Raw genomic sequence first — 57,671 nt, 5'->3', positions numbered from 1 at the left:
TCCAATGTCGCACCTGTTACAAAGGATCAGGTATGTGAAGAGTTTCCACTTTATTTAACAACAGGCCGAGTGATGTCTCACTATTTAACAGGTGTTCAAACACGTAAAAGTGCTTCCTTAGCAGCTAGAAATGTGGAATCGCATGTGGAGATTCATCCTGCCACCGCTTTAAAATATGGGATTCGAGACGAAACTCTAGTGAAGATCACATCAAGGAGAGGAAGTATTGTTGTACGGAGTAAGTTGTCGGACAGTATTCGTCAAGACACGCTGTTTGTTCCTTTTCACTGGGCCAATTCACAAAATGTTAATTTCCTTGTTGGAAAGGAATTGGATCCAACCTGTCGGATGCCTGGATTTAAATTAAGTGCAGTAAAAATAAGCTCAGCCATGGATGTTGGATGACGATAATTACTGGTGAAATGACCTTTTAATATTCGGAAAATTCGGTATACGAATTAAAAAGCGTGTGAGGTAATCTAACATGTTAAACAATTTTACACAAATCATGTGTTACAGTTTAAGAAACTTTCTTGGGGAGGCGCGTTAATTTGGAAAAGAAAAAACTCGTTCTTGTTGGTAACGGAATGGCAGGAGTCAGAACGATAGAAGAAATATTAAAGCTTACAAAGGATCAATTTGAAATTACGATTTTCGGTAGTGAACCGCATCCGAATTATAATAGAATCCTACTTTCAAAGGTTCTACAAGGAGACACAGAGGTCGCTGATATTACTCTTAATGATTGGAGCTGGTATGAAGACAATGACATTCAGCTTTATACAGATGAGACAGTGGTTAAGGTTGATTCCGACCGAAAAGTAGTTGTTACAGATGCTGGGAGAATAGAGCCATTCGATGAAGTGATAGTGGCAACTGGTTCTGTTCCCTTCATTCTTCCCATTCCAGGTGCGGATAAGGAAGGTGTTACAGCTTTCCGAGATATTAAGGACACAGATATTATGCTAAAAGCTTCCAAGAAATATAAAAAAGCTGCTGTAATCGGCGGAGGATTGTTAGGGCTTGAGGCGGCAAGGGGACTTTTAAACCTAGGGATGGAGGTTAGTGTCATCCATCTAGCCCCTTATTTAATGGAGCGTCAGCTAGACCCAATGGCAGGAAAAATGTTGCAAACAGAATTAGAAAAGCAGGGAATGACGTTTTTATTAGAAAAACAAACACAGGAGATTTTTGGAGAAGAGCGAGTCGAAGGTTTACGTTTCAGTGACGGAACTAAGATTGAAGCAGATCTTGTTGTTATGGCCGTTGGTATCAAACCTAATATTTCACTAGCAGTGGAAAGTGGGTTAGAGGTAAATCGAGGAATTGTTGTAAACGATTATATGCAAACGAATATTCCTCACGTATATGCTGTTGGGGAATGTGCAGAACATAACGGAATTCCATACGGACTTGTTGCCCCGCTTTATGAGCAAGGGAAAGTGTTAGCGAAAACGATTTGCGGTACGAAGACTGAGCCGTATAAAGGTTCGGTATTGTATACCCAGTTAAAGGTATCTGGCGTCGAAGTATTCTCTGCAGGCGATTTTATGGAAGGCGACGATAAAAAGGCTGTTAAAGTTTTTGATGAGCAAGACAGCTATTATAAGAAACTCGTTCTTCGTGAAAATCAAATTGTTGGTGCGGTTCTTTTCGGAGATAGCAGCGATGGAAATCGTTTGGTTTCTATGATTCAAAAGCAGGCTGACATTTCAGACACAATGAAGGTTTCCCTTCTGCAGCCAACTGGCCAAGAAGCAGGTGCCAGTCTAGTTGCAACGATGAGTGATGATGAAATCATTTGTGGATGTAATGGAGTCTCAAAAGGAGCGATCGTTTCTGCTATTCAAACACAAGGCTGCTCATCTATTGACGAAATTAAAGCCTGTACGAGCGCATCCCGTTCTTGTGGTGGCTGTAAACCACTCGTTGCAGAGGTTCTTCAGCTTACATTAGGTTCATCCTTTGATAGCAAGCAGCAAAAGGAAGCAATCTGTGGCTGTACTACCCTGTCTCGTGATGAAGTTGTAGAAGAAATCAAAGCAAAAGGTTTGACTCATGTGAAAGAAGTCATGTTTGTACTTGATTGGAAAACCGAAGAGGGTTGCTCGAAATGTCGTCCAGCTCTTAACTACTATCTAGGTATGGTCAATCCAACTGGATATGAGGATGAGAAGGAATCAAGGTTCGTTAATGAGCGTATGCACGCAAACATTCAAAAGGATGGGACCTATTCTGTCGTACCTAGAATGTACGGTGGAGTGACCAATGCGAATGATTTAAGACGAATTGCTGATGTGGTGGATAAGTATGAGATACCGCTAGTAAAGGTGACTGGAGGACAACGAATCGACTTGTTTGGGGTAAAGAAGGATGATCTTCCAAAGGTGTGGGAGGATCTTGATATGCCTTCAGGATTCGCTTACGGAAAATCACTTCGTACCGTTAAAACATGTGTGGGAGAACAATTCTGTCGTTTCGGTACACAAGACTCGATGGGACTTGGAATTCAGTTAGAAAAGAAATATGAAGGTCTTCAAACACCGCATAAGGTAAAAATGGCCGTTTCAGCTTGCCCAAGAAGCTGTGCCGAATCAGGGTTTAAGGATATTGGATACATCGGCATTGATGGTGGCTGGGAACTATATATTGGTGGAAATGGTGGTACCCATGTGCGTGGTGGAGATCTTCTTTACAAGGTAAAGACAGAGGAAGAGGTTATCGAAATTACGTCTGCTTACCTTCAATATTATCGAGAGACAGCGAACTATTTAGAGAGAACATCTGCTTGGGTGGACCGAGTTGGTTTGGACCATATCCGTGAGATATTAGATGATAAGGAAAAACGTAAGGAGCTAAATGCTCGCATGGATAAAGCCTTATCTGTAATCGAGGATCCTTGGAAGGCCATTATCGAGGACAAAAAGCTGAAAAAAGAACTGTTTGAAACAGTAGTCACGTCGTAATACACGATAAAAGGAGGAGATCTTCGAATGGTTAATAAAAACATCAGTAAGGTATTAATTGGCTCCCTTCAAGAACTACCAGAGCGCTTAGGGAAAACATTTCATGTGGGAAATATGGAGCTTGCCGTATTTAAGCTTTCCAACGGAACGGTACGTGCGATTGAAAACCGTTGTCCTCATAAAGGTGGAGTATTAAGTGAAGGAATCGTCAGTGGTGATTCGGTTTTCTGTCCGATGCATGATTGGAAGATCTGCTTAGAGGATGGCTTGGTTCAAGCACCGGATACAGGCTGCGTCAAAACCTATTCTACGGTAGTAGAGGGAGAAGACGTGTTTCTTCTTATTGAATAGTGATCATATGCATACAAAGAAAAGGGGTTTTTCACGTTGCTCTCAGGGTAACGGAGAATTCCTTTTCTTTTTACTTGAATATTTATTAGGGTATATAAATAAAAACACAAATTCATATTGAAAAAATATTCATTTATGCATTATAATTCAAAAGGTAGTTGTAATTATACATTAAAAGTTACTGTTATTTTAAAAATTCGGAAAATTTCGCTTGAATATGAAGTATTTTCTGCTTTAAAATAAAAAAAGGAAGTTTTTCCTTCACCAAATCCGAGAAGGTGACGAGACTAGTATGGAACAAAAGACGGTAACACAAATGATTAAAGGAAACTTTTCGGCATTATCTTCAGGTCAAAAGAAAGTTGCAGAGTTTTTGCTAGAGCACTTGGATGAAGGTTCGCTGCTCACTGCTTTCCAAATTGGGCGAAAAGTGGGCGTTAGTGAAACAACAGTCATTCGCCTAGCGTATGCACTAGGCTTTAGTGGCTACTCAGAAATGCAGGAAACGGTTCGAAGAGAATGGCTAACACATGTACAACCAGGAAAAAGCGAAGGTAAACCTTCAAGTAGAGATGGCTTTGAAGAAAATCAGTTGTTTCATCAAATCATCGAGAAAGAGAGCCAAGTTCTTAATCAATTGCTTAACCAGTTAGAAATAGAACAAATATGGCGAGTAGTGGATGAGCTTTCTCAATCAAAGCAGATTTTTATCGCTGGCTTTGGTAGTTCATATGCTGCTGCCTACTGGTTGTATTACGCACTAAAACAGATGAGAGAAAATGTGTTTCTCTCTAGCCCAAGTGGCTTTTTACCTGAAGAAATATGTGAACTTGATGAGCAGTCGACCGTTATTATGTTTTCCTATCCTCGTTACCGAAGAGAATCACTTAAGCTAGCAAACTATGCAAACAATCAAAAAGCAACCCTCATAGCGATTACAGATCGGCAGCTTTCGCCTATAGGCCAGCTCGCACAATTGACCTTAACAACAGAGGAGCATTTGGAATCGAGTCATCATTCGATTGCTTCGGTGATTGGTTTGCTTGAGGTGATTATCTCTGGAATGAACAAAAGGGACAATGAAAAAAGCAATGTCCGTCAGAAGAAATTAGAGCAGTTATATTCCGAGCAAAATATTTTTTTAGAATAAAAAATAGTTACTTAAGAGGAGGCTTACCCTATATGACCAATGCTTCAAATGTTAGAGCAGAAAGAAAAGAAGCTTTACAAAAGTCCTTTTCTGTTCAAGATTATATGAAATTTATCTTACCATCCTTAATCGGTATTTTGCTATTTATTATTCCTATTTCAAATGGTGAAGGAATAACAATACCAGTTGCATTCCTTGCCAGTCAATTAAATACCCTTTTTGTTGATCAAATTCCAGCCTTTGCAACGGGTGTAATTATCCTATCTGTTTTAGGCTCACTTATTGCTGTTATTGCCAAGCCGCAATTTATTATCGAAAATACCTTTTTAAATAAACTGTTTAATGTGAGCAAATTTTGGTTGATTGCACGTGTATTAGGGGCAATTTTTACAGTGATCGCACTTACGAAAGTAGGACCGGAATTTATTTTCTCTGAGAATACAGGAGGGATGTTGCTATTTAGCCTACTTCCGATTTTATTAACCACTTTTTTACTTGCAGGATTTTTATTGCCACTTCTTTTGAACTTTGGGTTGTTAGAGTTTTTTGGAGCATTAACAATGAAGATTATGCGACCAATTTTCAAGTTGCCTGGACGATCTTCTCTTGACTGCTTAGCATCATGGGTAGGGGACGGGACAATCGGTGTACTGCTAACAACTAAGCAATACGAGGAAGGCTATTATACAAAAAGAGAAGCAGCGGTGATTGCTACAACCTTCTCCGTTGTTTCTATTACTTTTACCATTGTAGTCATTCAATACTTGAATCTTGATAAATACTTTCTTCATTATTATGCTACGATCGTTATTGCTGGATTAGCAGCTGCTGTGATCATGCCACGTATTCCGCCGCTTTCTAGAAAAGCTGACACAGGCTATGAGCATGCCAAGTTGGTAAAGGAAACGAGTATTCCAGCTGGTACATCGTACGCCCAATGGGGATTAACACAAGCAGTTAGTAAAGCAAAGACAAATAAAAGTGTAAAGGCAACATTAAAAGAAGGACTTCAAAATGTGCTTGATATGTGGATGGGAGTACTACCAATCGTTATGGCTATTGGAGTCACTGCTTTAGTGATTGCAGAATTTACTCCGGTGTTCTCCATATTAGGAAAGCCATTTGAGCCGATCTTAACGTTAATGCAAATACCAGAAGCAGACCAGGCTGCTCAAACGATGGTTGTTGGATTTGCGGATATGTTCTTACCAGCCATTATTGGAAGTGGAATCGAAAGTGAATTAACACGTTTTGTTATTGCATGTGTATCCGTTACACAACTGATTTACCTTTCTGAGATGGGAGGATTACTACTAGGATCAAAGCTACCTGTTAGCTTCAAAGACTTAGTACTAATCTTCTTGATCCGTACGGCCATTACTTTACCGATTGTTGCCATTGCAGCACATATTATCTTTTAATTAGAAGGGTTCTGACACAAATGGTTCTTTTGGAAAACTTTATAGATACAGAGCGGAAACAAATTTTGAATACGTATAAAGAACTTCATGAGCTTGCCGAACCAAGCTGGAAGGAAGAAAAAACCTCTCTGTATGTAAGGCAAAAACTAGAAAGGGCTGGATTTGATGTCCAAACCTTTCAGGGCCATTATGGGTTGATTGCTGAAATTAAGGGTGAAAGTAATGAGGTAATCGCGATTCGTGCTGACATGGATGCTCTCTTGCAAGAGATAGATGGTGTCGTACAAGCAAATCATTCATGCGGTCATGATGGTCATAGTACGATGGTGTTATTTACAGCACTTGCACTTGCTAAAATAAAACATCAACATACCATTCGCTTTATCTTTCAGCCAGCAGAGGAAAAGGCAGAGGGTGCGCTTAAAATGATTGAAGAAGGCGCACTAGACGATGTAAAGTTTCTTTGTGGAATTCATTTGCGCCCTGCATTTGAGGTCGCAAATGGAATGGCAGCTCCAGTGATCTTGCACGGTGCATCAAGCTGTATAAGAGGTACGATTAAAGGAACACCGGCACATGCTGCGAGACCGGAGGAAGGCAATAATCCTATTGAAGCTGCTGCCCTTTTGGTTCAAGCTTTTCAGAATATTCGTGTCCAAACCGATGTGCCATACTCGATAAAAATGACTGAGCTTCATTGTGGAGAGTCATCGAATCTTATTCCAGAAACTGCACGATTCAGCGTTGATCTTCGGGCAAAATCGAATGAAGCCATGAAGTTGCTTATAGAAGAGGCAAAACAATCGATTCAATCCATTGAGGATAGAACTGAAACAAAGATTGTTTTCCAACAAGATAGTTATTCTCCTGCTGCAGTAAAGAATGAACATGCTGTGAAGCTTGCCGAAGAAGCCATTAAATCAGTGCTGGGAGAGAAATGTCTCGTACCAATGTGTGACTCTCCTGGTGCAGAAGATTTTCACTTCTATACATTAAAGCGACCAGATATGGTTGCAACCATGATTGGATTAGGTTGCGGATTGGAACCAGGCTTGCATCATCCTAATATGAGATTTGACATTACAGCATTACTTAATGGAACAAAAATTTTAACAAAGCTGTTATTAGAAGCGGATAAACAGACTTGGTAACACTCCGGTAAAGGAGGGAAGGCATTTGAAAGATGAAGTAAGTATTCGCAACCTTCAAACTGTCACAGAGTTAGAAAAGGTACGTGAATTAGAGGCTCGAATTTGGAGTTTGGAAGATTCTGTGCCGGTCAACCAAACGGTAGCCGCAGTGAAAAATGGCGGCTTCGTTCTTGGTGCTATTCTCCATGAGAAGCTTATTGGTTTTCAATATAGCTTCCCAGGCTTTGATGGAGCGAAAGCGTATCTTTGCTCTCACAGCCTCGGAATTCATCCTGATTATCGGGCATTCGGTGTCGGCGAGAAACTGAAATGGGCTCAGAAGAAAACAGCGCTTTTAAAGGGCTATGAGTTAATCACATGGACATATGATCCGCTCGAAACCGTGAATGCAAATCTAAACCTACATAAACTTGGCGGCGTCTGTTCTACGTATATGGAAGATGTATACGGTGAGATGAATGATGGGTTGAACACGGGCATTGCAACCGACCGTTTTTTAGTAGAGTGGCGGCTAAAGTCCGAGAGTGTGAAAAGGGACTTAGGCCGAGACTCACTGCACGTAATAAGAACAGATCAGTTCAATGGAAACTTAATTCCTGTGGAATTTCATTTGAACCTAGCTCATGACACGCTTTTCGTATCGGTACCAGGGAATTTTCAGACGATTAAAACAGAAGATCTCTCACTTGCTAAGCAATGGAGAGAGACAACTCGAAAGGTGTTTATTCACTATTTTAAAGAAGGTTACACTGCTACTGATTTGTTGAAGGAAAAACAGAACCACTACTACTACGTTTTACAAAAGCTATAGCAAGGGGGATGTGAAATGGAAGTAAAAAGCATCATTTTAAGGCATGTAAAAATGGACCTGTTGACCCCGTTTACTACGAGTGTCGGTACGGAAGTGGATAAGGATTTCATTATCGTGGAAGTACAGTCGAAAAGTGGTTTATCAGGATGGGCGGAGTCTGTTTCAATTATTGAGCCAATTTATAACGAAGAAACAGTAAAGACCAATTGGCATATCATGAGTGATTTTCTAATCCCCCTTTTATTAAAAGAACCCATTTCGCATCCGGATGAAGTGTCTGAGCGTTTTCAATTTATCCGAGGCAATTATAATGCAAAGGCTGCATTAGAGTGTGCTGTCTGGGATTTATACGCAAAAGAAAAGAATCTTTCCTTATCAAAAGCGCTCGGTGGAGTGAAGGATCGGATTGAAGTGGGAGTAAGTGTAGGGATTCAAAAGTCAGAAATAGCGATGCTTAAGCAAATTGAAGAGTACTTAAAAGAAGGATATAAGCGTATTAAAGTAAAAATTAAGCCGGATTGGGATATTCAAATATTGAAATCTATTCGACGCGAATTTCCTACGATTCCTTTAATGGCTGATGCCAATTGTGCTTATACATTGCAAGATATCGAACATCTTCAAGCATTAGATGAATTCAATTTAATGATGATCGAACAGCCGCTTGCCTGCGATGACATTATTGATCATGCATCGTTACAAGTGAAGCTTTCCACCCCTATTTGTTTAGACGAAAGTATCCACTCAGTTGAAGATGCAAGAAAAGCTATTCAACTCGGAAGCTGTAAAATCATTAATTTAAAAATTGGTCGTGTTGGAGGGCTTACAGAATCAAGGAAGATACACGATCTATGTGTAAAAAATGAGATTCCCATGTGGTGTGGTGGAATGCTAGAAGCAGGAATTGGAAGAGCACATAATATCGCGATTACATCACTAGCCAACTTTACGCTTCCAGGCGACACAGCCCCTTCTTCGCACTACTGGAAGGAAGATATTATCTCACCGGAAGTAGAAATGAGCAACGGCTTTATTTCTGTACCGGACTTACCTGGAATTGGGTTTGAACCAAATAGGAAGAAGATCAATCAAGTGACACTTGAACAAAAAATCTTTTCATAAAATTAAAGGATATAGACTAGTTTTGTCTATATCCTTCTTTTATTCCCCTAATAACTGCTCATTTCTCCACTATCTAAATTGAGTTGCCAGTGGACCCCGAACTTGTCTGTGACTTGACCGTACAGCTTGCTCCAAAATGTTTCTTGAAGTGGCATAGTTACCTTTCCATCAACACTCAATTGTTCAAACCAGGATTTAAGATTCTCACTATCTTTGTTTACAATAGCAAGAGTAACGTTATTTCCTTCAACAAACGGCATTCCAGGGAAGTTATCGGAAAACATCACATTCGTTCCGTCAATGCTAAGACGTGTGTGCATGACTAATTTTTTGGCTTCTTCTGGAAGTGGATGATCTGGATGAGGTGGAGTATCTCCAAAAGTCATAATATTTGGTTTCGCCGTCCGAAACACATCTGCATAAAATTCAACAGCTTCTCTGCAATTACCATCAAAAACAAGATACACATCAACAGACATCATCTTCACTCCTAAAAAAATAGTACAATCACTTCCATTATATCCAATGCTTTAATTAAAAACCTAATTAATTTTAAAAGGGAATAGACCCTAGCATTTGGAAATGTGGTAAAAATAGACGATAATTAACTCATACATAGTAGAGGAGCGGAAAAAATGTTGTCACAAAAAAGAGAAAACATAAAAATTGGTAGCCGTGTAAAGGTGGTACAAAAAGCACATCAGCGAACAGGGAAACTAACGGAAGGTGTGGTTGCAAAAATCCTTACAAATAGCCCTACTCATCCACATGGAATCAAGGTGATGCTAGAAAATGGTTTGGTTGGGAGAGTAAAGGAAATATTATAATCTTCCAGAAGTAGGTATTTTAAAAACAATAGAATTTTTATTTTATTCACGTACAAAATAATGGTAAGAAAACTATTTATTGACGCGTGGAGGAAATGAAAATGCCTGATACACCTTCAATGACATCTTCAGAAATTGGAACACTATGGATTACATATCAACAAAAAACAATGCTTTTTCAAATGCTAGACTACTTTATCAATAAAGCTGATGATCATGAAGCAAGAGAAATCATGAGCTCTTTAAGAGACGAAATTCAACCGGTTATTGCACGGATGGTTTCTATGTTTAATGCAGAGGGAATTCCAATTCCGATTGGCTTCGTTCCTCAAGATGTAAATAAAGATGCACCGAAGCTTTATGATAATGGCTTTGATATTATGTTCGTCCGGTTAGTAAAACAAATCAGTTCGGGAATGCATACCTTAAACTTAACTATGGTTTATCGGGAGGATATCATTCTTCTTTTTAGAGATTTAACGAAGATGACTCAAAAATATTACGATGATTGTACAAAGTATTTGCTGAAAAAAGGACTTCTTCCAAGAGCGCCATACGTAACAATTGAAAAATCAATTGAATTTGTCAAAACAAATGACTACCTTGACGGGGCAAAACTGTTTAGTGAAAAAAGACCCCTAAATACGGTGGAAATTGCTCATATTTACCATGGGATTGAGTCAAATGTGACAGGGATGCAAATGATTTTTGGTTTTGCTCAGGTTGCAAAAGAAAAAGAGGTAAAAAAATACTTTAAAAAGGGTGGAGAACTAGCTAAATCAACCATCAAAGATATGAGTGAAGTTCTTTTACAGAACAATATACAAGTTCCTAGTACCGCTGGGGGGAATATAACAGATTCAAAAGTTCCACCATTTTCAGATAAAATAATGATGTACACTATCAGTCTTTTCTGTAGCTTTTCGTTAGGAGGAAACTCCATCGGAACAGCCTTTAGCTTACGAAATGATTTACCTGTAAAGCTAGCAACGTATATGAAGGATATTTTTGAATATGCCCATGAGGGAGCAAAGTTTATGATTCAGAATGGTTGGATGGAAGAGCCCCCGCAGACGATCAAGTAAATTTTGTTTATCTGTGCGGAATTAAATAAACTAAACAAAGCCACCCTTGGAAGATAGGGTGGTTTTGCATTTTCTACGATTCTATAATTTTGTCTTGTGTGTTACAAATGTCACAAAGTGTATAAATTTACTTCAACATTTAAACAAATTTTTAAGCTATACTCACTCTTGTGAATTAGTGAACATTTAATGAACACAAGGAGTGAGGGCTAATGACAGAGCTTTTTTTGGCAAGGCTTCAGTTTGGAGCTACTACGATATTCCATTTTTTATTCGTACCAATGTCGATTGGTTTAGTGTTTATGGTTGCGTTAATGGAAACATTCTATGTCGTCAAAAATGAAGAAATCTATAAGAAGATGGCAAAATTTTGGGGACATCTGTTTCTGATTAACTTTGCTGTCGGGGTCGTAACAGGAATTATTCAAGAATTTCAATTTGGAATGAACTGGTCAGAGTATTCTAGATTTGTCGGGGATGTATTTGGTGCTCCGCTTGCTATTGAAGCTTTATTAGCTTTTTTTATGGAGTCTACTTTTATCGGTTTATGGATTTTTGGATGGAACCGTCTATCTAAGAAAGTCCATTTATTATGTATCTGGCTTGTTTCGATTGGAACGATGCTTTCAGCCCTTTGGATATTAGCAGCGAATTCGTTTATGCAGGAACCAGTTGGATTTGTCATGAATAATGGGAGAGCAGAGATGAATGATTTCTTTGCTTTGTTAAAAAATCCGCAGCTTCTTGTTGAATTTCCACATGTCATTTTTGGTGCGCTTGCTACAGGATCCTTTTTTATTGGAGGGGTTAGTGCCTATAAGCTACTAAAAAAACAAGAAGTTGAATTTTTCGCAAGATCATTCCGAATAGCGATGGTAGTATCACTCGTTTCTGGAGTGGGGGTAGCGTTTAGCGGACATGAGCAGGCAAAGCATTTAATGGAATCACAGCCGATGAAAATGGCTGCCAGTGAAGCATTGTGGGAAGACAGTGGTGATCCTGCTGCTTGGACAATATGGGCACATATCGACACAGACAATAAAGAAAATTCATTCGAAATAAGCATTCCATACATATTAAGTTACTTAACATACGAGAAGTTTTCCGGTAGTGTACCAGGAATGCTTACGCTCCAAAAGGAATACGAAGAAAAGTATGGTCCAGGAAATTATATTCCACCAGTGAAAACAACATTTTGGAGCTTCCGCATTATGGCAGGTGCTGGGGGTGTAATGATTTTGGTTTCGGCATTAGGTCTGTGGTTTCAATTTACCGAATCACTCATGAGAAGAACCTTCTTTTTAAAGCTGTTAGTCGGACTTATATCTTTCCCGTTTATCGCAAATTCTGCTGGATGGATCATGACTGAAATTGGTAGACAACCGTGGACTGTATTTGGACTAATGACAACAGCTGCATCTGTATCACCAAATGTTTCTGTTCAGTCTTTGTTATTTTCTTTAATCGCGTTTACAGCCATCTATTTAATTTTAGCTATCGTGCTTGTGTACTTGTTTATTAGAGAGATTAAAAAAGGAGTTGATCATCATGAGGACGTTCAATCGATTGATGTTCCAATTGACCCATTTGACAAGGAGGTGTATCAGTGATGGGGTTAAGTGAACTTTGGTTCATATTAGTAGCTGTTCTGTTCATTGGCTTCTTTTTCCTGGAAGGCTTTGATTTTGGCGTGGGTATGTCGGTACGTCTATTAGCCAGAAATGATTTTGAACGACGTGTACTAATCAATACCATTGGCCCTTTTTGGGATGCGAACGAGGTATGGTTATTAACAGCAGGTGGAGCAATCTTTGCAGCTTTTCCGCATTGGTATGCAACCATGTTTAGTGGCTACTATATTCCTTTTGTGTTCGTTCTTCTGGCGTTAATTGGAAGAGGAGTTGCTTTTGAATTTAGAGGGAAGGTAGACAAAGTGAATTGGACGAAGTCCTGGGATTGGGTTATTTTTTTCGGAAGCTTGCTACCTCCGTTTTTGTTCGGGGTATTATTTTCTAGCATCTTAAGAGGAATGCCGATTGATGAAACGATGACATTAAGAGCTGGCTTCTCGGACTATGTGAACGTTTATACTGTCGTTGGTGGAGTGACTGTCACTCTTTTATGCTTAGTACATGGTCTATTATTTACCTCTTTAAAAACCGTTGGGGATATACAAGCTCGAGCTAGAGAGCTAGCGAATGTATTAATGATTCCTGTGCTAGTTGCTCTAGTAGCGTTTGTTGGGCTTTCCTATTTTGAAACTGACCTCTTCACCTATCGAGGAGAAGCAACGATTCCAATGATTGGACTTATTGTTGCTAGTTATATACTAGTGATTTTCTTTATAAAAAGTAAAAAGGTCGGGCTAGCGTTTATTTTTAGTGGAGCAGGGATAGCTCTTACCGTTGCAACTATATTTGTTGGTTTATTCCCTCGAGTGATGATTAGTTCAATCGATAGTCTGTATGATTTAACGGTATACAACGCTGCTTCAGGAGCTTATTCCCTAAAAATCATGACTTATGTGGCCTTAACTTTACTTCCATTTGTTCTTGGGTATCAAATATGGAGTTATTATGTGTTTAGAAAACGTGTAGATGGGAAGGAAATGGTTTATTAATGGGCAAGGGGTTTCTGCAGTACAAAGGAATAAAACGAATACTTGCTGTCCTTACCTTTTTATCAGCTATTCAAGGAGTGGCCATACTGCTGCAAGCGATTTTGCTTGCGCGGGTGGTCACTCATCTATTTCATGGGGATTCGATTGAAGACCTGTATCAATGGGTTAGTATTTTTGTTGGATTTTTCATTCTTCGATATGTGACAGTACATATAAAACAAAAAATTATATACCTGTATGCAAATAAAATAGGTGCAGACTTGAGAAAGACGGTATTAACAAATTTGTTCCACATAGGTCCTAGAGTATCAAAGCAACTTGGAACAGGAAGCATCGTTACCCTATTAATAGAAGGCGTTACGCAATTTCAGCAGTACCTGATTTTATTTCTCCCTAAAATGCTAAACATGTCAGTTATACCAGTTATCATCCTTGCTTATATCTTTTTTCAAGACAAGACCTCCGCAATTATTTTAATTATAACGGTCCCAATTTTAGTAGGTTTTATGATATTGCTAGGATTAGCTGCGAAAAAGAAAGCAGATAAGCAATGGGGAATGTTTCGTATATTATCTAATCATTTTGTGGATTCATTAAGAGGACTCGAAACACTAACCTATTTAGGGCTTAGTCGTTCACATACGGAAAAGATTGCAAAGGTTAGTGAAAGATACCGAAAAACATCAATGGGTACATTAAAGATTGCCTTTCTTTCTTCGTTTGCAATGGATTTTTTTACGATGCTTTCTATTGCTACAGTGGCCGTATTTCTAGGTTTGCGATTAGTGGATGGAGAAATGTTATTAGAACCTGCTTTGGCGATCTTAATATTAGCTCCTGAGTATTTTCAGCCAATTAGAGAAATTGGTTCTGATTATCATGCTACCTTAAATGGTCAAGAAGCAGGTAGAAAGCTTTTAGAAATAGCTAATATCCCTCCGTTTACTGTAGAGCAGAATCTTAAAATTAGTAACTGGAGCAATAAGAATAGATTTGAGCTTCATTCTATTAGCGTTCGATATGAACAGCATGGAGTAGAGTCACTATCAGAGGTAAGTTTGTCAGTAAATGGACTTCAAAAGATTGGTATTGTTGGAGAGAGTGGGGCTGGTAAGTCAACCTTAATTGATACCATTGCTGGATTTGTAGAGGTTAGTGCTGGGAAAATACAGATAGATAAACAAAGATGTACCCATCTCCATCAACAAGAATGGCAAAAACAAGTGAACTATATTCCACAGCATCCATATATCTTTCATGACACACTCTTAAATAATATTAAATTTTACTCACCGCAATCAACTACTGCAGAAGTAGAGTGGGCCGTTGTACAAGCTGGGTTATCGGAACTCGTGAAAGAACTTCCGAATGGTTTGTATGAAAAGATTGGAGAAGGTGGACGATCCTTAAGTGGAGGACAATCTCAACGAGTTGCATTAGCGAGAGCTTTCCTCGGGAAGCGACCAGTCCTTTTATTAGATGAACCAACAGCTCATCTCGATGTGGAGACAGAATATGAGTTGAAAGAAAAGATGCTAAGCTTGTTTACTAACAAGCTTGTATTTATTGCTACCCATAGAATACATTGGATGCAAGAAATGGATTATGTGTACTTTTTGAAAAAGGGAAGGGTAGTGGAAGAAGGAACACATAAAGAGCTTATGGAGAAAAAGGGAGAATATTATTTGTTGGCAATCACTCAAATGGAGGGGAGCGTATGAGTAACAAAGGATGGATTCTCCCGTATATAAAAGAAAATAAGCGATTATTTCTCATTGTTATCCTACTAGGATTGGTGACGGTAATTTCGTCTGCTTCTTTAATGTTTACCTCTGGATTTCTGATTTCAAAAGCGGCAACACAACCGGAAACGATATTAATGATATATGTACCTATCGTAGCAGTGCGTACATTTGGTATAAGCCGTGCTGTTTCTAAGTATGTAGAAAGACTTACTAGCCACGATGCGGTACTTAAAATTCTCTCGAGTATGAGGGTTCGAGTATATAAAGCCATTGAGCCATTTATCTTATCACCTCAATATAAGTTGAAGACAGGGGATCTTCTTGGCGTTCTTGCAGATGATATTGAACGCCTACAAGATATTTATATAAAAACGGTTTTTCCTAGTCTTGTTGCTTTATTTTTATATAGCATCTCACTGATTGTTTTAGGGGTATACTCGGTCACCTTTGCAGTGGTAATGGCCATCTATGGTGCAGTGTTAGTGTTTCTTTTTCCGTTAATTACCCTACTCGTTACGAAATCAAAGGTGAAGCAATTGAAAAAGAAGCGACATCATCTATATGAGCAATTAACCGATGCTGTCATGGGGATAAGTGAATGGCAATTTAGCGGTAGGCAAAATGAATTCATCCAAGCTTACGAAATGCAGGAGAAAGAATTAGCCCATATTGATTCAAAAAAGATGAAGTTTGCCCGTTGGCGCAATACCATAGCTCAATTGTTAATAGCTGTTATGGTTGTTTCTATGCTTGCATGGACAGCCCAGGAAAGCGGAAGTGGAAGCATTCCGTATACATTTATAGCGGCATTTGTGTTAATTCTTTTCCCATTGACGGAAGTGTTCTTACCTATATCAGATAGTATCAGTGAAATTCCTTCCTATCGTGACTCATTTGAGAGGCTTAGCCAACTATCAAATTTAGAGAATGGATGGGAGAAGGAGAAAAATTATGATTCTGTTCCAGCAGGTGAAGCGATGCTAGAATTGAATCAGGTGTCCTTTCAATATGAGGACAGGAATATACTTGATGGAGTTAGCTTGTCCATTTTAAGAGGGGAAAAGGTTGCACTCTTAGGGCCAAGTGGTGCGGGAAAATCAACTATTGTTACTTTGGTGGAAGGGGTTATGTCACCATCGGAGGGGTCAATAAAGATAAATGGTGTAGAAGCGACTACTTTAAAAGGTAGGGTTTCTAACTGGGTTGCTATTTTGAATCAACAGCCATATATATTTGATACGAGTATTTTGAATAACATACGGCTCGGAAAACCAAGTGCAACAGATGAGGAAGTTTACTGGGCTGCTCGTCAGGTTCAACTTCATGAGTATATTGAATCTCTGCCCAACGGTTATCATACATCTTTACATGAGACAGGGATACGTTTCTCTGGAGGAGAAAGACAAAGAATTGCTCTTGCCCGAGTTCTTCTGCAAGACACACCGATAATTATTTTAGATGAACCAACGGTGGGACTTGATCCAGTAACAGAAAAGAAGTTACTTGAGACGATATTTGATGTGTGTAAAGACAAGACTATTTTATGGATTACTCATCATTTAACATTTATCGATCGATCTGATCGAGTTTTATTTATTGAACATGGGAAAATTACTGTTGATGGCATACACGCGGATTTACTTAAAGAAAATGAAAGATATCGTAGACTCTATCGGCTAGCTGGGGGATATTTTTGATCCCGATGTCTTTCTAACATTATTCCTCCTTTTTGTAAAAATAAATTTTCTTTCCTCTATTAGGTAACCTTCTTTTTCATCGTAATATAATGAAGTAAGACAATAGTATGGAGGGGGAAAGGGTGAGGAAACTTTTCGGACTACTACTCATTTCATTTGTTTTACTCATTGGATGTACGAAGAACGATGTTGAAGAAAAGCCTGTGTCACAACCATCAGTGGAAGAGAAGCCTACAAGCAATGATGGGGACAATCAGTCGTCTGGGGAAAAGCCAGTAAAGGATCCGGGTCAAGAACAGGATGCCGGAGACTCAGATGACAATCTGGGTACAACCGATCAAGGAAGTACAGGTGTGACAAAGGTGAAAATATTCCTTATTGGAATAGACGACAATGGAGCTAGCGGAAAAAGAATTGGTGCTAACGATAGTGCTATACCGGTACTAGTTGATATTGAACCTACAAAGGCTCCATTAAAGGCAGCACTTACCAAGCTTTTATCCTTAAATGAGCAAATGTACGGCCAATCTGGGTTTTATCATTCTCTTTATCAATCAGACTTAGAAATTAAAAGCGTCATAATTGATGAAGGTGAGGCAGTTATTGAACTAACTGGTAATCTAAAACTAGGTGGGGCACTTGATAACCCTCGTGTAAAGGCACAAATTGAAGAAACGGCACTTCAGTTTGATAGTGTGAACAAGGTGTCTATATTTATTGATGGGAAAACACTTGATGAAGTGTTATCACTTAAGTGAGATTAATATAGACCGAAAAGCTTGAAGCAAGGACTTCAAGCTTTTTTTTTGTTTACATAAGCGTTTGCTTGATAACAAACAATAGAGTGGGAATGCATTAAAAAATAGTGGTGATAATATGTTATGTCAATCGAGTGAAGAACTACAGGCATTGGTCGAAGAAGCAAGGAAATGTACCATTTATGGGAAGGTTGCCGATTATATTCCTGCTCTAGGAAAAGCCAATCGGGATGACCTTTCCATTGCCATACATTATCCAGATGGCAGCTGTATATCGGCAGGAGATATAAAAAAGAAAATTAGTCTGCAAAGTATTTCAAAGGTAATTAGTCTAGCTCTTGTGTTAATGGATCATGGACCTGATTATGTTTTTGAACGAGTGGGCATGGAACCAACGGGAGACCCATTTAATTCTATTGCAAAGCTAGAAACTATGGCGGTTGCAAAGCCCCTAAACCCAATGATTAACGCAGGTGCCCTCGTTGTCACTCATATGATCAAGGGTGATTCCGTTGACGAACGATTTGGTCGCTTGTTAACTTTTGTTCAACAATTAACTGATGACCCTGATGTAAGCTATTGTGAAGAAGTAGCTAGCTCAGAATTTGAGACGGCCGACTTAAATCGTGCATTAAGCTTTTTTATCAAACAGCATGGAATCATTAATGAAGATGTGGAACAATTATTGGATTTGTATACAAGGCAATGCGCTATTGAAATGAATTGCTTGGATTTAGCTAGAATTGGCGTGGTGTTTGCTATGGATGGAAAAGACCCTGCGAGTGGGAAACAACTTATGCCTAAGGAAGTAGCTAGAATATGTAAGACTTTTATGGTCACTTGCGGGATGTATAATGCATCAGGTGAATTCGCAATCAAAATAGGAATTCCTGCCAAAAGTGGAGTGTCCGGCGGGATCATGGGAGCTGTTCCTGAACGATTTGGCATTGGTATCTTCGGTCCAGCTCTAGACGACAAAGGAAATAGCATTGCTGGAATCAAATTATTGGAATTGTTATCGAAAAATTATAAGTTAAGTATGTTTTAAGAGTGCCATCAGAGGCAGGGGTAGTGTGGAGATTTGTCGAAATGTATGTCGAATAGAAAAAGTTGCAACAAACTCGTTGGAAGTTGCAAGAAACTAGTCGAAACTTGCAACAAACCCCCACTAGCTCCTTGAACCTAGCTCCCAAAAACGAGAAACCCCACGTACGGTGGGGTTTACTCCATTATGAAGACTTTGGTTCAGGTACTTTTGTTAATATAACAAGACCAATAATAAATAAGATTACGAGGCTGAAAACACCGCTGCTTGTATGGCCTGTTATTTGTGCCGTTGCTGCAACAAGTAGTGGCCCCATAATGGAGGCGAATTTTCCAAAAATATTGTAGAAGCCAAAAAACTCATTAGACCTCTCCTTTGGTACAAGCTTTGCAAAGTATGATCGACTTAAGGCTTGAATTCCACCTTGAGATGAGGCAACAAGCATGGCCAGTATCCAGAAATCAGTGGCTGTCTCAAGAAAGAATGCATAAATACAAACAATTATATAGACCACGATTCCAACGTAAAGCATTCTTTTCTCAGAGAACTTTTCGGCAAGCTTCCCATACAGAATCGCAAAGGGAGCAGCAACAACTTGAGTAACAAATAATACAATTAATAGTGTCGTAGAACCAATACCCAGATCCGTTCCATATGCAGTCGACATCGTAATAATTGTACCAACACCATCGATGTAAAAGAAATACGCTAGTAAAAATAAGAATAAAGCCCGATACTTTTTAATTTCCTTAAAGGTTTCAGCTAGCCTTTTGAAGCTGCTTGCTACAGGCTTTGGATCACGAGGAATGTAATAAATTTGATGCACATTTTTGAATATTGGTATCGAAAATATCCCCCACCAAAGAGCTGTAATGACAAATGAGATTTGACTTGCTGAAGTCGTAGAGATGGGAATGATCTCAGATTGTGCAAGCATAATAACCGCAATACTAATCATAAAAGGAATGGTACTTCCGATATATCCAAGACTAAATCCACGTGCAGACACACGACTCATTCGGTCCTCTGTGGCAACATCAACCAAAAAGGCATCATAAAATACATTGGATCCGGACGAACCGATTACAGCTATCGTGTAAAAGATTAAAAGCCATAGCCATTGATCACTCGGGACAAATGCTAATGCGGCTGTCATTGATATTCCTAATGCAACAAAGAAGGTGAAGAACTTTTTCTTAAAGCCTTGATAATCAGCGATTGTACCCAATATGGGAGCAAGTAGAGCAAGAATGGATGTAGCAATTGCAATGGTATAGCCTAAATACGCAGTTGAATCGGCTGCATCAACTCCGGAGTTATTAGCTGCTGCCTTATAAAACAGTGGAAAGACAGCAGTAGAGATAATGATAGAATAAGCAGAGCTTGCCCAATCATACATAATCCAGCTTTTTTCTTCTCTGTTAAAGCGCTTCATAAGATTCCCCCTTGGATGGTTACTTCCATTTTTACATAAAAAATAGCTTCATAGATTAGGTTTCGAACTATTTTTACAAACGTTTTACATTATTAGTAACTCTTCTAGCACTCTTCCATCAACTACCCCTAGGTCGAGTCCAAGGAGGCGAGCGAGTGTTGGTCCTTCATCAATAAGCCTCATAGATGTGAGGGCTTGGCCTGTTCGGATTCCATTACCGCTTGCAATGAAGAGGGTATTGTAGTCACTTTTTTCTGGTGAATAGCCATGGCAAGCTTTTGTATACTTTTTTGATGCAACGTCTGTTTCCGTAACTTCATCAATAAAAGCGCCTTCAAGTGATTCATGAAAGTAATATCCTCTAGCTGCTTCTATCATTAAGCTGCAATTTGGGTCTGCCCCGAATTGAGAAGCTTCTTTTGAAGACCATATTGCTTCGATTTCAGAAAGGTCCAGTAATTCACGAACACGTGTCAAAGTCCCTTGGTCTTGATCCTTTATATAGATATATGCAGATCCATCACAGCTTTTGCAATATGCCTTCCAGTTGGTAACTTGATTGTTTTTCCCTACTTGTAGAAGACCGTGCTCTCGAAAAAGTACGTTAGGCTTTAACACTTTAGACTCATCGATGGCACTGTGATCGCCTAATGCGATAATAGTAGATTGATGAATCATTCCTGCAGACTGTAGGGCATCCATTATTCGGCCGAGTCTTTGGTCGTGTCGTTTAATCGCTGCAATTGATTCTTTTGATGAAAAACCAGTTTCATGCCGCTTCGTGTCAAGATCGGTAAAATGGATTAGCGTTAGGTTTGGCTTTTTTATACGAATGGTTTCAACAGCCGCTTCAAGAACAAAGTCATCGAGCTCCGGCTGAGAAAGCCCCTTTCTGATATGGCCGAATTTTTTGTTCATTTCAAGCTGATAAAGCGAGCTTCCGTTCACTAAAGAAACAGGGATTTGGTGATGCCATCGACGATTGGCGAATATCTCGGGCATATTATAGTCAATATATGCTTTTGCTGTAACTGGCCAAAGAAGAGCAGCTGTACTCATCCCTTTTTGTTTTGCTTCGTCATACAAAGTCGTTCCTTGGATATCTCTTCTGTACCAATACCAATCTGGAGAGACCTTTCCAGGCTGGAGTAAGGTGTTATTAATAATTCCATGATTTTTTGGTAGTTTTCCAGTAACGATTGTTGCGTGACATGGATACGTAACAGAGGGATAAATCGTCTGGACATTTTTACAGTAGGAACTATTTCTTAATAGCTTTTGAAAATTCGGTAGTGCTTCTAGCAGAGGAAAATCTAAGCTTGATAAGCAGTCAAACGAAATGACAATTAAATGGTCAGTCAAACGTTCCATAAATGGCCTCCGTTAAGTAGTTTGAATCTTTACATTCATCATATCAAAAAGGATTTTAATTTTCAGAAAAAAATGGAAGCGCGACAAAAAAAGACGATGGAGCGCACTCCATCGTCCGTCTTAGTTCTTATTTAAATAGAAGAATCTTACCAACTGTGCCATCAGAGCTTTGGTCAATTACGCGAACTTTTAACCCGAATTGAGGTACGTTACGTCCAGCATCAACCAAACCTTTGTTTGAATAATCTGCACTGTCATCGAATAAAGGAGAGCGTTGAGTAAAATTATCTTTCATTGTGATTCCTAGAGTACTAGTGTAATCTAAGAACATTTTATCTGTTTTATTAACATTGAAGGCTGCATCGTGAATTTGGTAGCGAGTAGAACCAACTGCACCGTCACTCCAGTAGTTCGTGTGCTGATCCGCGTCAACGACACCAACAAAACCATCGCCAGGGTGAATTCCTGTCCAGTTAGAATCGAACTTTTTATCAACATACCAAACGACTAAGCCTTGGTCATAACTCATTAAGCTAGCACCACGACGAATATTTGCTAATCCTTCGTCAACGCCGTTGTGGCTGCGCCATTCCAGCAAGTAGTAATGTTCGGAAGTTACAACTCCATTTGATTTTGAGAAGCCGTCAGCTACAAATGATGATTCTCCCTCAGCATCATCAAATACAACTTGTTCTCCGTTAACACTTACTGCTAAATCGTCTACATAAAGACCTGGAAGTACTGCAGCTACATCAGTCCAGTAGTTGATGGAAAGTTCAACTTCTTCACCAACGAAGGCTGATAAGTCGAATTCTGCATCCACCCACTCTCCGTTAGAAGAGCCTGTGATTCCATGCCCAGGGTTTTGGTCATGTGGATTAGTTGTTGTTGTTAGGTTACCTGGAATTGTCTCACCATTAACTTGAACGGAAGCATAATCCCAATCAACTTCAATGTCGTACCATGTTTTGAATGTCAACTTAGCTGATGTTGCATCCGTTAAATCTAGAGTAGTAGATAAAGAGTTATCTAAATCATTGGCGCTACCTGAGAAATACATTGATTCCCCACTGTATGGAGAAGTAATGACTGTTTCTTTGTCAGGAAGTGTTACTTTTAACACATCGTTATTAGTACCTTTTGAAGCTGCTTCATCTAGAAGGACTTCAACGCCTGCCTTAGATACATCTGCAATGTCAATTTCAGTGCCTGTTTGCCAGTTACCACCTGCAGAGGCTTGTAGCATTTCTTTCATGTATGGGCTAAAGCCGGTTGGCATAGAACCAGGAAGAGCGCCCGCCCAGCTGCCGCTTGCCATGATAGACCAGTAACCAACTGGTTCACCTTGACCTGTGTACTGAGTGTCATACTCATCTGGAAGGCCTAAATCGTGGCCGAATTCGTGAGCCATTACTCCGACTGCGCCGTCTTCAGGTTCAACTGTGTAGTCGTAAGCAGCCATTGTTCCACCCCAATAAGGGACAGTAGCTTCTGTTCCAGCAATCGGATAAACTCCACCCAGGTTCCAACGATGTGACCAAATCGCGTCTCCACCGATTTTTCCACCGCCAGCTTCTTCACCAACACCAGAGTGAATCACCATCAGATGGTCAACGAGTCCGTCTGGCTCAAGGTAATCTCCATCGCCGTCAAGGTCGTAACGATCCCATTCGTCATAATCTTCAAGATTAACATTTGGATCTGCAGCAGCAGCATTAAGTGCTTCAGCAATTAAGTTTCTTGGTCTTGCGTCGCTACCATCAGGAGTAGGGACGTTTCCACCGTAATATGCAGCTGGGTTTTTAGCTTTGTACCATCCAGCGACTGTACCTTCTACAGAGTAGCTACCACCAGATTGTTGTTCATAATATTGTTTCATAGATACATAGGTTTTGCCATCTGGACCTTTCCAGCCACCTGTTCCAAAAAGCATGTCCTGATAGTGAGCTTGAGAGTATGCCTCTTCACCCTCGTAGTACATATCGGTTTCTTCTGGGGTAAGTGTATTGTGAGGGAGGTCAGGGTATTCCATTAGCACAACCAGTACTTTATCTGTTCTCGTGCCCCCGTCCCATGCTTCCTCTTGTACAGAGTCAACGGATTGCTCCTTTGTCTGACCAAGCTTGTTTCCATTTCCGTTTGTTAAGCTAGAAGTTTTCATTTCCTTTTGAAGAGCGGTCCGAACATCTTCTTCCTTTTCATGGAGTTCACCAGCTTCCTTTTCAGCTGATGTTGCTTTGTTTTGTAGGAATTTGTTTAAAGCTTTTTCTGCCTCTGCTGGGCTTGCATTTTGTGCGATTTTGCCTGAAGCTTTTAGCATTTTGATTAATCGCTCGTCATTGGCAATTCCGAGGTCAAATGGGGAACCACTTGCATGTGAGTGGGAAGCGTGTGAACCACTTGCTGATTCTGCTGCTATTTTGGAACTAATTGGTAGAGTTGTAGATAGCATCCCTACACTTAGTGCCAAAGCAGCGGCTGAGGATATAACTTTTGAGATTTTCAAATTTTTCCCTCCATCCTTTGGTCTATGTTACTAGTTGAAAAGGTATGTAGAATTTCAATTATTTAGTAACACGAGTGATTCAAATATATCAGAATAATTTGAAAATGTTTATAGGGAAAAGTGACTGATTATTCTTGTATAAATATCTAAAAATTTTGTGAATATTTTACTATAAAAAGATATTTGAGAAGTGGTGTTGGTAATATAGAAAAATAGAAGGAATTTACCTGTGGTAGATATTGCAACTAACAGCTAGGGTTGAGTCAAAACGGGAGAAAGGAGGAGAGAATGTGAGTATACTAATCATTTATACAACGAAGCATGGAACGGTAGAAAAGTCGGTAAACCTGCTACGAGAGAAGTTTAGCGATGTTGATGTAGTGAATGTTTTAAAGGATAAGGTACCGGGTCTTTCTGACTATTCAACAGTAGTAATAGGGGGAAGCATCTATATGGGGAGAGTTCAAAAAGAACTCACATCCTTTATGGAAACCCATCTAGAAACCTTACTTTCAAAAAAGGTTGGATTATTTTTATGTGCAGGGCACCCGGACCAATCTGTCATAGAAGTGGAGTTTAATCAAGCATTTCCTCAAAACTTAATAGACCACGCAGTTGCTAAGGAAGTATTTGGCTATGAACTTGACTTCGCAAAAATGAATATGCTAGAAAGATTCATCATCAAAAAAGTTCACAAAGTAAAAGAAAGCCAATTTAATCTAGATGAAACCAAGATAACCCACTTCGCAAACAAATTAAGGTGACAGACACCCTTCGTGGACAAATCAGGTTGATTTGTCCACGTGGGGCGTACAGTCACCTTTTAGTTTGTTTTTTCCTCAAATAGTCGAGCGATTTCCACTATCACATTTGTTGCCTTTAGCATGTTATCAATGGAGATAAACTCAAATTTCCCGTGGAAGTTCTCTCCACCAGTGAAGATATTTGGTGTTGGTAGACCCATATAGGAAAGTTGGGAACCATCAGTTCCTCCACGAATTGGCTCGATAATCGGCTCAATGCCGAGCTTAGTCATTGCCTCGTGAGCAATATTAACAATCTCTTTAACCGGTTCAATCTTTTCTCTCATATTAAAGTATTGATCGTGAAGCTCAAGCTCAATGGTTCCTTGCCCGTACTTCTCGTTTAAGTTAGTAACAATTTTTTCCATCGAAGCTTTTCTATTATTGAAGCTTGTGCGGTCGAAATCTCGAATAATGTAACTAAGGACAGTCTTTTCAACATCTCCATGGAAGGAGAGAAGATGGTAGAAGCCTTCATAGCCCTCTTTATATTCCGGGGCTTCTTCGCTTGGAAGGAGGCTGTTTAATTCCATTGCTATCTTAGCTGAATTAACCATTTTACCTTTAGCGGTACCAGGGTGTATATTATTTCCTTTGATTGTTATCTTTGCAGCAGCAGCACTAAAGCTTTCGTATTGAAGCTCTCCAATAGGTCCACCATCCACTGTATAAGCATATGTGGCAGCAAATTTATCAACATCAAATTTATGTGGTCCACGTCCAATTTCCTCATCAGGTGTAAACGCAACACGAATTTTCCCATGTTTAATCTCAGGATGCTGGACTAAGTAGGCCATAGCAGTCATAATTTCAGCTATTCCCGCTTTGTTATCAGCGCCAAGTAAGGTAGTTCCATCGGTTGTAATTAAATGATGGCCGATGTAGTTTTTTAAATTTGGAAAATCCTTTGGTGAAAGGACAATATGTAGGTCTTCGTTGAGAACGATATCGTTGCCGTCATAGTTTTCGTGAAGTAATGGATTCACTCCGTTGCCGGTAAAATCGGTCGCGGTGTCAAGATGGGCTAAGAAACCAATCGTTGGAACTTCTTTATCTGTATTTGCTGGAAGGGTGGCCATAACATAGCCATTTTCATCTATACTAATATCTTCTAGGCCAATTGACTTTAGCTCATCTACAAGCTTATTGGCAAGTGTAAGCTGACCAGGGGTGGAAGGGCAGGTGTTGCTTTCGTCATTTGATTGCGTGTCAATAACAACATAAGAAATAAAACGATCAATCAATTCGATTTTCAAAGCGCTTCAGCTCCTTTTGGGTGATAATTAGGGTTACTAAATTTATGTAACTACAAGAATCATATTATCATAGGGGAAAACTAGTGTCATGTATCAATTTAGCGAGGAAGAAAAGAGGACTGTCCGCCACTGGTGGACAAATCTACCCAGAGTGTCCACGAGAGGTGACAGACACCCCCGGTGGACAAAACAGCCTAAAGTGTCCACGAAGGGTGTCTGTCACCCGGTTTTGTGTCACCGGTTTTGCACAGGTTTTGTGAAGGGTTGTGAATAACTATTGGTAGAGGGAGCCCTTTATATACATATTCATGATGAATTGTTAACATTATCCACAGGATTGTGGATAATGTTGTGCACAACTTCTGTCTCTTGCTTAGAACTTTTGGTTCTGTCCGCTTTTTGCACGCTTATCTGCTGCTTTTGAACGAGCCATTGCTTCTAAGTCATCATGGTCCGCTAGGTCACGGCTAAATTCTACATCCAACCCGTCTGATTTCATATTCTTTGGTGTTTGTGGAAGTGTTTGTTTTTTACTCAATGCCATCTGCCCCTTTCATAGAAAAAAGTACGGAAATGTAACATATTCCCGTACTTTTATCCTTTACCTTCCCGGACATTGTTATGAATGGAAAAAGTTTAATGTCTCGACTTTTTACCTGAGAATCCTCCTGCTTGGTCAGCAAGCTTGAACTCTCGTGAGTAAGTTACCTCTTGCATGCTTGACAACGTGCTTTTAGACTTATCCTTTTTCTTCTTATCACTCATTCAAAAAACATCCTTTCATTAAGGTAGTATTCACGTTACTAATTTTTACCTTAACGAACCATTTGCATACTTCTTTTATGAGTAAATATTACGAAGAGCCTCTTCGAGAGTTGGAAATGTGAACGAAAACCCGCTCTTAAGTAATTTTTCTGGAATAACCCTTTGACCTTCTAGCACAAGCATGCTCATTTCACCAAGTAAAAGCTGAAGCGCAAACGAAGGGGCAGGAATCCAGTGAGGGCGATTTAAGACAGTCCCAAGCGTTTTTCCAAAACTCTTCATCGTCACTGCCTCAGGAGCACAAAAATTGACGGGGCCAGACAGCTCAGATGATCCAATTACATGCCGAAGTCCGTGAACGACATCTTTAATATGTATCCACGAAAGCCACTGATCTCCAGAACCAACCGTTCCGCCTGCAAACAAATGATAAGGAAGAGCGATCCTTGGTAAAGCACCATCCTTTTTGTCTAAGATTACTCCAAAGCGGGCAAATACGGTTCGAACACCAAGTTCTCTAGCCTCTTGGGTTGCAGCCTCCCATTTTTCCACCGTTTGTGCAAGGAAATCATTACCGGCTTTTTCAGTTGCTTCAGTAAAAGTATCAACAGTTGAGGTACCATAAAAACCAATACCACTGGCATTAATAAGTAATTTTGGTTTTTGCTTTAAGCGCTTAATGATAGAAACTACTTCGTTCGTCGCACTTACTCTGCTATTTACTATTCGCGCCTTCCTTTCATCTGACCAACGTCCACTATTAATGGACTCACCAGCGAGATTAATGATTACATCAATAGCATCAATCTCACTTGCTGGATCCGCATCTCTAGAAAGCCACTTTACATAAGTGACCCCTTTTTGATACCCATTTTCCTGATTACGCGTTAAAATAAAAAGATCATGTCCGTCCGCTCTGAGGGATTCCGTAAGAGCTTTGCCGACAAGTCCAGTCCCGCCCGTAATGGCAATTCGCATCAGCTTTCCTCCTATAAAAAATCATTTGCTTTTATTCTACACGATTGCCTTCATATTCAACGTACTCAAATGTGCTACATTACTATAAGAGGTGAATAAAGATGACAACAATCACAAAAATAACTGCTCAAAAAAAACGAACCGATCGGTATAATATTTTCCTTGATCATGGAAAAGGTGAAGAATATGGTTTTAGTGTGGATGAGGACGTACTAATTAAACACAGCCTGAAAAAGGGCATGGTGCTTGATGATCTTCTCTTATCGAAAATAGCGTATTCAGATGATATTCGAAAAGCTTACAACACGGCAGTGAATTATTTAGCACGAATGATGAGAACGGAAGCAGAAATTAGAAAGCATTTAGTTGAAAAAGAAGTGGATGATGTAATCATTCAAGAGGTTATTCATAAGCTGAATGAATACCAATTCCTAAATGACGAACAGCTTGCTTTTGCCTACGTAAGAACTCAAATGAATACAACCGACAAAGGACCAACCGTCATCAAGCGAGAACTGAAGGAAAAGGGAATATCAGAAGCTTATATTCTTGAAGCGATTGATGAGTTTCCCTTTGAACTGCAGCTTGAGAAGGCTATTGCTTTATGTGAGAAATATATGAAGAAAAACAAACAAGAATCACAGAAAATCATGAAACAAAAGATCGAACAGCTTTTATTCAGAAAAGGATATACCTCAGAGGTCAACCAAATTGCTTTGGAGCAAATTGAAGACACAAGTGATGACGAAGAATTGGAGTCATTGCGTTATCAAGCAGAAAAGTTGGAGCGAAAATACAGTAAATATACTGGATATGAGTATAAGCAAAAAATGAAGCAGGCTCTTTATCGAAAAGGTTTTTCCATTGACGTTATTACAAAGTATTTAGAGTCCAAATAATATGGTTTATTTGGACTCGATCACTACACATTCTTTCTCTTTCTGTGAAAAAATGATCTCTGCCACTTCTGCTGGAGAACGGAATTTGAAAGGGTCCTTTACATGCTCGGAACGATTCCAAAAGGGTGTGTTCATCCCACCCATATACACCGCTGAAATAAGAACAGGTTTTTCTTTATATTCCTTCTGTATGCTTTCAGTAAAACCTCGAACGGCAAATTTACTTGCGACATAGGCCGCCTCATTCACTTTTCCCCGCAGTCCAGCGGTTGAAATAATATTCATAATAAAGCTTCCGTCTAATTCGCATATATTTGGGAGAACAGCTTGAGTCATATACATGGTGCCGAGCACATTCGTTTGGAACATCTCGTCGATCTCATTTTCCTTAACTTTTTCAAAAGGACCAAATAATCCAATCCCGGCATTGTTAATAAGCCCGACTACTTTATACTCTTTTAAAAGGAATTTGATTTTCTCATCAACCTCCCGTTTGTTTCGTATATCCATAACGGTTATATGTGCGTCATTCAGTAGATTTTTTACTTCGGATAAGGTTTCTTCTGACCTTCCAACTAAAATAAGATGGTAGCCTTCCTTTCCATACTTTAGGGCAAGCTCTCGACCAAGACCTGTTCCAGCTCCCGTGATAATAATAGAATTCAATATGTATCTTCCTTTCGTCTGGAATAATATTATGGTACCATTACGTATACGAAAATACACCATAAGAAGCAGGTGGTTGGGATGGAAAAAGAAAAACGTTACAGTGAACTTTCTGAATTCGAATTACATCAAGAAATAGCTAAACTAAATGAAAAGGCAAGAAAAGCAGAGCAATTAGGGATGGTAAATGAATACGCTGTATTAGAAAGAAAAGCAATAATGGCTAAAGCCTATTTGTTAAATCCATCAAATTTTAATCCTGGTGATATATATGAGATTGAAGGAGATCCAGGCGCTTATTTTAAAATTGATTATTTAAACGGAGTGTTTGCGTGGGGCTACCGATTAGCGGGGAGCAAAAAAGAAGAGGCATTACCAATCTCGATGCTGAGAAAAGAGGGAACCAGACAGGCTGATTCCCGGTAATTTAATTTAACCTCGAGTACTAGAATTTTTCATCCGTTCTTGTGGATGTGTATTAATCGTTCCATCCGCTCTTTTGGAAGAAAATTCAGGTCTCGCCCTTGGTTCGCCCTGAAATTTATTACCGTTTTGGTTTGCAAAATCCTTTGCTTTATTTCGCATCGCTTTACCTCCTCAAAATGAGTGATGAAATAATCAAGCACTATTAGTATGCTTTACTCAGAGGGCATCGATAACTGGAAAAGAGGTGAAATGAATGGAACATTATCAGCAAAAACTAATTGAATTACTTTTGGAAAAAAATAACAAACTTTCATTTGGACAAGCTCGGACATGGGTGGAGCTTCTGTGGGATGATTTTGAGACAACAAGAGCAAAGGCTGGTTACTCCTACCGAGGGAGTGAGATGACAGAAAGAATTGTTCGACAATGGATCGATTATTATGGTGATAAGCTTCATGATTTTGTCGCTTCCAATCCGAAATATAAGCATCTATTAGAGCAGGACCCGAATGAACTAAATTAAAAAGCGATGTCTAATGGAGACATCGCTTTTCGTTATCCAGGGATAATATCCAGCTTTTTACGTAATTTTTCCTCACTAAAGATCCAACCAGTATAAGAGGAAAGGATTTGAAACTCAAGATCTAATTGAACAACGGCCACAAATGGGTAATGACCGTTACTGCGATACCTTAGGTCAATAAAACGTACTTCGTAATACGTATCATATTCATCAACTTCCCACCGATAAACAGGAGAAAACGATAGAAATGCTGAAAGGTTTTTATCTAGCTTTGCTGCTTCAAGAACTGGGGTCTCAGGAACAGCAACGCGTTTAAATTGGTCAAGAATACGCACTTTGTTATCATGGGCACGTCCAACAAAGAATTGGTTTTTATTCATGACAGCAATTCGCCACTGGTGAAACTTCATAGTTGGAGCAATAATGATGTCTGTTGCATCTGGAACAAGTTTTTTCACCTCATGATAAACCTTTCGCTGGGTAATAAATCGAAAGATATAGTAAGCAACCAAGACGGCATACACACCGATAAACGTATAACCAGGATGTGCTCCAAACACCCAAGCAATTATGCCAACAATATGCATGGCAAAAATAAATGGATCAAACGTGTTAATAATACCAAGCGCTACCCATTTAGAAGAAAACGGCCGTAACGCCTGCGTACCATATGCATTGAAAATATCGACGAATACATGAAGAAAAACAGCTAAAAAGGTCCAAAGCCATAAGTGAAGTAAATTGGCATCTGGAAATATTGGATAAATAATAGCTGTGATGGCTAAAGGCCAAAGCAAAACAGCTGGGATGGAGTGTGTGATTCCACGGTGGTTACGAATATAAACGGCATTGTTTCTAAGCTTTAATACTGTGTCGATATCAGGGGCTTGTGAGCCAACAAGAGTTGCAATCATGACACTAGTTGCTGTTGCAGAGCTACTTGCTACAACGGGATCGAGTGTCGCAAGTCCTCCTAAAGCTAATCCCATCACTACGTGTGTACCGGTATCCAAAGGAATCTCCCTCCTTTTTAGGAAATATTTAATCCTGCTTTTATCTTAATTTTATCAATAATTTTCTTGTAAAAGTAGTGATAAATCGTTACTTTAAAGTAGTTGTAACAATTACTGTGTATTCACGGTCCAATTTTAAGATTTCGTAAAATATGAATGGGATAAGCTATTATATTCCCTTAGTATGTACTTGTTTAATTTTTTGGAGGCAAAAAAATGTCCAATTCTTTAAAAAACGTAACAAATATAAATAAGGAAGAATTTCAAAAGGATTTAATCGGCTGGTTTGAAAGAGAGCAAAGAGACCTTCCTTGGCGGAAAGACCAAGATCCTTACAAAGTCTGGGTTTCAGAGATCATGCTTCAGCAAACAAGGGTCGATACAGTCATTCCGTATTTCAACCGATTTATCACAGAGTTCCCTACGATAGAAGCTTTATCTATTGCTGATGAAGAAAAAGTATTAAAGGCTTGGGAAGGGTTAGGTTATTACTCAAGAGTCCGTAATCTTCAATCAGCTGTTCGAGAGGTTCATGAGCAGTATGGTGGAAAAGTACCAAATACGCCAAAGGAAATTTCTAGCTTAAAAGGTGTTGGTCCCTATACCGCAGGCGCCATTCTATCCATAGCCTATGGAGTACCAGAACCAGCCGTTGATGGGAACGTGATGCGAGTATTTTCCAGGATTCTTTCGATTTGGGATGATATTGCAAAAGCATCCAGTAGAAAAGTGTTCGAGGAAGCTGTTCGTGCCTTTATTTCACATGAAAACCCATCTTATTTTAACCAAGCATTAATGGAGCTAGGCGCATTAATTTGTACGCCAACTTCACCATCGTGCTTGCTCTGTCCGGTTCGTGACCACTGTCATGCCTTCGAGGAAGGAACTCAAAACGAATTGCCTGTTAAAACGAAGGCAAAAAAACAACGAAAAGTTCAACTCGCAGCGGTTGTTCTGAAAGATACTGAGGGACGAACGGTTATTCAAAAGCGCCCTTCATCCGGTTTGCTTGCGAATTTGTGGCAGTTTCCAAATGTGGAAATCCATCTTCCTGTTTTAGGAGATAGAGAACAGTTAGTATCTAATCTAAAGGAAGAATATGAAATTCAAAGTGAGATAGGGGAGCTTGTAGGCCATATTGAACATGTCTTCTCTCATCTTGTATGGAATATTAATGTGTATGAAGGAACATTATTAGCACCTATCAAGACATCTGATGCTTTAAAGATAGTTAATCAAGATGAAATAGAGAGCTTTGCCTTTCCGGTTTCCCATCAGAAAATGCTGCGTCAATTCTATAAAAAGGAGTAAACGCCACTAGCATGTGGCGTTTTTTCTTCCACTTTTCAATTAATCGTAAGAAATCCTAGTCCCATGCGTCCAGTCGGCTTCATTTCGATGAAGCCCACCACGCTCTTCGATTTCCTTAATAATCTCTCGGTGGATTGTTACACCTTCTGAATTTAAATACGGCATAATTTGTTGAAGCGAGTGATGGAAAAAAGCTAGCTCTTCATTTTTCCAATCCGTTTTTGGTATCATAGAGAGTTCTGTCATATCTCGACCTACATACATTGTCTCACACATCCTCTATTTTTCTTATAGATGTATTGTGGTAATCTTATTTGTGAACTATTCATATAAAAGAAAAATTATCAGAAAGTGAAGGGATATGTACATATGACAAATAAAGTAGCACTAATTACAGGAAGTAGTAGAGGTATTGGAAAAGCAACTGCCCTACGATTAGCAAAAGAAGGATACGATATTGTCGTTAACTACGCTCGCAGCAAAAAAGCGGCGCTTGAAACTGCAGCAGAAATTGAGGCTCTTGGCAGAAAGGTATTGGTTGTTAAAGCAAACGTTGGTGATGTTAGTAAAATCAAAACGATGTTTGAAGAAATTGATGCTCATTTTGGAAGACTCGATATATTTGTAAGTAATGCCGCTTCAGGTGTTCTTCGCCCAGCAATGGAACTTGAAGAATCTCACTGGGAATGGACGATGAATATTAATAGCAAGGCACTCTTATTTTGTGCACAGGAAGCAGCAAAACTGATGGAGAAAAATGATGGAGGAAAAATTGTGAGTATTAGCTCACTTGGATCCATTCGCTATTTGGAAAATTATACAACTGTTGGTGTATCAAAGGCAGCACTTGAAGCGCTAACGCGTTATTTAGCTGTGGAATTAGCACCCAAAAACATTCGAGTAAACGCAGTTTCAGGTGGGGCAATTGATACAGAGGCACTTCTTCATTTTCCAAATCGTGAAGAAATGTTGGAAGAAGCAAGACAAAAAACACCTGCAGGGAGAATGGTTGAAATTGATGATATGGTGAACACCATCATGTTCTTGTTAAGCGATGGATCAGATATGATTCGTGGACAAACCATTATCGTTGATGGAGGAATTTCTCTTTTAGTGTAATAAAAATTGGAAAAAAATTCTTTAGGATAGACCAATCACCTCTTGGATAAATTAATTTCTGTGGAGGTGATTACAATGGCAAAGCAACCAAACAAAACTCAATCTGGAACTAACGTTCAAGAAGTGAGACAACAAAACGCTGCATCAGCTGGACAAGGCCAATACGGTACTGAGTTCGCTAGCGAAACTAACGCACAAGAAGTAAAACAACAAAACGCTCAAGCTGAGTCTCGCAAGGGCCAAAACTCTTAATATTAACCACAGTAAGGTGCTCTTTCTAATCGGAAAGAGCACCTTATTTATTTATGTAGAGTAACTGGCGCTTCCGCTTTTCTGTGTCCAACTCCAGCGCCTAGCCCCTCGATGGAATAATATAAAGACATTATTCCTAGGTCATAAGTCAAAGCACTCCAGAAGGCAGGCCTTCCTGCGTGCTTCGCCTTATGCTTGTCGCCCCTGAGCAAGCTTCTTCCGCTTTTCTGTGTCCAGCTCCAGCGCCCAGCAACTAGTGTACTTCGATCTTCTCCCTACGATAAGTCAACATCGAATCGCTTCCGCTCTCCGTGTTTCCTTTATCTCAGTCGAAGCTCTCCAGTCCATACGTTGCTAAACGGGCGCTTCCGCTTTTCTGTGTTCGACAAAACTTCTAATACGTCTACATAACTAGTCAAAGGAAACTCATAAACCTTACCGAATAGTATATATATCGAAAAAGAAGGCGGTGGACAATGGTGAGTGATTTTTCACGATTAGTTGGTGAACAAATGGCTACAATGGAAAAGCTACTATACATACAAACAGAGCTTGAACGCTGTCAGGAAATTGAAGAGGAATTGAGATTGCTACAAAAGCATGCGAAGTTGGAGAGTATTCAGGATGAGATTCAGCAAATGAAGCAAGATTTGCGTGATATTCATCAAATTTTTGAAAGGCAAACGGAGGAGCTTATTCGCTCATATCAGGAAGCAGAAATAGCTTTGAAAAGATAAAAAGAGAAAAAATAACACAATTTAACTAATTTTATACGTAAATTATAAAGCCTTTGAGAAATTTCAAGGGCTCTTTGTTTTAAATTCGATGTTTTACCGTTATAATAGTAGAAAACAGGAAATGTTCTTTGTAACCTTTTGAGGAAAACATTTATTATATTAGCATTTTTTAGGTTTCGGGAGCGTTCGGATAATGAAAGTAGGGAGAAAAATGGGCGTACCCATGGAAGGTGAACCGATCCAAATACATAGTTACAAACATAATGGTCACATCCATCGAGTATGGGAGGAGACTACCGTATTAAAGGGAACGCAAGGATTAGTCATTGGTGGAAATGACCGTACCATCGTAACTGAATCGGATGGAAGAACGTGGATTACTAGAGAACCAGCTATATGTTATTTTCATTCTCAATACTGGTTTAATGTCATCGGAATGATACGTGAAGATGGAGTGTATTATTATTGCAACATAAGCTCCCCATTTATTTTTGATGGAGAAGCATTAAAATACATTGACTATGACCTTGATATTAAAGTGTTTCCAGATATGACTTTTAATTTGTTAGACGAGGATGAGTACGAGCGTCATCGTATTGAGATGAACTACCCGGAAGTCATTGATAAAATTCTTCGCGCAAATGTGGACAACCTGATTAGTTGGATTCGTCAACGAAAAGGACCTTTTGCACCGGATTTTATTGATACATGGTACGAAAGATATTTAACATACAGACGGTAATCATTTAACGGAAGAAAAACCCCTGTTGTCACTAGTTGCAACAGGTTTTTCTTTATGTGAGTAAGAGCTGAATGGAGGGTGTCAGGATGAGCAGCATTCGAAGGTATTTACACTTTGTAAAACCGTATCGATTACAAATCATCGGGACAATCATTATTGGAATCATTAAGTTTGTTATACCGCTATTAATTCCGATTTTAATCAAATATGTCCTAGATGATATCGTTGGTAATCAAACATTATCTGCTGAAGAAAAAACGAGTAAGCTATTTATGATAATGGCCATTATGATGGTTATTTTTGTTGTTGCTAGACCGCCAATTGAGTACTATCGACAATACTATGCCCAATGGGTTGCTAGTAAAATTTTATACGATATAAGAGACAAGCTGTACACACATATTCAAAAATTGAGTTTTAAATATTATTCAAATACCAAAGCGGGGGAAGTTATCTCACGTGTTATTAATGACGTGGAGCAAACAAAAACATTTGTCATTACAGGACTCATGAATTTATGGCTTGATATTGCCACTATAGCAATAGCAATTATCTTAATGATGATGATGGATGTTAAGTTAACACTTGTTTCACTCGTTTTGTTTCCTTTTTACGCCTTTTCCGTAAAGTTTTTCTTCGGCAATTTACGTGGACTTACAAGAAAAAGGTCACAGGCTCTTGCTGAAGTACAAAGCTTTCTCCATGAGAGAGTTCAAGGGATGTCTGTTATTAAAAGCTTTGCAGTAGAAGACTATGAGCAGGAACGATTTGACAAGCAAAATAGAAATTTTCTTATAAAAGCTCTAGACCATACGAAGTGGAATGCGAAAGCCTTTGCGGTTGTAAATACGATAACAGACATTGCTCCGCTCATTGTGATCGGATACTCAGGCTATCAGGTTATTCAAGGGGATCTTTCGATAGGAGAAATGGTGGCATTTATTGCATATATTGATCGTTTGTATAATCCGCTACGAAGATTGGTTAATTCGTCCACGACATTGACACAATCAATTGCCTCCATGGATCGTGTGTTTGAATTTGTGGATGAAAAATATGATATTGATGATTCACCCAATGCAGTTGAATGTAAAACTGTGGTTGGGAACGTTCACTTCCAAAATGTGTTTTTTCGATACAATGAGAATGAACAAGATATATTAAAAAACATAAATCTCGAAGTGACGCAAGGGGAGACCATTGCACTCGTAGGTATGAGCGGTGGAGGTAAATCCTCTTTGATTAGCTTAATTCCTAGGTTTTATGATGTGACAGGTGGAGCGATTTATTTAGATGGACAAGATATCCGTTCCTTACAAGTCCGTTCACTAAGAGATAAGATTGGAATGGTTTTACAAGATAGTATTTTGTTTAGTGATTCGGTTAAAGAGAATATTTTACTAGCTAAACCTGGAGCTTCAGATGAAGAGGTAATTGCAGCTGCAAAGGCAGCAAATGCCCATGAATTTATCTTGAACCTACCAGAAGGGTACGAAACAAAGGTAGGAGAAAGAGGCGTTAAGCTTTCTGGTGGGCAAAAGCAACGGATAGCTATTGCTAGAGTATTTATTAAAAATCCGCCAATTCTTGTGATGGATGAGGCCACTTCCGCTTTAGATTTAGAGAGTGAATCATTAATTCAAGAGGCTTTTGAAAAGCTGGCAAAGGACCGAACAACCTTTATTGTTGCTCATCGACTGTCCACGATCACTCATGCAGACCGAATAGTCTTGATAGAGAATGGAGAGATTTCTGAAATCGGAAAGCATGAAGAACTGATGAAAAGGCAAGGCAACTACTATAAATTATTCCAAATTCAACAGTTGGAGCATTAATATCACCCCCGTGGGAGAAACCTTCGGGGGCTTTTTGTCATGTCTTCTTAGACGTATTCATAAGATAGAGAGGATGGTATTAAAAATTACTATGTTAACATATTATTCTAAAAATTTGTAAGATTGAGAAATAGTTGTAGACTTACCAGTATTTATAGAATAAAATGAAAAAAAAGAATGAATTGAATATTCAGTAAGAGAGGAGTAACTTTGTGAGTCAAACTCCAGTTTTAGATGTAAAACAGCTCCAGACGACCTTTTTTTCCGCAGATGGAGAGATTCCTGCCGTTGACCAAATCAGCTTCTCTGTAAATAAGGGAGAGATTCTAGGGATTGTTGGTGAGTCAGGGTGTGGAAAGAGCGTGACTTCCTTATCGATTATGAAGCTCGTTCCCCAGCCGCCAGGGAAAATAACAAATGGTGAGATCTGGTTAAATGGTGAAAATATCGTTCAGGCTTCAGAGAAAAGAATGCGTGAGATAAGAGGCAACGAAGTAGCGATGATTTTCCAAGAGCCGATGACTTCCCTTAATCCGCTTTTTACAATAGGAAATCAATTAATAGAAGGAATTCGAATACATAAGAAAATGAGTAAAAAAGAAGCACGAATCGAAGCGATCCAGATGTTAAAGCTAGTTGGACTTCCTCGCGCTGAACAAATAATCGATGAATACCCTCATCAGCTATCAGGTGGCATGAGACAGCGTGTCATGATTGCGATGGCCCTTTCCTGTCACCCACGACTATTAATCGCCGACGAGCCGACAACCGCATTGGATGTTACGATACAGGCACAAATTCTAGCGTTAATGAAGGATTTGAACGAAAAACTGGATACAGCAATCGTCATGATTACCCATGATCTAGGAGTAGTCGCAGACCTTTGTCAGCGGGTTATCGTTATGTATGCGGGGAAAATTGTTGAGGAAGCAGAAGTAAGAGATATATTCAAAAACCCAAAGCATCCATACACTATGGGACTATTACAATCAGTACCAGATGTTAGAGAGAAAAAGGAGCGACTTTATTCTATTCCTGGGAACGTTCCCAAACCTGGATCCATACAAAAAGGCTGTCGTTTCGCAGCCCGCTGCGATAAGGCGCACGATCGTTGTTACATAGAGGATCCGAAACTCTATCAATTGGAGAATAGTCAAAGTGTAAGATGCTTCCTCCATGAAGGAGTTTTTGCTCATGACTGATGTTTTATTGAAAGTTGATAATCTAAAAAAATATTTTCCTATTACAGGCGGATTGTTTGGAAAAACAGTCGGCCATGTAAAAGCAGTTGATGATGTTAGTTTTTATGTTCGAAAGGGAGAAACGCTAGGTCTTGTTGGTGAATCTGGTTGTGGTAAATCAACAACTGGCCGTGTTTTAATGCGTTTGCTAGAGGCGACAGAGGGAAAGGTCGTTTTTGAGGATCAAGAATTAACAAGTCTTAATTCAAATGCAATGAGAAAAATGAGAAAAGAGATTCAAATGGTTTTTCAGGACCCTTTTGCCTCTCTAAACCCTCGACATACGGTTGAAAAGATTCTCGAAGAACCGCTTATCGTTCATGGAATTGGTGATAAGGAAGAGCGGAAAAGAAGAGTGAGAGAAATGCTTGAGGTTGTTGGTTTGAGCAGTTACCATGCGAAGAGATACCCGCATCAATTCAGCGGTGGTCAAAGGCAACGGATAGGTATTGCTCGTGCATTAATGACCAAGCCAAAGCTTATTATCGCTGATGAACCTGTTTCAGCACTTGATGTATCCATTCAATCACAGGTGTTAAATCTTCTTGAGGATTTGCAAAAGGACTTTGGTTTAACCTATATCTTTATTGCTCATGATCTAGGAGTAGTCAAACATATTAGTGATCGAGTGGGAGTTATGTATTTAGGTAGATTGGTAGAGATTACTGAATCAGAGAAGCTTTACCAAAAGCCTCTCCACCCGTATACAAGAGCTTTACTTGATTCCATTCCGATTCCTGACCCAGATGTCAAAAAGGATCGGGAGCTTTTAAGCGGAGATCTTCCAAGCCCATCTAACCCTCCACTGGGTTGTGCGTTTCACACACGCTGCAGGGATTGTATGGATATCTGTAAAACAACAAGACCCGAAATGAAAGAAGTCGAACCTGGTCACTTTGCTGCATGTCACCTTTACTAAAAAAGTGACTTGAGGCATGGATGATAAATAAAAAAAAGAGAGTAGTGAACTCTCAGATTAAGAGGGGGAAAAACATTGAAAAAGCGTACTAGTCTTATGTTCCTTGCTTTTATCCTAATGCTTTCATTAGCATTGGTCGGATGTAGCAAGAACACAGCTAATGAGTCTTCTTCAGAAGGAGAAGGTTCAGGAAGCGAGGAAGCTGCGGTTGATACATTAGTTTTTGGACGTGGTGGCGATTCAGTCTCACTAGACCCAGCTACTGCTACTGATGGTGAGTCTTTCAAAGTAACAAAGAACATTTTTGAAACCCTGATTGAATTCGGAGAACAAGACACTGAACTTGCTCCAGGATTAGCAACGGAGTGGTCGAATAGTGAAGATGGATTAACTTATACATTAAAGCTGCGTGAAGGTATCAAGTTCCATGACGGAACAGATTTCAACGCAGAAGCTGTTAAGTTTAACTTCGACCGCTGGGCAAGTGGTGATAAAGAACAATACTACTACTATAACTCTCAATTCGGTGATCGTATCAAAGAAGTGAAAGTGGTAGATGACTATACAGTTGAATTTGTTCTAAATTCTCCATTAGCACCATTCTATAAAAACTTAGCAATGAGCCCATTTGCGATTGCGAGCCCTGCTGCAATTGAAGAATATGGCGATAAGTTCATGGAAAATCCAGTTGGTACAGGTCCATTCGTATTTAAAGAGTGGAAGCGTAATGACAAAATTACAATCGTAAAGAACGAAGAATACTGGCAAGAAGGATTGCCGAAGCTTAGCCAAGTTATTTTCCGTGCGATTCCTGATAACTCTGCACGTTTAAATGCATTATCATCAGGTGAAGTGGACCTAATTGATGGTGTAAACTTCTCGGATGTTGGAACAATTGAGGCAAATGCAGATCTACAAACATTCTATCGTCCTTCTTTAAACATTGCTTACCTTGGTTTAACAAGTACGCGTGGTCCATTGAAGGAAAAATTAGTTCGTCAAGCGCTTAACTATGCAGTAGACAAAGAAGCTCTTATCGATGCATTCTATGCTGGAGCTGCGGAGCCTGCGAAGAACCCAATGCCTCCAGTTGTTGCAGGATACAATGATGATGTAGTTGATTATGAGTATGATCCTGAAAAAGCAAAAGAACTTTTAAAAGAAGCTGGTTACGAAAACGGCTTTGAAATGGAACTTTGGGCAATGCCTGTAGCAAGACCGTATATGCCAGATGGTCAAAAGGTTGCAGAAGCACTTCAAGCTAACTTCGAAGCAATCGGAGTAAAAGCTAAAATTGTTACTTATGAGTGGGGTACTTACTTAGACAAGGCTCGCCTTGGAGAAGCAGATACATTCCTACTTGGCTGGACAGGTGACAATGGTGATGCTGATAACTTCTTATATGTATTACTTGACCAAGATAGCATCGGCAGCAATAACTACTCTTATTATCAAAACCAAGAAGTTCACGATCTATTGGTAGCAGCACAATCTACAGCTGACCAAGCTGAGCGTGAGAAACTTTATAAAGAAGCACAAGTATTAATTAAAGAAGATGCTCCATGGATTCCACTAGTACACTCACAACCAGCTTTAGCAGGAAAAGCGAATATTACTGGCTTCCTTCCGCATCCAACTGGTTCTGATATTCTTTCAACGGTTGAATTCAAATAATGAATGAGGAAAAGGGAGTGGAGTTTCGCTCCCTTTTTTCACTCTACTCATCTTAAATTGAAGCGAGGTGGACTATGCTTACTTATACAGTTAAACGATTATTTTCCTTGATCCCAGTTCTTCTTGGATTATCATTAGTTGTCTTTTTTATGATTCGAGCGATACCGGGTGATCCTGCTCAGTTAATTCTAGGTCAGCTTGCAACTAAGGAGGCGGTTGAGGCTTTAACGAAACAGTTGGGACTCGATCAGCCGTGGTTCGTTCAGTATTTTAATTATCTAGGAAACTTGTTAACAGGAGATCTTGGTGAGTCAATTAGGACAAAAGCTCCAATTTCTGAAGAAATGGTCCCTTATTTAATGGCAACGATTGAGCTTTCGTTCTGCGCGATGTTAGTGGCAGTTGTGATTGGCGTTAATGCAGGAATCATCAGTGCATGGTTCCAAAATTCATGGTTCGATTATGTTGCCATGGTATTAGCTTTAGTTGGTGTATCCATGCCGATATTTTGGCTTGGTCTAATGGAACAATGGGTATTTGCTATTAATTTAGATTGGCTGCCAACTTCAGGCAGGGAAGAAGTAAGAAATCCGGTTACTGGTATCACTAATATTTATATTATTGATACCATCATTCAAGGGAGAACTGATCAACTCGTTGAGGTCATTAAACATCTTGTCCTTCCTAGCATGGCATTAGCCACAATTCCAATGGCAATCATTGCAAGAATCACACGTTCAACCATGCTTGAGGTTATGCGTTCAGACTTTATCCGTACAGCACGTGCAAAAGGATTAAAGATGTTTTGGGTTGTGTACAAGCATTCATTAAAAAATGCTATCATTCCAGTTTTGACCATAATAGGACTACAAACAGGGCTATTATTAGGTGGTGCGATCCTTACTGAAACAATATTTAGTTGGCCGGGAATTGGACGTTATATTTATGAAGCGATTGGTTACCGTGACTATCCGGTAGTGCAGTCTGGAGTACTAGTTATTGCTTTTATATTTGTCATGATTAACTTAGTCATCGACTTATTATATGCAGCGGTAGATCCTCGAATTAAATACCATTAATTGAAAGGAGGGGCTTCAATGGAACTTTCAACACAAAAAAGTGATCAGCCCATTATTGGAACAGACGAGAAGGTTGTTTCACCCTGGCTTGAAGCTTGGATCAGCTTTAAAAAGAATAAGCTTGCAGTAATTGGAGCGTTCATTGTTATATTCTTTATTTTGGTCGCAATATTTGCACCTTTAATCGCACCTTATACGTTTAAGGAGCAAATGCTGTCTAACCGTTTGTTACCACCATCGAGTGATCATTGGTTCGGAACGGACGATTTTGGTCGTGATATTTTTTCAAGAGTTGTATATGGGGCAAGAATCTCCTTATGGGTCGGTTTTTTAGCAGTATTAGGATCGATCGTAGTTGGCTGTTTACTAGGAATATTAGCAGGATATTATGGTAAGTGGGTTGATACGATTATCTCTAGAACATTTGATATTATGCTTGCTTTCCCTAGTATTCTACTAGCAATTGCAATCGTGGCTGTCCTTGGTCCATCTTTACGTAATGCATTAATTGCGATTGCCATTATCAATATTCCAAACTTTGGCCGTTTAATACGATCAAGAGTATTAACGGTTAAGCAGGAAGAATATATTATGGCAGCAAAAGCAGTGGGTATGAAAAACTCTCGTATTTTATTTCATCATGTGTTGCCGAATAGTATGGCTCCGATAATTGTACAAGGAACTTTAGCAATAGCAACTGCAATTATTGAAGCTGCAGCATTAGGTTTTTTAGGACTTGGAGCGGAGGCACCAAACCCTGAATGGGGGAAAATGCTTGCGGATGCAAGAACATTCCTAATACAAGCACCGTGGACAATGATATTCCCCGGGCTTGCCATCATGTTGACCGTTCTTGGATTTAACTTAATGGGGGATGGTTTACGAGACGCACTAGACCCACGAATGAAGAACTAACAAAAAGCAGCTGATAAAAATCAGCTGCTTTTTCCTATTTTAATCTTGGATTTCCTCGAATTTCACTTCATTGACTTCTTTATGATACGAATGGAAGCTGTTAACAAGAACATCTAGATGCTCTAAAGTTTCGTCGTACTCTACCATTGCGGAAACGACTTGCATCGTATGAAAAAAGACATTATCGTTTTCATGCTCATTAAGTTTATCTTGTTGAGAAAGAAATAAATTAAATAGATCTTTTCTATTCAAACAGAAATTGCCAACCTCGTGATTTGGTGGCATCTTTCCCTTACCGGCAAATCGGTACATGATTTGTTCATGAGAATCAATTAAACAATCGAGTTGCTGCTGAAGTTCTAGTTTAAACTCTTCTGGTAGCTGAGAGAGTTCATTTTCATAACGATGAAGCCTTTTTAACACATTGAGTGCTCGTTTGGTTGTCGAAATCATTTGACGATAAATGACAAGCTTCCTTGCCTTGACAATATCATTCTTCTTAAAATAATTTCTATCTTCCTTATATAAAATATATAACTGATCGAGTTTGATCACCATATCCTTTAATTTTTCAATATCATTCTTTAGCAAATGATGATCTGAGGCGTTTCTTGTGTTCATTCGTATCCAGCGAGTGATTTCATCCATCATATTTGATGTTTTAAAGAATAGCTTATTTTCGTATTTAGGTGGTAGGAATACTAAATTTACAATAAAGGCTGCAAAAATTCCAAGCATAATTGTAGAAAAACGAATGATCGCGAATTCAATAAATGTATCACTAGGATTTTCCATAATTGCGATAATAGTAACAAGTGCAAGTGGAATGGTTTTTTCTATATTTAATTTAAGATTGATAATAATGACAATAATAGCTGCCAGCCCAATGATAACTATGTTATTTCCAAGTGTTAATACAAATAATACGGCAATAACGGCACCGATTAAATTTCCTTGTGCTTGTTCGATAATCGTTAAATAAGATCGGTATACGGTGGGTTGTAAAGCAAAAATTGCAGCAATTCCAGCGAAAACAGGGGAAGGTGATTGGAAAACCTCCGCAAGAAACAAAGATAAAACAATTGCAATTCCCGTCTTTAGAATGCGGGCGCCAAGCTTCATAAGTAAATAATTCCTTTCCTACTACTGATAAGTTTTAATAACAATAATGTACTATACAGTGATTAAAATGTAAGTTCAAGGGTTATTTATATGATTTTTTATATATTTTATGATTTTTATGCAATATTATTTTGTAAGCTTTTATTACAAAAAAAAATGCCCGCAAAAAGGGGCATTTTCTTTGTACAAGCTCATTTAAAAATCACTCTGTAGAAACAGATGGATCTGCTTGCTCTTTAACTGGTACTGCTTGAACGAAGTGCTGTTCAGGTTGTTTTAAAAGCTCAGCAAGTTGATTAGCTTCTTCTTCTTGACCTTGCTCTTGAAGCAATGCAACATATTGACCTAATAATTCATTGATATCTTGCTTGCCTTCTTCTGTTAAATTAGTGATTGAGATTTTAGCGCCTTTAGCAATTCTTCGTTGTAGAGCTTCTTTTGTTAAGCCCATTTCTGGTTGATGTCTTAAGTAAACAACTCCACCAGTCATACCTGCACAAATCCATGGTCCTGGGTCACCAAGAACAAGGCCACGACCATTTGTCATGTATTCAAAGGCAAAACCTTTAATATTTGCTCTAGCACCGATATTGCCATTTTCATTAGCTGGAATTGGTTTCGTCACTTGACCGCCGATAATGATATCAGCACCCGATAAACGAATTCCTGCACGAGCATCGGCGTTTCCTTGTGCAACTAGTAGACCATGCTGTGCTCCATATCCAAAGCCTTTACCAACGGAACCGTTCAAGTACTTGCCGTTTTTGCCTTGAGCCTTAAAGATAAGGATTTTTCCACCAACAGATGTCTTACCTGTACCGTCTTGTGCGCCGCCGTTAACCTCAATACTGATTCCATCGCTGTTATAAGCTCCTAAGCCGTTTCCAGGGATAGATCCTTTCGTGTATTTCAACTGAACAGGAGGGAGGCTGCGGTATGAGCCATCTAAGCGACCACGAACGCGGTGACAAGACACTCGGCTACCTAATACTCTTTGTTCAGATGTAACACTATGGAACTCACGTGATTGGTGTAACTCATCAACACTAGCGTCTAAATACTCTGCACCCACAGCAACTTGAAGTTGCTTTTCTTCTGCAGTAGCTGCTGCTTCCTTATGATGAAGCTGACCAATTTCAAGAGGCTTTAACAAGTATGTTAAGTTTAGTTGATCTTGACCCTTCGATTGTTCAAGTAGGTCAGAGCGACCAACGATGTCTTGAAGATTTTTTACTCCAAGTGATGCAGTAAGCTCCTTCAACTCATTTGCAAATGCTGTGTAGAAGTTTACAATCGCTTGAACTGCTAAATCAGATTGTCTTGGAACGAAACGTCTTAAACCATGTTCTTTAGCTTGTGCTTCAGAATCGATTTGAGTCGCAATCCCAACGTGACATGTATCAAGGTGACATCCACGGCAAGTTGTACATCCAATAGCAATCATAGAAAGTGTTCCGAAGCCGATACGATTAGCTCCAAGAAGCATTACCTTAATTACGTCTTGAACACTCTTAATTCCACCGTCTGCCCAAAGCTCTACATGATCTCTTAGTCCAGCTTCAAGAAGGGCGTTGTGAGCTGCTTTAACACCGATTTCTACTGGAAGACCCACGTGTTGAAGGGCATGAATCCTTGCTGCACCTGTTCCACCATCAAATCCACTTAGGGTAATAATATCTGCTCCGGCTTTTGCGATACCAACTGCGATTGTTCCGATGTTTGGTACAACAGGAACTTTTACAGCAACTTTTGCTTTGTCATTAGCTGTTTTTAATTCTTGAATCATTTGTGCCAAATCTTCAATTGAATAAATATCATGGTTGTTAGAAGGTGAGATTAAGTCAGAACCGATCGTTGCATTACGTGCTTCAGCAATTTTCGCAGTTACCTTTGAACCAGGTAAGTGACCACCTTCACCAGGCTTCGCACCTTGACCAATTTTAATTTCAAGTAGGTTAGAAGAGTTTAATAATTCAGCATTTACTCCGAAACGACCGGAAGCTACCTGCTGTCCACGTGTACGTGGATACTTACCAAGCATATCCTTAATCTCTCCACCTTCACCATTTAAGCTGACCATGTTTAGTCGATCTGCACCTTCAGCATAAGCGCGGAAAGCAATCTCATTTTGAGAACCGAAAGACATAGAAGCGATAACGAATGGAAGATCATGATCTCCTACTTTTAAGCTAACATCTGATGCTTTTACAGTAGACTTTACTTTCTTTAAACTTGTTAAGTGACGAATCGTTACTGGATTCTGCTCTTCTTGCTCAGAGATTTTCTCTTTTAATGGAGTGTAGTCTCCAGTGGAAGCAACTTCTCCAATTGCTTTCCAAATACGTGGGAAGAGGTTGAATGTTTTTCCGATTCTTTCCTTTTCATTATGGTAGTCAGTGGCTCTTGCAATGGCATCTTCTTTTAGTGTTGCAAAATTATGCACGGAATGCTCAGAACCAAAGAAATTAACGACTTTAAGTGCATTTGCAATTTCATCGTTTAATCCGATAGCAGAGAACAATCGGCTATAACCACGTAGCTCATGGATACCAATTGTAGAAATTACTTTCTCAAGTCCTTTTGTAAGGGCAGAGTATAGGTTAACCAATGGCTTTGTTGCCTCATCTAATACAGTGATAAACATATAGTAAGGACTAATTAAATCTGCTCCTAGACCAAATGCAACAATCACATCATGTAAAGAACGGATAGCAGCAGAACGAAGGAGAAGGGAACAATTTCTTCTAACCTCTGCTTTTACAAGTGCTTGATCAATAGCTGACGTTGCTAAATGAGGATCAAGCCATAACTGACCATCATGATGTGCATGGTTATCGTCAAGGACTAGAAGTGTTTTTCCGCTATTTACAGCTTCAACCGCTTCAGATTGTAGTCGAGATAGTGCCTCAGCAACTGTCTCATCAGCCTTAATAGTTGTTGAAATATAAGCTACAAGCTTTTGTTGTCCAAAATGATTCGTTAATTGATCATAGCTAGGTTGATTTAGCTCTTTACTAATCTCATAACCAGCTGATCCTTCTATTAAAATAGGAGTGGTTAATTCTACTACATTACCTTTTTTATTATTTGCGAATAGAGAAGGTCTTTGGCCGATAATTACGCGAGTTGAGAAGTGTTCTGTTTCACGATCACGGTCGATTGCTGGATTAGTAACAACCGCTACGCTTTCTTTAATATAGTCAGCCAGATTTTTACGCTCAGGATTTAAAGAAGCTAATGGTGAGTCATGCCCTAAAGAACGAATAGGCTCTACACCTTTTTCAGCCATCTGTTCTACTAACTGAACGTGGTCACGCTCCCAGCCAAATGCTTTGTATTGTCCGTTGTGTAATTTTGTTGGGTAGTTCATTGATACATTTTTCTCAAGAGCCGGTGCATCAAGACGTAGTCTTGCATCTTTAATGTCGCAACGACTAGAAAATCTTTCGTATACAGCAGCTTGGTAATCATCTTGCTCATAAAGCTTTAATGTGTCGCCATCCCACTTGAAACCTACCTTTTCACCTGGTGCTAATGGCTTTGGTTCATTTACATATTCACTTGATGGAATGATTCCTGGTTCTGAGGAGAACAGGTATGACGTTTCTGTCTCAAGCATCCAAAGTGGACGTAATCCAAGGGCATCAACACTAAATGCTGCTTCGTCACCAAAACGAGAGATAATACCAGCAGGTCCTTGTGCGAAATGTCCCCAAGCCTCACGCATATAAGTATATAAGTCTTGTAAATGTTCAGGGTATGATTTGATTTCGTTCACGATTGGAGGGAAGACTAAATCCAGCGCCTCAAATAGTGAGTATCCATCACGACAAATCAATGTCTCCATTGTTCTACTTAAGTCTTGTGAGTCACTACCATCTTTTACAAGAGGTACACCGATTAAACGAGCTTCGTCTCTTAGCTTAGCAATTGTGTTAATTTCCCCGTTGTGTCCAAGAACGCTGAAAGGTTGAACACGGAAAAAGCTAGACAATGTATTAGTTGAGTAACGGTTGTGTCCAAGTGTCATAGTAGAAGCAACAATAGGATTTGCTAAGTCAGCATAGTACTTAGGAAGAATATCGCCAGCCCCCATTACTTTATATACAGCATGGTATTGGCTTAATGAAGCTACATGTACATTTTCATTTTTCTCAAAATCGACAGTCATGTTAAAAAGCTTGTTAGAAAGCTCTTGGCCAGAAACATCTGCTAAAGCAGCAAACTGCCAGAACACAGGATTTTCTTGAATCGCAATAGGTCCTAGGGCAGAAGAATTTGTTACTTCGTCTGATTCAAAAACAATAGTAAAATTAGAATCTTTTAATTTAGCAATCAAGTCAGTTTTAATTTCTTCAGGAGTGTGTTTACTGCTAATGAAGATATGACCTACGACAAAGTTGTCATTGTCAACGATGCTTTGGTCAGCTCCTGCATTAGTTAGCTTTTCTTTCCATAATGCTTTAGGAATATCAATGTGAATACCTACACCATCGCCTTCTCCGTTAATAAATCCTGCTCGGTGATTCATGGTGACAAGTGCATTGATACAATTAAAGATATTCTCTCTTGTAGGCTTATTCGATTTTTCTAAGCTTGATACAATACCGCATGCATCATGCTCTTCGCGGTAGAACTCTTTAAATAAAGAAGGGGTCCATTGTTCTGTCATACTTTTCGGCTAATCGGGAATGTTCCGTCCCTCAAAAGCCGTTTCACCTCCTGATCAAAGATCTATTTGTTAAAAATGAGTTTAAATAATTGCGGATACAAACGTTGGTTAGCGAGTCAGTGTATTAAAGGTTGGGGTTAATGACTTACCTTGATCTTTACCTTCTTTGGGAAGTATCACTGGCTGCAAGAAAGGTCGAGCATGAAACAAAATTGTTTAACTTATAATATCATATGAATTTTCAGAAATCAATTAAATATGCAAAAAGTTGGATAGGGGGTAAGGAAAAAATTTTGGTAATTAACAGTCTTATACTAGCAATGGAAGCGTTTTCAATAAGTAAATAGCAAAAAACGGAACTTTTGTAAAGTTCCGCAATGTATAAAAATATGAATAATTATTCGCTCTTTAATAACTCAAATGCATGATTAACTGCATGAATTGTTGCCTCAATATCGTCTTGTGTATGGGCAATTGTGATAAACCATGCTTCATACTTAGACGGTGCAAGGTTGATTCCCTGGTGAAGCATATGCTTGAAAAATCTTCCGAACATCTCTCCGTCAGTGTTTTCAGCCTGTTCGTAATTAATAACCTTTTCGTCCGTGAAATAAATCGTTAATGCTCCTTTTAAGCGGTTAATGGTTATGGAGATGTTGTGTTCCTTCGCCGCTTGTAAAATTCCTTCCTCGAGCATGGCACCTAAACGATCTAAATATTCATACACTCCATCTTGTTTTAACACTTCTAGACAAGCTATTCCTGAAAGAATCGACGCTGGGTTACCTGCCATCGTACCTGCTTGGTAAGCAGGACCTAGGGGTGCCACCTTTTCCATAATTTCTTTTTTACCTCCATATGCACCGATTGGAAGTCCGCCACCAATAATTTTTCCTAATGCGGTTAAGTCGGGTTGGATCCCTAATAAATCTTGTGCGCCGCCGTACATAAAACGGAAGGCGGTAATTACTTCATCGTAGATTACAAGAGCTCCTGCTGCATGAGTGAGATCATTCACTTGCTGTAGGAATCCTTCTACTGGTTCAACAATTCCAAAGTTACCGACTATCGGTTCGACTAGAACGGCTGCAATTTCATCGCCCCATTTTTCTAAAGCTACCTTAAATGGTTCTATATCATTAAATGGAACAGTAATGACTTCTTGAGCTATAGACTTTGGTACACCAGCTGAATCTGGAGTACCTAGGGTAGATGGTCCTGACCCTGCAGCAACAAGAACAAGGTCGGAGTGTCCATGATAACAACCAGCAAACTTAATGATTTTATCTCTCCCTGTATAAGCACGAGCAACACGGATGGTCGTCATAACTGCTTCAGTCCCAGAATTGACAAATCGTACCTTTTCCAAGTTTGGCATTGCCTCTTGAAGCCTTTTTGCAAACTTTACCTCATGAGGAGTCGGAGTTCCGTATAGTACACCAGATTCAGCTGCTTTTTTTATTGCTTTCGTAATATGTGGGTGTGCATGTCCAGTGATAATGGGACCGTAAGCTGCTAAATAATCAATGTATTGATTGCCATCAACGTCCCAAAAATAAGCACCGTTTGCTCTTTCCATAACCACTGGTGCACCGCCTCCGACGGCTTTATAAGAACGGGAGGGACTATTCACCCCACCGACAATAACCTCTAATGCTTCATTATGTAATCGTTCAGAATTCGTAAATTGCATGTTAATCCTCCTAGTTAAATCGAATGACCTTATTTTAGCATGTTTTTGTCATTTTTCCCCTTCGTACAACTATAGCAAATTTTTTAGATAAGTGTATTTGGTTGAGAAGAGATAGTGGTTTGGGTACACTAAGATTTGTGTTTGATAGATATGGAGGAAACAAGATGAAAAATGCTATTGAAGTACATGGATTAAGAAAAGAATTTAAATCGTATTCTTCACGTTCTGGTTTAAAGGGAGCGTTTAGAGACTTATTTTCGAGAAATTATAAAGTGCTTCGTGCGGTTAATGATATTAGCTTTTCCGTTAAGCAAGGAGAGATGGTCGGTTATATCGGTGAGAACGGAGCTGGTAAATCGACAACAATTAAAATGCTAACAGGTATATTAACACCTACTGCAGGTGATGTGTTAGTAAATGGAATGAATCCTCATAAAGAACGAGAGGCTTTTGTTCAGACAATTGGTGTAGTATTTGGACAGCGCTCACAGCTTTGGTGGGATATTGCCGTTCAAGAGTCCTTTCGTTTATTAAAAAAGGTTTATAAAGTTTCCGATGAAGAGTATGACCGCCACATGGGGCATGTCATCCGAACACTGGATATTGAACCACTTCTGGATAAGCCTGTTCGAAAGTTGTCGTTAGGCCAACGAATGCGCTGTGAACTTGCTGCTGCTCTCATTCATAATCCGCCACTTTTATTTTTGGACGAACCAACCATCGGACTAGATGTACTAGTAAAACTAAAAATTCGTGATTTCTTAAAGGAAATAAATGAAAAATATAATACAACCATCCTGTTAACAACTCATGATTTAACGGATATTGAAGCACTTTGTGACCGTGTCGTTATGCTTGATGAAGGTAATATTATATACGATGGAGCCTTGAAAAACTTAAAGGAAACATGGGGTGAAGGAAAAGAGGTTCAATTTCAATTTTTAGAGAGTGTTGAGCTTGCAGACTTAGAGAATGTAACACGTGAGTTACATGTTAAATGGGAGTTAGAAGAAAAAGAACAGTATTTTACTGCCTATACGACCGACGAAGCGAATGCGGTCTCGGATTTAATTGGTACAGTGATTTCTTCCTATCAAATAAAAGATGTGAAGATTATGGAGGTTTCTACTGAAGAAATTATCCGTAAGATTTATGAGAAAGGTGAAGTATAGATGGGAAGTATGGATAAATATATTGAGATGATTCGAATAAGATTCTTAATGATGTTAGCGTACCGAACTAATTATTACACAGGTATTTTAATTTATAGTATTAATATTGGTGCCTATTATTTTTTATGGAAGGCTATTTATGGGGGGAAGGAGACGATTGAGGGCTTATCGGTTCTCCAAATGACTACCTATGTTGCGGTTGCGTGGATGGCACGGGCGTTTTATTTTAATAATATTGACCGAGAAATGGCTATGGAAATTAAGGAAGGAAAGGTAGCTGTTGAATTAATTCGACCTTATAATTACTTAACGATGAAGACGATGCAAGGGCTAGGTGAAGGGATCTTCCGTTTGTTTTTCTTTTCTGTCCCTGGAATGCTTATCGTTTCGTTGATTTTTCCCATTCGTTTTTCAGCAGATATTTACACGTGGGCACTCTTTTTTGTTTCGATTGTCCTAAGCTTTTTAATAAACACTCAAATCAATTTATTAACAGGAATGACTACTTTTTTCTTATTTAATAATACAGGTCTCATTCGAGCCAAGCGGGTAATTATTGATTTGTTTTCTGGACTTTTATTACCGCTCAGTTTTTTTCCTCAGGGAATTCAAGAGGTACTTAAGTTTCTCCCATTTCAAGGAATCAGTTATGTACCAAGCATGATATTTACAAACGGTTTCTCGTTCAGTGAGACCATACAAGCAATAATGCTACAAGGGATATGGGTGTTAATCTTAATCGTTCCGATACAGGCTCTTTGGATATTAGCCAAGAAAATGCTTGTCATCCAAGGAGGGTAATATGATGTTTTATTTACAAATGCTTGCACAATATATTGGTCAATATTTGAAAACTAGACTTCAATATCGTTCAGACCTGGTTGTTGAACTGGTGTCAGATTTGCTTTTTCAAGCGGTAAATTTAATTTTCATTATTGTTGTTTTTGGTCATACCGACTTTTTAAACGGCTGGAGTAGGGATGAGATTATCTTTATTTATGGTTTCTTCCTCGTGCCATTTGCTTTATTCTCCTCCTTCTTTAATATTTGGGATTTTAACGAGCGATATATAGTAAAAGGCGAGCTGGACAGAATCTTAACTCGACCTATACACAGCCTGTTTCAAATCGTCCTTGAACGAATGGAATTGGAATCTCTATTTGGCGCGATTACAGGTTTTGTGGTTATGGCATATGCGGGTGCGCGTCTTGGACTTTCTATTAATTGGTACGATCCGATTTTGTTCTTAGTTTTTGTAATAGGTGGAGCTCTAGTGTATGCAGGTGTTTTTATTCTTATCGCCTGTATCAGCTTTTGGGCAGATGCTAGAACATCGATTATGCCAATGATGTACAACATTGGGAATTATGGAAGGTACCCGGTAGATATTTATAACACGGTAATCCGCTTTGTGCTCACATGGATCCTTCCTTTTGCCTTTGTCGGAGTTTACCCAGCAGCGTTTTTCTTGAGAAGAGAAGAATGGTATGTGTATTCCTTTTTGACGCCCGTTATTGGAGTTGTGTTTTTTGCCATATCTGTATTTGTATGGAACGAGGGAGTTAAAAGATATCGCGGAGCAGGGAGCTAAAGACTGTGTACATGCAGTCATAACATAAATGAGAAGCGCGTATAGTAAAGCGAGAAGTTCATTTGAAAAGAGGATAAGAATATGATATTTTCTCTGTCTTTACTAATTATTTTCGTTTGTCTTTTTATGAGCTTACGACTGCTTTTTGTCCCGAATAAAATAAAAGGGAAACAGGTGTCATTTGAGAATTTTCTCTTTCTTGCCTTTATTTATGCAACAGTAACCATTGGTTTTGGCTTGTTATATCTATTATTAGAAATACATGGTCACGATGTACTGCTTGAAACCAACCAAGCAGATAATTCCCTTCATTATATAGAAAGATTAGCAACAAGTATCTATTTTAGTGCCATTACCCTTTTTTCAGTTGGGTATGGTGATATATCACCAGTTGGTATCGCCCGGGGTATAGCAGTATTCCAAGCATTGATAGGCTATACAATTCCTGCTGCTTTCGTGGCAAGAGCAGTCATTGATATGGAAAAGAACTAATACTACCCTTCAAAGTTGTATTTTATTTGTAAGTTAGATAGGCTAACTGTATATAGAATATTGGAGGGGTATATATGGATGTAATAGGAAAAGTAGCTTCGGATGTAGCATTACCTGCAAGCAATGGGAAGACAGTTCGTCTCTCAGATTTTAAGGGGAAGAATATTGTGTTGTACTTTTACCCAAAGGATATGACGCCAGGCTGTACGACACAAGCTTGTGATTTTCGAGATCAGCATGAAAGCTTTGCTGACTTGAACGCTGTTATTATTGGGGTAAGTACAGACCCGATGAGTAGACATGAAAAATTTATCGATAAATATGATCTTCCATTTTTATTATTAGCAGACGAAGAACAAAAGTTGTCAGAAGCATTTGGTGTATGGAAATTAAAAAAGAACTTTGGCAAAGAATACATGGGCATAGAGCGTTCAACCTTTATTCTTGATGAAGAAGGATTCGTAGTGAAGGAATGGAGAAAAGTGTCTGTGAAAGGTCATGTGGAACAGGCATTACAATTCTTAAAAGAAAAAATTACAGCCTAATTTTCTTTTTAAAGGCTATTGTCCATTCAAATAAACAAGTAGTGAATACATTATATTAGGGCATACCTCCTCAGATACTTTTTAACAGGCTAATCATAGCCTGTTTTTTTTTTTTTATGACTGTGCTAGTCATTCGTTTGAATAAATTGAAATATCATCCACATACATATAGTAATAAGGGAAATTAACCTAAAGAGGTGGGGTATGAAGATCTATACAAGATCAGGTGATAAAGGAAAAACATCGTTGCTTTATGGTGAGCGTGTAAAAAAAAGTGATCAAAGAGTGGAAGCATATGGAACATGTGATGAAGCGAACTCGGCGATTGGTCTTGCTTTAAGTCTTTTGGTACTAGATGATCAAGAAGCAGAGAAGGATATAAAAGAAACACTTACTCATGTACAAACCACTCTTTTTTATGTAGGAGCTGAGCTTGCTACACCAATAGGAAAGAAAGTGATGAGCGCAGTAACGGAAAAGCATGTAAGTGAACTTGAGGTTTGTATTGATCGGTGGGAAGAGAACCTAAAAGAATTGAAAAACTTTATCTTGCCAGGGGGGGATTCTGCTGCCGCAGCCCTTCATATGGCACGAACAATTGTGAGGCGGGCAGAAAGATGTGCAGTCGATATCGATCAAGTAAACCCGATAATAATTGCTTATTTAAATCGCCTATCTGATTTGTTATTTGTCGCAGGAAGATATGTAAATAGTCAGAAGGGTATAAATGATGTACTAGTAAAAGTGCAAGAATAAATATTTATCATTTACACGGCAGGAATATTGACAAAGTATAACACATCTTAGTACACTAATTATAAATATTATAAAGTAATAATTTTTACTAGAAAAGAGGTGCATGGCGGTGTCGCATCAATTGAAAGAAGCGCTTGACACGTTAAAAGAAACTGGAGTCCGTATTACTCCCCAGCGTCATGCGATACTTGAATATTTAATAAACTCCATGTCACACCCGACTGCTGATGATATTTATAAAGCTCTTGAAGGAAAATTCCCTAATATGAGTGTGGCTACAGTTTACAATAATTTACGAGTATTCCGCGAGGTTGGACTTGTAAAAGAACTTACTTACGGTGATGCATCCAGTAGGTTCGATTTTATTACAACCCATCATTATCATGTGATCTGTGAAAAGTGTGGAAAGATCGTCGACTTCCACTATCCGGGTCTTGATGAAGTAGAACAATTAGCATCTCATGTTACGGGATTTAAAGTAAGTCACCATCGTATGGAGATTTACGGAACTTGTCCGGATTGCGCTATTAAAGAAGCTCATTAAGCAAAAAAGATGGAAAATAAAAAAGCTGACTTACATGTCAGCTTTTTTGCTGTTTTTACGGTTATATTTTTCATCAAATTCTTTACCGGTTAAGCTCGGGTCAAGTGTAAGTGGTTCGTTGCAATACATGCACATATCTACTCGCCCTAATACCTTAGTTGTTTTCTGGCAATTTGGACAAACTACTTGAACAGTCTTCGTAGATAACATTCCGATCCAGAAATATACCACGGTGCTCGCGATAATTGATAAAAGCCCAAGAAGCATAAAGAAAGTCATAACTAAGGGAGCAGTTCTGAAAAAGATTCCTATATACATAATAATGAATCCAATAAAAATTAAGCTTAGAGCAAAAGTACGAATTTTGTTAATTTTGCTAGAGTATTTACCCATTTTTATTCCCTCCTAAAAGCTAAATATATCATACCATTATTGATGAGATAAATATATAATAAGGAGGTCTGTGTCGAAATTTGACTTTTTATTTTGAAGGAGTTTCATGTTCGGCGTCGAAATTATAGCCTATCAAGAATTGGGGGGAATTCCTATGGAAGACTTTCTCCGTCCTTTATACCAGGAACGGGCAAGCCAAGCAAATACACTTGGTGTCTTATTTATAGAGAAAAAACAAAAATCCATTCCTACTACAGATACGTTTGATGCTATTTTACTTATTGTTGTAAAGGAAGCGGAACAAGCGGTTTTTATTAAACATTACACCTATGAAAATAAAAAAGCTGCTTTACATGTTGTAACAGAAGCGCAAATTAATGAATGGATTCTTCTTGGTACAAATCGTAAAATCTTTGACTGGTTTTATAACGGAAAAATTCAATTCGATCGTAATGAGTACCTTCATAATTTGAAAAAAGAGCTTATGGAATTTCCTTTCTATGGTAGAAAGGTAAAAATGGGACTCGAGTTTGCAAGATTAATTCGTCGCTATATGGATGGGAAAGCCTTCTTTGAAAATAAACATCATTTAGATGCATATAATCATGTGGTTCACTCTCTGCATCATTTAGCAAGACTTGCTGTAATCGAAAATGGCTTTCATCCTGAAGTGACCGTTTGGCATCAGGTGAAACAAATTGAACCGGCAATTTTTAAATTGTATTCAGAGTTAGTAACGAGTGAAGAATCAATTGAAAAAAGGCTTGAACTATTATTTTTAGCAAGTGAGTTTCTTATTCATTCCAGAACGAAAGTAGGTATTATGCATCTTCAAGAGGTGTTAGCGCAAAAGGACATCTGGGCGTTCCAAGAAATCTTAAGTCATGATGAGCTGAAAGAATACTCGGTAGATTTAAGTATGTTATTAGAGTACTTAATAGAAAAAGGATATATTGAGGTTGTTAATCAGGAAACAAAGGGACAAGGTGTTTTTCATAGATATTATAAAGTTGCTGAAAAATTATCGTAAAAAAATATCACTTTTCTGTTGACCTGAGATTGGATTCTTGTTATATTAATATCCGTCGCTACGAAATGTCGCTAAAATGACTTTGTAGCTGACGGAAATGTTTTTCAAAAACAGTGTTGACATGATATTAACGCTGTGATATATTAATAAAGTCGCCTCTGAGCGAGATGATGAAAGTTGTTCTTTGAAAACTAAACAAATCATACGTCAACAAAAATGATTAGTGTTGAAATACACACTAGCCAACGTTTTAACTTTAAGAGCTAATCTTACTCTTTATTGGAGAGTTTGATCCTGGCTCAGGACGAACGCTGGCGGCGTGCCTAATACATGCAAGTCGAGCGGATCTTTGGGAGCTTGCTCCCAAAGGTTAGCGGCGGACGGGTGAGTAACACGTGGGCAACCTGCCTATGAGACTGGGATAACTCCGGGAAACCGGGGCTAATA

55 protein-coding genes and 1 rRNA gene (1 of these 56 running past the window's edge) are annotated in these 57,671 nt (G+C 39.0%); 40 read left to right on the top strand and 16 right to left on the bottom strand.

Features of this window, described 5'->3' with window-relative positions:
* From nasC to menC, 8 genes are all read left to right on the top strand, one after another.
* Nucleotides 1-405 carry the 3' portion of an assimilatory nitrate reductase catalytic subunit NasC gene (gene nasC / locus ACRX5O_RS20880; RefSeq protein ID WP_433907741.1) on the top strand. 1,740 nt of this gene lie to the left of the window's left edge, so the window shows 405 of its 2,145 coding nt (coding positions 1,741-2,145); its start codon lies beyond the left edge, outside the window; it ends in the stop codon at nucleotides 403-405.
* 146 nt (nucleotides 406-551) lie between these two features.
* Complete coding sequence (gene nirB, locus ACRX5O_RS20875) at nucleotides 552-2,966, top strand: nitrite reductase large subunit NirB (RefSeq protein WP_433907740.1); 2,415 nt, start codon at nucleotides 552-554, stop codon at nucleotides 2,964-2,966.
* A gap of 27 nt (nucleotides 2,967-2,993) precedes the next feature.
* Nucleotides 2,994-3,317 (top strand): nitrite reductase small subunit NirD, encoded by a 324-nt coding sequence (gene nirD, locus ACRX5O_RS20870; RefSeq protein WP_433907739.1) that lies wholly within the window; start codon nucleotides 2,994-2,996, stop codon nucleotides 3,315-3,317.
* Nucleotides 3,318-3,609: 292 nt separating this feature from the next.
* On the top strand, nucleotides 3,610-4,467 hold the full coding sequence (locus tag ACRX5O_RS20865; RefSeq protein ID WP_433907738.1) for a MurR/RpiR family transcriptional regulator: 858 nt from the start codon (nucleotides 3,610-3,612) through the stop codon (nucleotides 4,465-4,467).
* A 32-nt stretch (nucleotides 4,468-4,499) separates the two neighbouring features.
* Nucleotides 4,500-5,888, top strand: coding sequence for a YjiH family protein (locus tag ACRX5O_RS20860; protein ID WP_433907737.1), 1,389 nt, complete (start codon nucleotides 4,500-4,502; stop codon nucleotides 5,886-5,888).
* 20 nt (nucleotides 5,889-5,908) lie between these two features.
* Nucleotides 5,909-7,039 carry an amidohydrolase gene (locus tag ACRX5O_RS20855; protein WP_433907736.1) on the top strand — a complete coding sequence of 377 codons (1,131 nt, stop codon included), beginning with the start codon at nucleotides 5,909-5,911 and terminating at the stop codon, nucleotides 7,037-7,039.
* Nucleotides 7,040-7,064: 25 nt separating this feature from the next.
* Nucleotides 7,065-7,850 carry a GNAT family N-acetyltransferase gene (locus ACRX5O_RS20850; RefSeq protein ID WP_433907735.1) on the top strand — a complete coding sequence of 262 codons (786 nt, stop codon included), beginning with the start codon at nucleotides 7,065-7,067 and terminating at the stop codon, nucleotides 7,848-7,850.
* A gap of 15 nt (nucleotides 7,851-7,865) precedes the next feature.
* Complete coding sequence (gene menC, locus ACRX5O_RS20845) at nucleotides 7,866-8,972, top strand: o-succinylbenzoate synthase (protein WP_433907734.1); 1,107 nt, start codon at nucleotides 7,866-7,868, stop codon at nucleotides 8,970-8,972.
* A gap of 47 nt (nucleotides 8,973-9,019) precedes the next feature.
* On the opposite strand, the gene ACRX5O_RS20840 is transcribed toward menC, so the two are convergent.
* On the bottom strand, nucleotides 9,020-9,451 hold the full coding sequence (locus tag ACRX5O_RS20840; RefSeq protein WP_433907733.1) for a VOC family protein: 432 nt from the start codon (nucleotides 9,449-9,451) through the stop codon (nucleotides 9,020-9,022).
* Between the two features lie 156 nt (nucleotides 9,452-9,607).
* Between ACRX5O_RS20840 and ACRX5O_RS20835 the strand changes: the two genes are divergently transcribed.
* The 8 genes from ACRX5O_RS20835 (at nucleotide 9,608) to glsA (ending at nucleotide 18,752) form a co-directional block, all read left to right on the top strand.
* Nucleotides 9,608-9,799 (top strand): YwbE family protein, encoded by a 192-nt coding sequence (locus ACRX5O_RS20835; RefSeq protein WP_433907732.1) that lies wholly within the window; start codon nucleotides 9,608-9,610, stop codon nucleotides 9,797-9,799.
* A 101-nt stretch (nucleotides 9,800-9,900) separates the two neighbouring features.
* Nucleotides 9,901-10,884, top strand: coding sequence for a DUF3231 family protein (locus tag ACRX5O_RS20830; RefSeq protein WP_433907731.1), 984 nt, complete (start codon nucleotides 9,901-9,903; stop codon nucleotides 10,882-10,884).
* Between the two features lie 212 nt (nucleotides 10,885-11,096).
* A complete protein-coding gene (locus ACRX5O_RS20825) occupies nucleotides 11,097-12,494 on the top strand; it encodes a cytochrome ubiquinol oxidase subunit I (RefSeq protein WP_433907730.1) in 1,398 nt (465 codons plus the stop codon).
* Nucleotides 12,494-13,504, top strand: coding sequence for a cytochrome d ubiquinol oxidase subunit II (gene cydB, locus ACRX5O_RS20820; RefSeq protein ID WP_433907747.1), 1,011 nt, complete (start codon nucleotides 12,494-12,496; stop codon nucleotides 13,502-13,504). Before ACRX5O_RS20825 ends, cydB begins: the two co-directional genes overlap by 1 nt.
* Entirely contained in the window at nucleotides 13,504-15,225 is a 1,722-nt protein-coding gene (gene cydD / locus ACRX5O_RS20815) for a thiol reductant ABC exporter subunit CydD (RefSeq protein ID WP_433907729.1), read from the top strand. Before cydB ends, cydD begins: the two co-directional genes overlap by 1 nt.
* Nucleotides 15,222-16,946, top strand: a complete 1,725-nt coding sequence (cydC, locus tag ACRX5O_RS20810) for a thiol reductant ABC exporter subunit CydC (protein WP_433907728.1) — start codon at nucleotides 15,222-15,224, stop codon at nucleotides 16,944-16,946. The genes cydD and cydC overlap by 4 nt, the downstream gene beginning before the upstream one ends.
* 122 nt (nucleotides 16,947-17,068) lie before the next feature.
* Nucleotides 17,069-17,704 (top strand): GerMN domain-containing protein, encoded by a 636-nt coding sequence (locus ACRX5O_RS20805; protein ID WP_433907727.1) that lies wholly within the window; start codon nucleotides 17,069-17,071, stop codon nucleotides 17,702-17,704.
* 118 nt (nucleotides 17,705-17,822) lie between these two features.
* Entirely contained in the window at nucleotides 17,823-18,752 is a 930-nt protein-coding gene (gene glsA / locus ACRX5O_RS20800) for a glutaminase A (protein WP_433907726.1), read from the top strand.
* A 181-nt stretch (nucleotides 18,753-18,933) separates the two neighbouring features.
* On the opposite strand, the gene ACRX5O_RS20795 is transcribed toward glsA, so the two are convergent.
* The 3 genes from ACRX5O_RS20795 to ACRX5O_RS20785 all read right to left on the bottom strand — a co-directional run bounded on the left by ACRX5O_RS20795 (nucleotide 18,934) and on the right by ACRX5O_RS20785 (nucleotide 24,007).
* Nucleotides 18,934-20,184: an MFS transporter gene (locus tag ACRX5O_RS20795; protein ID WP_433907725.1), complete on the bottom strand. Its 1,251-nt coding sequence runs from the start codon at nucleotides 20,182-20,184 to the stop codon at nucleotides 18,934-18,936.
* 84 nt (nucleotides 20,185-20,268) lie between these two features.
* On the bottom strand, nucleotides 20,269-21,555 hold the full coding sequence (locus ACRX5O_RS20790; RefSeq protein WP_433907724.1) for an alkaline phosphatase family protein: 1,287 nt from the start codon (nucleotides 21,553-21,555) through the stop codon (nucleotides 20,269-20,271).
* 127 nt (nucleotides 21,556-21,682) lie between these two features.
* Complete coding sequence (locus ACRX5O_RS20785; RefSeq protein WP_490885387.1) at nucleotides 21,683-24,007, bottom strand: immune inhibitor A domain-containing protein; 2,325 nt, start codon at nucleotides 24,005-24,007, stop codon at nucleotides 21,683-21,685.
* Nucleotides 24,008-24,351: 344 nt separating this feature from the next.
* On the opposite strand from ACRX5O_RS20785, the gene ACRX5O_RS20780 reads away from it, so the two are divergent.
* The gene (locus tag ACRX5O_RS20780) at nucleotides 24,352-24,825 is read left to right on the top strand and encodes a flavodoxin domain-containing protein (RefSeq protein WP_433907722.1); all 474 of its coding nucleotides are present in this window, start codon (nucleotides 24,352-24,354) and stop codon (nucleotides 24,823-24,825) included.
* Nucleotides 24,826-24,884: 59 nt separating this feature from the next.
* Here ACRX5O_RS20780 and pepT read toward each other — a convergent pair whose 3' ends face one another.
* The 4 genes from pepT to ACRX5O_RS20760 form a co-directional block, all read right to left on the bottom strand.
* Nucleotides 24,885-26,120: a peptidase T gene (pepT, locus tag ACRX5O_RS20775; protein ID WP_433907721.1), complete on the bottom strand. Its 1,236-nt coding sequence runs from the start codon at nucleotides 26,118-26,120 to the stop codon at nucleotides 24,885-24,887.
* A 373-nt stretch (nucleotides 26,121-26,493) separates the two neighbouring features.
* On the bottom strand, nucleotides 26,494-26,664 hold the full coding sequence (locus ACRX5O_RS20770) for a YfhD family protein (RefSeq protein ID WP_119707016.1): 171 nt from the start codon (nucleotides 26,662-26,664) through the stop codon (nucleotides 26,494-26,496).
* 92 nt (nucleotides 26,665-26,756) lie between these two features.
* On the bottom strand, nucleotides 26,757-26,885 hold the full coding sequence (locus ACRX5O_RS20765) for a YfhE family protein (RefSeq protein ID WP_084362114.1): 129 nt from the start codon (nucleotides 26,883-26,885) through the stop codon (nucleotides 26,757-26,759).
* 75 nt (nucleotides 26,886-26,960) lie between these two features.
* Nucleotides 26,961-27,863, bottom strand: coding sequence for a TIGR01777 family oxidoreductase (locus ACRX5O_RS20760; protein ID WP_433907720.1), 903 nt, complete (start codon nucleotides 27,861-27,863; stop codon nucleotides 26,961-26,963).
* A gap of 101 nt (nucleotides 27,864-27,964) precedes the next feature.
* Between ACRX5O_RS20760 and recX the strand changes: the two genes are divergently transcribed.
* Nucleotides 27,965-28,762 (top strand): recombination regulator RecX, encoded by a 798-nt coding sequence (gene recX, locus ACRX5O_RS20755; RefSeq protein WP_433907719.1) that lies wholly within the window; start codon nucleotides 27,965-27,967, stop codon nucleotides 28,760-28,762.
* 6 nt (nucleotides 28,763-28,768) lie between these two features.
* Here recX and ACRX5O_RS20750 read toward each other — a convergent pair whose 3' ends face one another.
* Nucleotides 28,769-29,428, bottom strand: a complete 660-nt coding sequence (locus tag ACRX5O_RS20750) for an SDR family NAD(P)-dependent oxidoreductase (protein WP_433907718.1) — start codon at nucleotides 29,426-29,428, stop codon at nucleotides 28,769-28,771.
* An 81-nt stretch (nucleotides 29,429-29,509) separates the two neighbouring features.
* On the opposite strand from ACRX5O_RS20750, the gene ACRX5O_RS20745 reads away from it, so the two are divergent.
* A complete protein-coding gene (locus tag ACRX5O_RS20745) occupies nucleotides 29,510-29,854 on the top strand; it encodes a YfhH family protein (protein WP_433907717.1) in 345 nt (114 codons plus the stop codon).
* 6 nt (nucleotides 29,855-29,860) lie between these two features.
* Here the strand turns inward: ACRX5O_RS20745 and ACRX5O_RS20740 are convergent, their stop codons facing one another.
* Complete coding sequence (locus ACRX5O_RS20740; protein ID WP_433907716.1) at nucleotides 29,861-30,013, bottom strand: small, acid-soluble spore protein K; 153 nt, start codon at nucleotides 30,011-30,013, stop codon at nucleotides 29,861-29,863.
* Between the two features lie 94 nt (nucleotides 30,014-30,107).
* On the opposite strand from ACRX5O_RS20740, the gene ACRX5O_RS20735 reads away from it, so the two are divergent.
* Nucleotides 30,108-30,377: a YfhJ family protein gene (locus ACRX5O_RS20735; protein ID WP_433907715.1), complete on the top strand. Its 270-nt coding sequence runs from the start codon at nucleotides 30,108-30,110 to the stop codon at nucleotides 30,375-30,377.
* Between the two features lie 32 nt (nucleotides 30,378-30,409).
* Here the strand turns inward: ACRX5O_RS20735 and ACRX5O_RS20730 are convergent, their stop codons facing one another.
* Entirely contained in the window at nucleotides 30,410-31,390 is a 981-nt protein-coding gene (locus ACRX5O_RS20730; protein ID WP_433907714.1) for a metal-dependent hydrolase, read from the bottom strand.
* A 216-nt stretch (nucleotides 31,391-31,606) separates the two neighbouring features.
* On the opposite strand from ACRX5O_RS20730, the gene mutY reads away from it, so the two are divergent.
* Complete coding sequence (gene mutY / locus ACRX5O_RS20725) at nucleotides 31,607-32,701, top strand: A/G-specific adenine glycosylase (RefSeq protein ID WP_433907713.1); 1,095 nt, start codon at nucleotides 31,607-31,609, stop codon at nucleotides 32,699-32,701.
* Between the two features lie 39 nt (nucleotides 32,702-32,740).
* Here mutY and ACRX5O_RS20720 read toward each other — a convergent pair whose 3' ends face one another.
* Nucleotides 32,741-32,965 carry a mother cell protein YfhS gene (locus tag ACRX5O_RS20720; RefSeq protein WP_433907712.1) on the bottom strand — a complete coding sequence of 75 codons (225 nt, stop codon included), beginning with the start codon at nucleotides 32,963-32,965 and terminating at the stop codon, nucleotides 32,741-32,743.
* Between the two features lie 105 nt (nucleotides 32,966-33,070).
* On the opposite strand from ACRX5O_RS20720, the gene fabL reads away from it, so the two are divergent.
* The 10 genes from fabL (at nucleotide 33,071) to ACRX5O_RS20670 (ending at nucleotide 43,214) form a co-directional block, all read left to right on the top strand.
* Complete coding sequence (gene fabL / locus ACRX5O_RS20715; RefSeq protein WP_433907711.1) at nucleotides 33,071-33,820, top strand: enoyl-[acyl-carrier-protein] reductase FabL; 750 nt, start codon at nucleotides 33,071-33,073, stop codon at nucleotides 33,818-33,820.
* 75 nt (nucleotides 33,821-33,895) lie between these two features.
* The gene (locus ACRX5O_RS20710) at nucleotides 33,896-34,072 is read left to right on the top strand and encodes a gamma-type small acid-soluble spore protein (protein WP_433907710.1); all 177 of its coding nucleotides are present in this window, start codon (nucleotides 33,896-33,898) and stop codon (nucleotides 34,070-34,072) included.
* Between the two features lie 479 nt (nucleotides 34,073-34,551).
* Nucleotides 34,552-34,809: a YgaB family protein gene (locus ACRX5O_RS20705; RefSeq protein WP_433907746.1), complete on the top strand. Its 258-nt coding sequence runs from the start codon at nucleotides 34,552-34,554 to the stop codon at nucleotides 34,807-34,809.
* A 211-nt stretch (nucleotides 34,810-35,020) separates the two neighbouring features.
* Nucleotides 35,021-35,551 (top strand): nucleoside tri-diphosphate phosphatase, encoded by a 531-nt coding sequence (gene ntdP / locus ACRX5O_RS20700; RefSeq protein WP_119710494.1) that lies wholly within the window; start codon nucleotides 35,021-35,023, stop codon nucleotides 35,549-35,551.
* A gap of 86 nt (nucleotides 35,552-35,637) precedes the next feature.
* Nucleotides 35,638-37,386: an ABC transporter ATP-binding protein gene (locus tag ACRX5O_RS20695; RefSeq protein WP_433907709.1), complete on the top strand. Its 1,749-nt coding sequence runs from the start codon at nucleotides 35,638-35,640 to the stop codon at nucleotides 37,384-37,386.
* Nucleotides 37,387-37,598: 212 nt separating this feature from the next.
* Nucleotides 37,599-38,588 (top strand): ABC transporter ATP-binding protein, encoded by a 990-nt coding sequence (locus ACRX5O_RS20690; protein WP_433907708.1) that lies wholly within the window; start codon nucleotides 37,599-37,601, stop codon nucleotides 38,586-38,588.
* Nucleotides 38,581-39,546 (top strand): ABC transporter ATP-binding protein, encoded by a 966-nt coding sequence (locus tag ACRX5O_RS20685; protein ID WP_433907707.1) that lies wholly within the window; start codon nucleotides 38,581-38,583, stop codon nucleotides 39,544-39,546. Before ACRX5O_RS20690 ends, ACRX5O_RS20685 begins: the two co-directional genes overlap by 8 nt.
* A gap of 75 nt (nucleotides 39,547-39,621) precedes the next feature.
* Nucleotides 39,622-41,220 carry an ABC transporter substrate-binding protein gene (locus tag ACRX5O_RS20680; RefSeq protein WP_119707032.1) on the top strand — a complete coding sequence of 533 codons (1,599 nt, stop codon included), beginning with the start codon at nucleotides 39,622-39,624 and terminating at the stop codon, nucleotides 41,218-41,220.
* Between the two features lie 74 nt (nucleotides 41,221-41,294).
* Nucleotides 41,295-42,299 carry an ABC transporter permease gene (locus ACRX5O_RS20675; protein ID WP_433907706.1) on the top strand — a complete coding sequence of 335 codons (1,005 nt, stop codon included), beginning with the start codon at nucleotides 41,295-41,297 and terminating at the stop codon, nucleotides 42,297-42,299.
* 18 nt (nucleotides 42,300-42,317) lie between these two features.
* Entirely contained in the window at nucleotides 42,318-43,214 is an 897-nt protein-coding gene (locus ACRX5O_RS20670; protein ID WP_433907705.1) for an ABC transporter permease, read from the top strand.
* Between the two features lie 39 nt (nucleotides 43,215-43,253).
* Here ACRX5O_RS20670 and ACRX5O_RS20665 read toward each other — a convergent pair whose 3' ends face one another.
* The 3 genes from ACRX5O_RS20665 to ACRX5O_RS20655 form a co-directional block, all read right to left on the bottom strand.
* Nucleotides 43,254-44,336, bottom strand: a complete 1,083-nt coding sequence (locus ACRX5O_RS20665) for an FUSC family protein (protein WP_433907704.1) — start codon at nucleotides 44,334-44,336, stop codon at nucleotides 43,254-43,256.
* Nucleotides 44,337-44,538: 202 nt separating this feature from the next.
* A complete protein-coding gene (locus tag ACRX5O_RS20660) occupies nucleotides 44,539-49,008 on the bottom strand; it encodes a glutamate synthase-related protein (RefSeq protein ID WP_433907703.1) in 4,470 nt (1,489 codons plus the stop codon).
* 397 nt (nucleotides 49,009-49,405) lie between these two features.
* Nucleotides 49,406-50,701: a glutamate-1-semialdehyde 2,1-aminomutase gene (locus ACRX5O_RS20655; RefSeq protein WP_433907702.1), complete on the bottom strand. Its 1,296-nt coding sequence runs from the start codon at nucleotides 50,699-50,701 to the stop codon at nucleotides 49,406-49,408.
* 164 nt (nucleotides 50,702-50,865) lie between these two features.
* Here ACRX5O_RS20655 and ACRX5O_RS20650 point away from each other — a divergent pair, with 164 nt between their 5' ends.
* From ACRX5O_RS20650 to perR, 7 genes are all read left to right on the top strand, one after another.
* On the top strand, nucleotides 50,866-51,873 hold the full coding sequence (locus ACRX5O_RS20650; protein ID WP_433907701.1) for an ABC transporter ATP-binding protein: 1,008 nt from the start codon (nucleotides 50,866-50,868) through the stop codon (nucleotides 51,871-51,873).
* A gap of 9 nt (nucleotides 51,874-51,882) precedes the next feature.
* A complete protein-coding gene (locus ACRX5O_RS20645) occupies nucleotides 51,883-52,674 on the top strand; it encodes an ABC transporter permease (RefSeq protein ID WP_433907745.1) in 792 nt (263 codons plus the stop codon).
* Nucleotides 52,675-52,678: 4 nt separating this feature from the next.
* Entirely contained in the window at nucleotides 52,679-53,464 is a 786-nt protein-coding gene (locus ACRX5O_RS20640; RefSeq protein ID WP_433907700.1) for an ABC transporter permease, read from the top strand.
* An 81-nt stretch (nucleotides 53,465-53,545) separates the two neighbouring features.
* The gene (locus tag ACRX5O_RS20635) at nucleotides 53,546-53,956 is read left to right on the top strand and encodes an ion channel (protein ID WP_433907699.1); all 411 of its coding nucleotides are present in this window, start codon (nucleotides 53,546-53,548) and stop codon (nucleotides 53,954-53,956) included.
* A gap of 74 nt (nucleotides 53,957-54,030) precedes the next feature.
* The gene (bcp, locus tag ACRX5O_RS20630; protein WP_433907698.1) at nucleotides 54,031-54,501 is read left to right on the top strand and encodes a thioredoxin-dependent thiol peroxidase; all 471 of its coding nucleotides are present in this window, start codon (nucleotides 54,031-54,033) and stop codon (nucleotides 54,499-54,501) included.
* Nucleotides 54,502-54,705: 204 nt separating this feature from the next.
* The gene (locus tag ACRX5O_RS20625) at nucleotides 54,706-55,257 is read left to right on the top strand and encodes a cob(I)yrinic acid a,c-diamide adenosyltransferase (RefSeq protein WP_433907697.1); all 552 of its coding nucleotides are present in this window, start codon (nucleotides 54,706-54,708) and stop codon (nucleotides 55,255-55,257) included.
* Between the two features lie 103 nt (nucleotides 55,258-55,360).
* Nucleotides 55,361-55,801 carry a peroxide-responsive transcriptional repressor PerR gene (gene perR / locus ACRX5O_RS20620; RefSeq protein WP_119707042.1) on the top strand — a complete coding sequence of 147 codons (441 nt, stop codon included), beginning with the start codon at nucleotides 55,361-55,363 and terminating at the stop codon, nucleotides 55,799-55,801.
* 30 nt (nucleotides 55,802-55,831) lie between these two features.
* Here perR and ACRX5O_RS20615 read toward each other — a convergent pair whose 3' ends face one another.
* Nucleotides 55,832-56,194 carry a YgzB family protein gene (locus ACRX5O_RS20615; RefSeq protein WP_430775998.1) on the bottom strand — a complete coding sequence of 121 codons (363 nt, stop codon included), beginning with the start codon at nucleotides 56,192-56,194 and terminating at the stop codon, nucleotides 55,832-55,834.
* A 154-nt stretch (nucleotides 56,195-56,348) separates the two neighbouring features.
* On the opposite strand from ACRX5O_RS20615, the gene ACRX5O_RS20610 reads away from it, so the two are divergent.
* Together ACRX5O_RS20610 and ACRX5O_RS20605 are read left to right on the top strand one after the other, a co-directional pair.
* The gene (locus ACRX5O_RS20610; protein WP_433907696.1) at nucleotides 56,349-57,224 is read left to right on the top strand and encodes a nucleotidyltransferase-like protein; all 876 of its coding nucleotides are present in this window, start codon (nucleotides 56,349-56,351) and stop codon (nucleotides 57,222-57,224) included.
* A gap of 276 nt (nucleotides 57,225-57,500) precedes the next feature.
* A 16S ribosomal RNA gene (locus tag ACRX5O_RS20605) occupies nucleotides 57,501-57,671 on the top strand; the annotation flags it as partial.

The sequence above is a fragment of the Robertmurraya mesotrionivorans genome, from assembly GCF_050971805.1.
In the GTDB taxonomy this organism is placed as follows: Bacteria; Bacillota; Bacilli; order Bacillales; family Cytobacillaceae; genus Robertmurraya_A.
Note: the sequence above shows the minus strand (reverse complement) of the source record. Positions and strands in the feature narration are given on the sequence as shown.

Bases quoted from the DNA above. Each gene is read 5' to 3' on its own strand.
- ACRX5O_RS20625 (WP_433907697.1), top strand. From the start codon at position 54,706: ATGAAGATCTATACAAGATCAGGTGATAAAGGAAAAACATCGTTGCTT.
- cydD (WP_433907729.1), top strand. From the start codon at position 13,504: ATGGGCAAGGGGTTTCTGCAGTACAAAGGAATAAAACGAATACTTGCT.
- ACRX5O_RS20720 (WP_433907712.1), bottom strand. From the start codon at position 32,965: ATGTATGTAGGTCGAGATATGACAGAACTCTCTATGATACCAAAAACG.
- ACRX5O_RS20735 (WP_433907715.1), top strand. From the start codon at position 30,108: ATGGAACATTATCAGCAAAAACTAATTGAATTACTTTTGGAAAAAAAT.
- ACRX5O_RS20740 (WP_433907716.1), bottom strand. From the start codon at position 30,013: ATGCGAAATAAAGCAAAGGATTTTGCAAACCAAAACGGTAATAAATTT.
- fabL (WP_433907711.1), top strand. From the start codon at position 33,071: ATGACAAATAAAGTAGCACTAATTACAGGAAGTAGTAGAGGTATTGGA.
- ACRX5O_RS20795 (WP_433907725.1), bottom strand. From the start codon at position 20,184: ATGAAGCGCTTTAACAGAGAAGAAAAAAGCTGGATTATGTATGATTGG.
- recX (WP_433907719.1), top strand. From the start codon at position 27,965: ATGACAACAATCACAAAAATAACTGCTCAAAAAAAACGAACCGATCGG.
- ACRX5O_RS20665 (WP_433907704.1), bottom strand. From the start codon at position 44,336: ATGAAGCTTGGCGCCCGCATTCTAAAGACGGGAATTGCAATTGTTTTA.
- ACRX5O_RS20840 (WP_433907733.1), bottom strand. From the start codon at position 9,451: ATGTCTGTTGATGTGTATCTTGTTTTTGATGGTAATTGCAGAGAAGCT.
- ACRX5O_RS20860 (WP_433907737.1), top strand. From the start codon at position 4,500: ATGACCAATGCTTCAAATGTTAGAGCAGAAAGAAAAGAAGCTTTACAA.
- menC (WP_433907734.1), top strand. From the start codon at position 7,866: ATGGAAGTAAAAAGCATCATTTTAAGGCATGTAAAAATGGACCTGTTG.
- ACRX5O_RS20675 (WP_433907706.1), top strand. From the start codon at position 41,295: ATGCTTACTTATACAGTTAAACGATTATTTTCCTTGATCCCAGTTCTT.
- ACRX5O_RS20655 (WP_433907702.1), bottom strand. From the start codon at position 50,701: ATGCAATTTACGAATTCTGAACGATTACATAATGAAGCATTAGAGGTT.
- ACRX5O_RS20645 (WP_433907745.1), top strand. From the start codon at position 51,883: ATGGATAAATATATTGAGATGATTCGAATAAGATTCTTAATGATGTTA.
- ACRX5O_RS20855 (WP_433907736.1), top strand. From the start codon at position 5,909: ATGGTTCTTTTGGAAAACTTTATAGATACAGAGCGGAAACAAATTTTG.
- ACRX5O_RS20770 (WP_119707016.1), bottom strand. From the start codon at position 26,664: ATGGCATTGAGTAAAAAACAAACACTTCCACAAACACCAAAGAATATG.
- ACRX5O_RS20760 (WP_433907720.1), bottom strand. From the start codon at position 27,863: ATGCGAATTGCCATTACGGGCGGGACTGGACTTGTCGGCAAAGCTCTT.
- ACRX5O_RS20685 (WP_433907707.1), top strand. From the start codon at position 38,581: ATGACTGATGTTTTATTGAAAGTTGATAATCTAAAAAAATATTTTCCT.
- ACRX5O_RS20745 (WP_433907717.1), top strand. From the start codon at position 29,510: ATGGAAAAAGAAAAACGTTACAGTGAACTTTCTGAATTCGAATTACAT.
- ACRX5O_RS20765 (WP_084362114.1), bottom strand. From the start codon at position 26,885: ATGAGTGATAAGAAGAAAAAGGATAAGTCTAAAAGCACGTTGTCAAGC.
- ACRX5O_RS20615 (WP_430775998.1), bottom strand. From the start codon at position 56,194: ATGGGTAAATACTCTAGCAAAATTAACAAAATTCGTACTTTTGCTCTA.
- bcp (WP_433907698.1), top strand. From the start codon at position 54,031: ATGGATGTAATAGGAAAAGTAGCTTCGGATGTAGCATTACCTGCAAGC.
- ACRX5O_RS20785 (WP_490885387.1), bottom strand. From the start codon at position 24,007: ATGCTATCTACAACTCTACCAATTAGTTCCAAAATAGCAGCAGAATCA.
- nirD (WP_433907739.1), top strand. From the start codon at position 2,994: ATGGTTAATAAAAACATCAGTAAGGTATTAATTGGCTCCCTTCAAGAA.
- ACRX5O_RS20710 (WP_433907710.1), top strand. From the start codon at position 33,896: ATGGCAAAGCAACCAAACAAAACTCAATCTGGAACTAACGTTCAAGAA.
- mutY (WP_433907713.1), top strand. From the start codon at position 31,607: ATGTCCAATTCTTTAAAAAACGTAACAAATATAAATAAGGAAGAATTT.
- ACRX5O_RS20610 (WP_433907696.1), top strand. From the start codon at position 56,349: ATGGAAGACTTTCTCCGTCCTTTATACCAGGAACGGGCAAGCCAAGCA.
- ACRX5O_RS20640 (WP_433907700.1), top strand. From the start codon at position 52,679: ATGTTTTATTTACAAATGCTTGCACAATATATTGGTCAATATTTGAAA.
- ACRX5O_RS20635 (WP_433907699.1), top strand. From the start codon at position 53,546: ATGATATTTTCTCTGTCTTTACTAATTATTTTCGTTTGTCTTTTTATG.
- ACRX5O_RS20835 (WP_433907732.1), top strand. From the start codon at position 9,608: ATGTTGTCACAAAAAAGAGAAAACATAAAAATTGGTAGCCGTGTAAAG.
- ACRX5O_RS20790 (WP_433907724.1), bottom strand. From the start codon at position 21,555: ATGGAACGTTTGACTGACCATTTAATTGTCATTTCGTTTGACTGCTTA.
- ACRX5O_RS20695 (WP_433907709.1), top strand. From the start codon at position 35,638: ATGAGCAGCATTCGAAGGTATTTACACTTTGTAAAACCGTATCGATTA.
- ACRX5O_RS20865 (WP_433907738.1), top strand. From the start codon at position 3,610: ATGGAACAAAAGACGGTAACACAAATGATTAAAGGAAACTTTTCGGCA.
- ACRX5O_RS20825 (WP_433907730.1), top strand. From the start codon at position 11,097: ATGACAGAGCTTTTTTTGGCAAGGCTTCAGTTTGGAGCTACTACGATA.
- ACRX5O_RS20830 (WP_433907731.1), top strand. From the start codon at position 9,901: ATGCCTGATACACCTTCAATGACATCTTCAGAAATTGGAACACTATGG.
- ACRX5O_RS20670 (WP_433907705.1), top strand. From the start codon at position 42,318: ATGGAACTTTCAACACAAAAAAGTGATCAGCCCATTATTGGAACAGAC.
- ACRX5O_RS20650 (WP_433907701.1), top strand. From the start codon at position 50,866: ATGAAAAATGCTATTGAAGTACATGGATTAAGAAAAGAATTTAAATCG.
- perR (WP_119707042.1), top strand. From the start codon at position 55,361: ATGGCGGTGTCGCATCAATTGAAAGAAGCGCTTGACACGTTAAAAGAA.
- ntdP (WP_119710494.1), top strand. From the start codon at position 35,021: ATGGGCGTACCCATGGAAGGTGAACCGATCCAAATACATAGTTACAAA.
- cydC (WP_433907728.1), top strand. From the start codon at position 15,222: ATGAGTAACAAAGGATGGATTCTCCCGTATATAAAAGAAAATAAGCGA.
- ACRX5O_RS20660 (WP_433907703.1), bottom strand. From the start codon at position 49,008: ATGACAGAACAATGGACCCCTTCTTTATTTAAAGAGTTCTACCGCGAA.
- cydB (WP_433907747.1), top strand. From the start codon at position 12,494: ATGGGGTTAAGTGAACTTTGGTTCATATTAGTAGCTGTTCTGTTCATT.
- glsA (WP_433907726.1), top strand. From the start codon at position 17,823: ATGTTATGTCAATCGAGTGAAGAACTACAGGCATTGGTCGAAGAAGCA.